The sequence below is a fragment of the Microbacterium halophytorum genome (assembly GCF_002970975.1).
GTDB classification, from domain to species: domain Bacteria; phylum Actinomycetota; class Actinomycetes; order Actinomycetales; family Microbacteriaceae; genus Microbacterium; species Microbacterium halophytorum.
On the sequence record NZ_PNFA01000005.1, the window covers coordinates 1 to 57,671 of the forward strand.

At 70.3% G+C, this 57,671-nt stretch carries 46 protein-coding genes and 1 pseudogene (1 of these 47 running past the window's edge); 24 read left to right on the forward strand and 23 right to left on the reverse strand.

What is annotated here, in order from left to right:
- Positions 1-254 precede the first annotated feature (254 nt).
- Both C0010_RS05605 and C0010_RS05610 read left to right on the forward strand, forming a co-directional pair.
- Entirely contained in the window at positions 255-1,490 is a 1,236-nt protein-coding gene (locus tag C0010_RS05605) for a threonine synthase (RefSeq protein WP_105566094.1), read from the forward strand.
- Between the two features lie 14 nt (positions 1,491-1,504).
- Positions 1,505-2,176 carry a GntR family transcriptional regulator gene (locus C0010_RS05610; protein WP_105566095.1) on the forward strand — a complete coding sequence of 224 codons (672 nt, stop codon included), beginning with the start codon at positions 1,505-1,507 and terminating at the stop codon, positions 2,174-2,176.
- A 26-nt stretch (positions 2,177-2,202) separates the two neighbouring features.
- On the opposite strand, the gene C0010_RS05615 is transcribed toward C0010_RS05610, so the two are convergent.
- From C0010_RS05615 to C0010_RS05655, 9 genes are all read right to left on the reverse strand, one after another.
- On the reverse strand, positions 2,203-2,985 hold the full coding sequence (locus C0010_RS05615; RefSeq protein WP_232531752.1) for a DeoR/GlpR family DNA-binding transcription regulator: 783 nt from the start codon (positions 2,983-2,985) through the stop codon (positions 2,203-2,205).
- A gap of 131 nt (positions 2,986-3,116) precedes the next feature.
- The gene (locus tag C0010_RS05620; RefSeq protein ID WP_232531755.1) at positions 3,117-4,541 is read right to left on the reverse strand and encodes an aldehyde dehydrogenase family protein; all 1,425 of its coding nucleotides are present in this window, start codon (positions 4,539-4,541) and stop codon (positions 3,117-3,119) included.
- Between the two features lie 21 nt (positions 4,542-4,562).
- Positions 4,563-5,378, reverse strand: coding sequence for a carbohydrate ABC transporter permease (locus tag C0010_RS05625; RefSeq protein WP_105566098.1), 816 nt, complete (start codon positions 5,376-5,378; stop codon positions 4,563-4,565).
- Complete coding sequence (locus C0010_RS05630; protein WP_198410843.1) at positions 5,375-6,316, reverse strand: carbohydrate ABC transporter permease; 942 nt, start codon at positions 6,314-6,316, stop codon at positions 5,375-5,377. Before C0010_RS05630 ends, C0010_RS05625 begins: the two co-directional genes overlap by 4 nt.
- Positions 6,317-6,320: 4 nt before the next feature.
- Positions 6,321-7,634, reverse strand: coding sequence for an ABC transporter substrate-binding protein (locus C0010_RS05635; RefSeq protein ID WP_105566099.1), 1,314 nt, complete (start codon positions 7,632-7,634; stop codon positions 6,321-6,323).
- A 38-nt stretch (positions 7,635-7,672) separates the two neighbouring features.
- Positions 7,673-8,557, reverse strand: a complete 885-nt coding sequence (locus C0010_RS05640) for an aldolase (RefSeq protein ID WP_105566100.1) — start codon at positions 8,555-8,557, stop codon at positions 7,673-7,675.
- Positions 8,558-8,578: 21 nt separating this feature from the next.
- Positions 8,579-9,490: a PfkB family carbohydrate kinase gene (locus C0010_RS05645; protein ID WP_105566101.1), complete on the reverse strand. Its 912-nt coding sequence runs from the start codon at positions 9,488-9,490 to the stop codon at positions 8,579-8,581.
- Positions 9,487-10,728 carry an AGE family epimerase/isomerase gene (locus C0010_RS05650; RefSeq protein ID WP_105566102.1) on the reverse strand — a complete coding sequence of 414 codons (1,242 nt, stop codon included), beginning with the start codon at positions 10,726-10,728 and terminating at the stop codon, positions 9,487-9,489. Before C0010_RS05650 ends, C0010_RS05645 begins: the two co-directional genes overlap by 4 nt.
- 31 nt (positions 10,729-10,759) lie before the next feature.
- Complete coding sequence (locus tag C0010_RS05655) at positions 10,760-11,866, reverse strand: Gfo/Idh/MocA family protein (RefSeq protein ID WP_105566103.1); 1,107 nt, start codon at positions 11,864-11,866, stop codon at positions 10,760-10,762.
- A 213-nt stretch (positions 11,867-12,079) separates the two neighbouring features.
- Here C0010_RS05655 and C0010_RS05660 point away from each other — a divergent pair, with 213 nt between their 5' ends.
- The gene (locus C0010_RS05660) at positions 12,080-13,858 is read left to right on the forward strand and encodes an acetyl/propionyl/methylcrotonyl-CoA carboxylase subunit alpha (protein WP_105566104.1); all 1,779 of its coding nucleotides are present in this window, start codon (positions 12,080-12,082) and stop codon (positions 13,856-13,858) included.
- A 94-nt stretch (positions 13,859-13,952) separates the two neighbouring features.
- Here the strand turns inward: C0010_RS05660 and C0010_RS05665 are convergent, their stop codons facing one another.
- From C0010_RS05665 to C0010_RS05675, 3 genes are all read right to left on the reverse strand, one after another.
- Complete coding sequence (locus C0010_RS05665; RefSeq protein WP_105566105.1) at positions 13,953-14,672, reverse strand: potassium channel family protein; 720 nt, start codon at positions 14,670-14,672, stop codon at positions 13,953-13,955.
- Positions 14,673-14,856: 184 nt separating this feature from the next.
- Positions 14,857-18,420 carry a choice-of-anchor I family protein gene (locus C0010_RS05670; RefSeq protein ID WP_105566106.1) on the reverse strand — a complete coding sequence of 1,188 codons (3,564 nt, stop codon included), beginning with the start codon at positions 18,418-18,420 and terminating at the stop codon, positions 14,857-14,859.
- Between the two features lie 101 nt (positions 18,421-18,521).
- Entirely contained in the window at positions 18,522-19,817 is a 1,296-nt protein-coding gene (locus C0010_RS05675) for an alpha/beta fold hydrolase (protein ID WP_105566107.1), read from the reverse strand.
- Between the two features lie 123 nt (positions 19,818-19,940).
- Here C0010_RS05675 and C0010_RS05680 point away from each other — a divergent pair, with 123 nt between their 5' ends.
- The 7 genes from C0010_RS05680 to C0010_RS05710 all read left to right on the forward strand — a co-directional run bounded on the left by C0010_RS05680 (position 19,941) and on the right by C0010_RS05710 (position 27,614).
- Entirely contained in the window at positions 19,941-21,590 is a 1,650-nt protein-coding gene (locus tag C0010_RS05680) for a glycoside hydrolase family 13 protein (RefSeq protein ID WP_105566108.1), read from the forward strand.
- A gap of 4 nt (positions 21,591-21,594) precedes the next feature.
- Positions 21,595-22,677: a LacI family DNA-binding transcriptional regulator gene (locus tag C0010_RS05685; protein ID WP_105566109.1), complete on the forward strand. Its 1,083-nt coding sequence runs from the start codon at positions 21,595-21,597 to the stop codon at positions 22,675-22,677.
- Positions 22,674-23,282 carry a DUF624 domain-containing protein gene (locus C0010_RS05690; protein WP_105566110.1) on the forward strand — a complete coding sequence of 203 codons (609 nt, stop codon included), beginning with the start codon at positions 22,674-22,676 and terminating at the stop codon, positions 23,280-23,282. Before C0010_RS05685 ends, C0010_RS05690 begins: the two co-directional genes overlap by 4 nt.
- A 151-nt stretch (positions 23,283-23,433) precedes the next feature.
- Positions 23,434-24,762, forward strand: coding sequence for an ABC transporter substrate-binding protein (locus C0010_RS05695; protein ID WP_105566111.1), 1,329 nt, complete (start codon positions 23,434-23,436; stop codon positions 24,760-24,762).
- A gap of 83 nt (positions 24,763-24,845) precedes the next feature.
- Positions 24,846-25,688: a carbohydrate ABC transporter permease gene (locus tag C0010_RS05700; RefSeq protein WP_105566112.1), complete on the forward strand. Its 843-nt coding sequence runs from the start codon at positions 24,846-24,848 to the stop codon at positions 25,686-25,688.
- A complete protein-coding gene (locus C0010_RS05705; RefSeq protein WP_105566113.1) occupies positions 25,685-26,521 on the forward strand; it encodes a carbohydrate ABC transporter permease in 837 nt (278 codons plus the stop codon). Before C0010_RS05700 ends, C0010_RS05705 begins: the two co-directional genes overlap by 4 nt.
- A gap of 1 nt (position 26,522) precedes the next feature.
- Positions 26,523-27,614 carry a LacI family DNA-binding transcriptional regulator gene (locus C0010_RS05710; RefSeq protein WP_105566114.1) on the forward strand — a complete coding sequence of 364 codons (1,092 nt, stop codon included), beginning with the start codon at positions 26,523-26,525 and terminating at the stop codon, positions 27,612-27,614.
- Here C0010_RS05710 and C0010_RS05715 read toward each other — a convergent pair.
- Positions 27,611-29,035 (reverse strand): NAD(P)H-quinone dehydrogenase, encoded by a 1,425-nt coding sequence (locus C0010_RS05715; RefSeq protein WP_105566115.1) that lies wholly within the window; start codon positions 29,033-29,035, stop codon positions 27,611-27,613. The two genes, C0010_RS05710 and C0010_RS05715, sit on opposite strands and share 4 nt — an antisense overlap.
- An 85-nt stretch (positions 29,036-29,120) precedes the next feature.
- Here C0010_RS05715 and C0010_RS05720 point away from each other — a divergent pair, with 85 nt between their 5' ends.
- From C0010_RS05720 to C0010_RS05730, 3 genes are all read left to right on the forward strand, one after another.
- Complete coding sequence (locus C0010_RS05720; protein WP_105566116.1) at positions 29,121-29,936, forward strand: purine-nucleoside phosphorylase; 816 nt, start codon at positions 29,121-29,123, stop codon at positions 29,934-29,936.
- Entirely contained in the window at positions 29,936-31,591 is a 1,656-nt protein-coding gene (locus tag C0010_RS05725; protein WP_174150322.1) for a phospho-sugar mutase, read from the forward strand. Before C0010_RS05720 ends, C0010_RS05725 begins: the two co-directional genes overlap by 1 nt.
- Positions 31,592-31,767: 176 nt before the next feature.
- Positions 31,768-34,023 (forward strand): family 43 glycosylhydrolase, encoded by a 2,256-nt coding sequence (locus C0010_RS05730; protein ID WP_158685335.1) that lies wholly within the window; start codon positions 31,768-31,770, stop codon positions 34,021-34,023.
- An 86-nt stretch (positions 34,024-34,109) separates the two neighbouring features.
- Here C0010_RS05730 and C0010_RS05735 read toward each other — a convergent pair whose 3' ends face one another.
- The 5 genes from C0010_RS05735 to C0010_RS05750 all read right to left on the reverse strand — a co-directional run bounded on the left by C0010_RS05735 (position 34,110) and on the right by C0010_RS05750 (position 39,162).
- Positions 34,110-34,517, reverse strand: a complete 408-nt coding sequence (locus tag C0010_RS05735; RefSeq protein WP_158685336.1) for a hypothetical protein — start codon at positions 34,515-34,517, stop codon at positions 34,110-34,112.
- Between the two features lie 121 nt (positions 34,518-34,638).
- Positions 34,639-35,871 carry a hypothetical protein gene (locus C0010_RS05740; RefSeq protein WP_105566119.1) on the reverse strand — a complete coding sequence of 411 codons (1,233 nt, stop codon included), beginning with the start codon at positions 35,869-35,871 and terminating at the stop codon, positions 34,639-34,641.
- Complete coding sequence (locus C0010_RS05745) at positions 35,868-36,578, reverse strand: ABC transporter ATP-binding protein (RefSeq protein WP_158685338.1); 711 nt, start codon at positions 36,576-36,578, stop codon at positions 35,868-35,870. The genes C0010_RS05740 and C0010_RS05745 overlap by 4 nt, the downstream gene beginning before the upstream one ends.
- Positions 36,578-37,054, reverse strand: coding sequence for a hypothetical protein (locus tag C0010_RS14915; RefSeq protein ID WP_158685339.1), 477 nt, complete (start codon positions 37,052-37,054; stop codon positions 36,578-36,580). Before C0010_RS14915 ends, C0010_RS05745 begins: the two co-directional genes overlap by 1 nt.
- A gap of 203 nt (positions 37,055-37,257) precedes the next feature.
- Positions 37,258-39,162 (reverse strand): PTS sugar transporter subunit IIA, encoded by a 1,905-nt coding sequence (locus C0010_RS05750; RefSeq protein WP_105566121.1) that lies wholly within the window; start codon positions 39,160-39,162, stop codon positions 37,258-37,260.
- A 114-nt stretch (positions 39,163-39,276) separates the two neighbouring features.
- Between C0010_RS05750 and C0010_RS15235 the strand changes: the two are divergent.
- The 5 genes and pseudogenes from C0010_RS15235 to C0010_RS05770 form a co-directional block, all read left to right on the forward strand.
- Positions 39,277-39,489 (forward strand): annotated as a pseudogene (locus C0010_RS15235) (PTS sugar transporter subunit IIB); the annotation flags it as partial.
- 114 nt (positions 39,490-39,603) lie between these two features.
- Positions 39,604-39,867 (forward strand): HPr family phosphocarrier protein, encoded by a 264-nt coding sequence (locus C0010_RS15130; protein WP_174150329.1) that lies wholly within the window; start codon positions 39,604-39,606, stop codon positions 39,865-39,867.
- 5 nt (positions 39,868-39,872) lie between these two features.
- The gene (gene ptsP / locus C0010_RS05760) at positions 39,873-41,519 is read left to right on the forward strand and encodes a phosphoenolpyruvate--protein phosphotransferase (protein ID WP_105566123.1); all 1,647 of its coding nucleotides are present in this window, start codon (positions 39,873-39,875) and stop codon (positions 41,517-41,519) included.
- A gap of 32 nt (positions 41,520-41,551) precedes the next feature.
- Positions 41,552-43,558: a PTS mannitol transporter subunit IICBA gene (locus C0010_RS05765; RefSeq protein WP_105566124.1), complete on the forward strand. Its 2,007-nt coding sequence runs from the start codon at positions 41,552-41,554 to the stop codon at positions 43,556-43,558.
- A 5-nt stretch (positions 43,559-43,563) separates the two neighbouring features.
- Positions 43,564-44,706 (forward strand): mannitol-1-phosphate 5-dehydrogenase, encoded by a 1,143-nt coding sequence (locus tag C0010_RS05770; protein ID WP_105566125.1) that lies wholly within the window; start codon positions 43,564-43,566, stop codon positions 44,704-44,706.
- 63 nt (positions 44,707-44,769) lie between these two features.
- On the opposite strand, the gene C0010_RS05775 is transcribed toward C0010_RS05770, so the two are convergent.
- Positions 44,770-45,252 carry a DUF3237 domain-containing protein gene (locus C0010_RS05775; RefSeq protein ID WP_105566126.1) on the reverse strand — a complete coding sequence of 161 codons (483 nt, stop codon included), beginning with the start codon at positions 45,250-45,252 and terminating at the stop codon, positions 44,770-44,772.
- 38 nt (positions 45,253-45,290) lie between these two features.
- Complete coding sequence (locus C0010_RS05780; RefSeq protein ID WP_105566127.1) at positions 45,291-46,181, reverse strand: LysR family transcriptional regulator; 891 nt, start codon at positions 46,179-46,181, stop codon at positions 45,291-45,293.
- 112 nt (positions 46,182-46,293) lie between these two features.
- Between C0010_RS05780 and C0010_RS05785 the strand changes: the two genes are divergently transcribed.
- The 5 genes from C0010_RS05785 (at position 46,294) to C0010_RS05805 (ending at position 51,834) form a co-directional block, all read left to right on the forward strand.
- Positions 46,294-47,334 carry an MBL fold metallo-hydrolase gene (locus C0010_RS05785; RefSeq protein ID WP_105566128.1) on the forward strand — a complete coding sequence of 347 codons (1,041 nt, stop codon included), beginning with the start codon at positions 46,294-46,296 and terminating at the stop codon, positions 47,332-47,334.
- Between the two features lie 36 nt (positions 47,335-47,370).
- The gene (locus C0010_RS05790) at positions 47,371-48,717 is read left to right on the forward strand and encodes an MFS transporter (protein ID WP_232531756.1); all 1,347 of its coding nucleotides are present in this window, start codon (positions 47,371-47,373) and stop codon (positions 48,715-48,717) included.
- Between the two features lie 153 nt (positions 48,718-48,870).
- The gene (locus C0010_RS05795; RefSeq protein WP_232531758.1) at positions 48,871-49,488 is read left to right on the forward strand and encodes a flavin reductase family protein; all 618 of its coding nucleotides are present in this window, start codon (positions 48,871-48,873) and stop codon (positions 49,486-49,488) included.
- A 129-nt stretch (positions 49,489-49,617) separates the two neighbouring features.
- Positions 49,618-51,072: an NAD-dependent succinate-semialdehyde dehydrogenase gene (locus tag C0010_RS05800; protein ID WP_174150324.1), complete on the forward strand. Its 1,455-nt coding sequence runs from the start codon at positions 49,618-49,620 to the stop codon at positions 51,070-51,072.
- A gap of 57 nt (positions 51,073-51,129) precedes the next feature.
- Positions 51,130-51,834, forward strand: coding sequence for an IclR family transcriptional regulator (locus C0010_RS05805; protein WP_105566129.1), 705 nt, complete (start codon positions 51,130-51,132; stop codon positions 51,832-51,834).
- A gap of 127 nt (positions 51,835-51,961) precedes the next feature.
- Here the strand turns inward: C0010_RS05805 and C0010_RS05810 are convergent, their stop codons facing one another.
- Positions 51,962-53,836 (reverse strand): FAD-binding monooxygenase, encoded by a 1,875-nt coding sequence (locus C0010_RS05810; protein WP_105566130.1) that lies wholly within the window; start codon positions 53,834-53,836, stop codon positions 51,962-51,964.
- Between the two features lie 228 nt (positions 53,837-54,064).
- The gene (locus C0010_RS05815; RefSeq protein WP_105566131.1) at positions 54,065-55,036 is read right to left on the reverse strand and encodes a hypothetical protein; all 972 of its coding nucleotides are present in this window, start codon (positions 55,034-55,036) and stop codon (positions 54,065-54,067) included.
- Positions 55,037-55,306: 270 nt separating this feature from the next.
- Here C0010_RS05815 and C0010_RS05820 point away from each other — a divergent pair, with 270 nt between their 5' ends.
- Complete coding sequence (locus C0010_RS05820) at positions 55,307-56,953, forward strand: thiamine pyrophosphate-binding protein (protein WP_105566132.1); 1,647 nt, start codon at positions 55,307-55,309, stop codon at positions 56,951-56,953.
- A 78-nt stretch (positions 56,954-57,031) separates the two neighbouring features.
- Here C0010_RS05820 and C0010_RS05825 read toward each other — a convergent pair whose 3' ends face one another.
- Positions 57,032-57,671 carry the 3' portion of a hypothetical protein gene (locus tag C0010_RS05825; protein ID WP_105566133.1) on the reverse strand. The gene runs 254 nt beyond the window's last position, so only the last 640 of its 894 coding nucleotides appear in the window; its start codon lies beyond the right edge, outside the window — the gene reads right to left on this strand; its stop codon occupies positions 57,032-57,034.

Genomic DNA, 57,671 nt, shown 5'->3' on the forward strand with positions numbered 1-57,671 from the left:
ACCGATGACGACCTCGCCCGAGCACAACACCTGTTGAACACACGCGCTCGGAAGACCCTCGACTACTGGACCCCGAGTGAGAAGCTACGAGAAGCAATAGGCGTTGCACTCGAAACTTGAACCCGCCTGGGATTTCAGGGCGAGATCTGCGACTCGGGCGGGTGCGTTCATCGCTCCACTTCGGGGGCTTGTCACCCCGATGGGGCTCCGGTACTCTCAGATTAGATTTAAAATCTAGTCAAGGGAGACTCAGGATGGCATCGACGCGATTCAGTTACCTCACCGGCCTGCGCAGCAGCACGTCCGGAGACTCGTACGACCCGAGCACCCCGCAGAACCTCTCGGCCGAGGGCACGACGCTGTTCGCGCAGTACGACCTCGACGGGGTGCGGGATGCCGTGACCCCCGACGTCATCGCGCGGCGCGCGCCCGACCTGTGGCGCTATCACGAGCTCCTGCCTGTGCAGGACCCCGACCGCGTCCACGGCTTCGGGGAGGGCATGACCCCGCTGATCGACCTGCCCGCTCTGGGCAAGAAGCTCGGCATCCCCCGCCTGAAGCTCAAGGACGAGTCCCCCCTGCCCACCGGAACGTTCAAGGCGCGCGGCGCCGCCGTCGGCGTGGCGAGGGCCGCCGAGCTCGGCCTGAGGCGGCTCGCCATGCCCACCAACGGCAACGCCGGAGCCGCGTGGGCGACGTACTGCGCCCGCTACGGCATCGAGCTCGCGGCGATCATGCCGGTCGACGCGCCCGCGATCACCCGCTCGGAGGCCCGGTTCGCCGGCGCCGACGTCTCGCTCATCGACGGGCTGATCTCGGATGCGGGCCGCGCCGTCGGCTCGCTCGTCGCCAGGGGCGAGCACTTCGACGTCTCGACGCTGAAGGAGCCGTACCGCGTCGAGGGCAAGAAGACGATGGGGCTCGAGATCGCCGAACAGCTGGGCTGGCGCGTGCCCGACGTGATCCTGTACCCCACCGGCGGCGGTGTCGGCCTGATCGGCATCTGCAAGGCGCTGCGCGAACTGCAGCGGCTGGGCTGGATCCCGTCGGACAAGATGCCGCGCCTCGTGAGCGTGCAGGCCTCCGGATGCGACCCGATCGTGCGCGCGTTCGAGGCGGGCGCTGAGAACGTCGAGCCGCTCGCGGACACGAAGACGCTGGCGTTCGGCGTCAACGTGCCGACGCCCGTCCTGGGCGCACCGAGCGTGCTCGACGCCGTACGGCAGACCGGGGGCACGGCCGTCCGGGTGAGCGACGAGGACGCCGTCGCCTCGCTGCGCACCATCGCCGAGGAGGAAGGGCTCCTCCCGTGCCCCGAGGGCGCGACGACGATCGCTGCCGCTGCCGAGCTGCGCCGCACGGGGTGGATCGCCGAGGACGACGAGGTCGTCCTGCTCAACACCGGTGCCGGCAACAAGTACCCTGATGTCGTCGGTGTCACGCTCCCGCTGCTCGACCGCGAGGGGGCGCCCACCGGCATCCGAATGTGAGAGGCGGAGCGCGGATGGACGACGGCGCCGAGGGCGCTCCGGTGGCGCGCACGAGCCTGACCGACGCCGCATACGCGGCGATCCGCGCGCGCGTGCTCGATCGGCGCATCGCGCCCGGCTCACGCCTCACCGTCCGCCCGCTCAGCGACGAGCTCGGCCTGTCCGCCACCCCGATCAAGGCCGCTCTCGGGATCCTGGCGCGCGAGGGGCTGATCACCTCGGAGCTGCACCGCGGTTTCTTCGTCCCCGTGCTGCACGACCGCGACGTGCGCGAGATCTATCAGCTGCGCGAGGCGCTCGACGCCATGGCCGCCGAGCTCGCGGCCGCGGACGACGCCGCCGACGGGGGGCTGATCAGCCTCTGCGAAGCACAAGCAGGCCACCTGGACCGAGGCGAGATCGACGAGTTCCGCAGGGCCGACGTCGAGTTCCACCGCCGCATCTGGCTCGCGAGCGGCAACTCGCGCATCCTGCGCGCCGGAGAGCCCTTCCTCGACCAGATGCTGCTCAGCAACGCCCTCTCCGTGCGGCAGCCTGGCCGCAGCCGGCAGTCTCTGGCCGAGCACCGCGCCGTCGTCGAGGCGATCGCCGACGGCGACGCCGCCCGCGCCGCCGCCGTCGCGCGCGAGCACATCCGGCACTCCTGCGACGCGTACTTCGCGGCGCTCGCCGACAACAGGGGTTAGCCGGGATGCGCTGCTGACCCCGGCACCTACGGCAGCCGGTCGGCGACGACCACCTCGACGCCCTCCGCGTCGAGCGCGTCCGCGATCGGCCGCGGCGGCGCGGCCTCGGTGACGAGCGTGTCGACCTCGCGGAGCCCCGCCAGTCTGACGAGATCGGTGCGGCCCATCTTGCTCGACGTGGCAACGAGCACGACGTGGTCGGCGGCCGCCATGATCGCTCGCTTGGTCGCCCGCTCGAGGTTCCGCTCGATGTAGAGCCCCTCCTCGTCGATGCCGGCGACGCCGACGAACGCCGTCTCGGCACGGAGCCCCGCGAGGTTGTCGATCGCCATCGAACCGACGAACGCCTGGCTGTCGTGCAGGAGCTGGCCGCCGAGCGAGATCGTCGTCGCGTTCGGCAGCTGCAGCGCGATCTGCATGACGGGCGCCGAGTGCGTGATGAGGGTTCCGGAGAAGCGCGTCCTGAGCGAGCGCGCCACGGCGTACGTCGTGGTTCCCGCATCGATGAACACTCGCTCGTCGACGTCGATCAGGGAGTTGCAGGCCGCGGCGATCGCCTGCTTCGCGTCCGCGTCCTCACCCGCCCTGGCCGCGAAGCCCGCGCCGTGCATCGTGCCGTGCGGAAGCATCAGCCCGCCGTGGACCGAACGGACGGCGCCGAGTGCGGTGAGCCGGCGGGCGTCGCGGCGGATCGTCATGTCCGAGACGTCGTGCTTCGCGGCGAGCTCGGTCGTCGACACGAAGCCCCTCTCCTTGAGGTCCTGCACGATCGCGCGCTGCCGCGCCATCATACCGTCTCCGGCTGCCACCTTCGGCCACCTCTTCCTTCCGGGCGACGAGCGCACCGGTGTCATGCCGCCGCCAGTGTACGACCGGCATACCGCTGATGGGCGGTGGCGCGCGCACCGGGCGCAGCCCCGCGCAGCCCCGCGCAGCCCGCTCATATCCGCCAGGCCATGTACTTCGGCTCCGTGAACTCCTCCAGACCGATCGATTCGCCCTCGCGCCCGAGCCCCGACTGCTTCACTCCGCCCATGGGCGCGAAGGCGACCGAGGGAAGCGGGTCGTTGACGCCGACGATCCCTGCCTCGAGCCGTTCGGCGACGCGCCAGCAGCGCGAGGCGTCGGACGAGAACACGTAGGCGGCCAGGCCCATCTCGGTGCCGTTCGCACGCGAGACGGCCTCGTCCTCCGTCGCGAACGGGAAGACGCCGGCGACGGGCCCGAACACCTCCTCGCGCGCGAGGCGGGCGTCATCCGGGACGTCCGTGAACAGCATCGGCCGCACGAAGAAACCGGAATCGGGCACCACGCGCGGGGTCGTCGCCTCGACGGCTCCGCGCCTGAGGGCGTCCTCGACGATCGAGCCGACGGCGTCGACGCCCTTCCTGTCGATCATCGGCCCGAGGTCGGGGGTCGGCTCGGCCAGGCCGTCGCCGATCGTCATGGCATCGAGCTTCGCCGCGAGCTTCTCGACGAACTCGTCGTGGATGGCCTCGTGCACGATGAAGCGATTGGCGCCGACGCACGACTGCCCCGTGTTGCGGGTCTTCGCGAGCACGGCGGCGTCGACGGCCGCGTCGACGTCGGCATCGTCGAAGACGATGAAGCCTGCGTCGCCGCCGAGCTCGAGCATCGGGCGCACGACGCGCTCCGCGGCCTTCGCCATGATGGCTCGGCCGACCGTCGTCGACCCCGTGAACGTGACGACGCGGACCGCCGGATGCTCGAGCAGGGCATCGGTGATCTCGTGCGAGGGGCCGTGCACGAGCCCCAGCACGCCCGCCGGGACCCCGGCGTCGGTGAACGCCCTGATCATCTCGGTGACGGCCAGCGGCGCGCGCTCGGACACGCGCACGACGACGGGGCATCCGGCGGCGAGCGCGGGCGCGAGCTTGCGCGCCTGGAGCGAGCACGGGAAGTTCCACGACGTCAGGCTCACGACGACGCCGGCCGCGCGGCGCGAACTGAGGTGGCGACGCGCGGCGTCCTCCTGCGCATAGACGCGGCCCTGCGGCCGACGGGCCTCCTCGGCGAACCACCGGATGTACTCGGCCGAGAAGTTGAGCTCCCCCACTGCCTCGGGGAGCCGCTTGCCCGCTTCCGCGGCGAGCAGCGGCGCGATCTCGTCACGCCGCTGCGCGAGCAGGTCCGCTGCCCTCAGCAGGATGTCGGCGCGGGCCCGGCCTGGCAGGCCTGCCCAGGCGTCGAACGCGCCCGCCGCGGCGTCGGCCGCGCGCCGGGCATCGTCCGCCGTCCCCCAGCACACGTCGCCGACGACGGCTCCCGTGCCGGGCGACGTCACGTCGCGCCGGGTTCCGAGCGCCGACCAGACGCCGTCGATCAGGGTGGTCTCGTTCTGCATTTCGATCTGCCTTTCCGTCGTTCAGCCCTTGACGGCGCCGCTCGTCATGCCGGCAACGAAGTATCGCTGCAGGAAGACGTAGGCGATCACGATCGGGATCGACGACAGGACGACTCCCGCGAACAGGAGCGGATAGTTGGTCAGGTACTCCCCTTGGAACCGCAGCAGAGCCAGCGGCAGCGTGGCCTTCTCGTCGGACGAGACGAACAGCAGAGGGTAGAGCAGCTCGTTCCAGTGCATGACGAACAGGAACGTCGCGGTCGCCGCGAGCGACGGCGCCGAGAGCGGCATCGCGATCGACCAGTACGTGCGGATCGGGCCGGAGCCGTCGATCTCCGCCGCCTCGTAGAGGCCGTCCGGCAGGGTCTTCATGAAGCCGCCCAGGATGAACACCGCGACGGGGAGCGTCGCGACGATGTTCACGAGGATCAGGCCGAGCTGCGAGTCGAGCAGGTTCAGGCGCCCCCACAGCACGAACTGCGGGATCATGTTCGCCTGCGTCGGAACGGACATGCCCGCGACGAAGAAGCCGAGCAGCAGCCATCCCCTCCACCCGGGGATGCGGGAGATGCCGTACGCCGCGAGCGACGCGATGAAGAGCGTCAGCGTCACCGAGCAGAGCGTGATCACGGCGCTGTTCCCGAAGGCGGTCGCGAGGTTGCCGCCGGTGAGCACCTCCTGATAGTTCGCGAACTCGGGGGAGGTCGGGATCGAGAACGAGTTCTCGAAGATCTCCTGGGTCGTCTTGAAGCTGCCGGTGAACACGACCAGGAGCGGCACCGCGATGATCACGGCGTAGATCGCGAGGACGACGCCCCGCGAGATGCGGCCCGTCATGATTCCCCCCTCTGGATCAGCCGGAGGAACCGGCGCACGAGGAACGTCATCACGAGGATGAACACGATGAACAGGACGGACTCGGCGGCCGCGTATCCGAACTGCGAGTCGGCGAACGTCGAGTAGATGCGCGTCGACAGGATGTCGAGCGCCCGGCTGGGCGGGTTGCCCGAGATGCTCAGCACCACGTCGAACGCCTTGAACGACTGGATCGTCGTGTACGCGACGACGATCCCCATCGCCGGCGCGATCAGGGGCCACGTGATCGAGGTGAAGCGGCGCCACGCGCCGGCGCCGTCCACCTCGGCCGCCTCGTACAGCTCCGCGGGGATCGCCTGGAGCCCGGCGACGAAGATGACGATCATCATGCCGGCGTGGAACCAGATCTGCGTGACGGCGAGCCAGTAGATGGCGGTCACCGGATCGCCGAGGAACGCCGATTGCATCCCGTCCAGCCCCACGGCGCCCAGGACCGAGTTGATGACCCCGAAGTTCGGGTCGTAGACGAACTTCCAGATGAAGCCGACCGACACCGACGACAGGATCGTCGGGAAGAAGTACAGCGCACGCAGGAACACGTTCGTCTTCGTGTTCTTCACGAGCAGCACCGACATCGTCAGCGCGACGGCCGTCTGGCCGATCACGACGGCCACCATGAACTTCAGGTTGTTCGCGAGGGCGTTCGTGAAGAGCGAGTCCCCCGTGAACGCCCTCGTGAAGTTCTCCATCCCGACGTAGTCGAAGGCGGCGCTGTAGCCGTCCCAGTTCGTGACGGAGTACTGGAACGTCTGCAGCGTCGGCAGGACGAAGAAGATCACGTACAGAGCCAGGGCTGGCACGGGGAACAGGTAGAGCAGGGGCGAGACGCGGCGCCCCGATGTCAGGAAGCGCCTCTTCTTCGCCGCGCCCTGCGTGACGATGAGCCTGGTCGAGGTCACGGCGTCAGCCCTGGGCCGCTACCCGCTCGTCGACGATCTTCTGCGCATCCTCCGCAGCCTGCTCGGGGCTGGTGCCCGTCATCGCCGCCAGGCCCGCGGCCTCGACCGCGTTGCGCATGTCTGTGTCGAGGAACTGGAACCGCGGGGCGAGCATCAGCTCGCGCTCGAGCCACGGCGCGATGCGCTGCAGGTCCTCGTTCTGGTACTCGACGCCGGCGACCGAGGTGTGCTGCGCCGTCGCGTCCCCGTAGAACCCGGCGTTCTCCGGCTGGCTGAGGAACTCGAGCCACGCGAGCGCCGTCGCCTGGTTGTCCCCGGCCGAGTTGAGGCCGAGGATGAACGTCGCGTTGTAGATGCCGACGTAGTCGCCCTCCCCCTCGGCGTTCGTCCGCGCGGGCACGAGGTCGATCGGGAACTCGGCCCCGAGCTCGCGGGCCGCCGCGATGTGGTAGCTGCCGGTCGAGAGGATCGCGGCGTCGCCCGTCACGAACATCTGCTGCGCCGGTTCCACCGCGGTGCCCGCCGCGTTCGGCTGGATGTACGGCGCGAGCTCCTCGTAGTGCCTCAGCACTTCGAGGAACCAGTCGTCCGTGCACTTGTACTCCCCCGACTGCACGCGCGCGAACATGTCGTCGGTCGGCCCGAGGTTCATGACCATCGAGTTCATGAGCTGACCCGCGTTGCCCGCGTCCGCGCCGGGGAACGCGATCGGGGTGATCCCCTTCGCCTTGATCTTCTCGAGCATGTCCATGTAGGCGTCCCAATGGGTCGGCGCCTCGGTCACGCCGATGCTCTCGAGGATGTCCATGTTGGCGATCGGCACGTTGTACACGACCTGGTAGGGGTAGCCGTACTGCGTGCCGTCCCTGCTGCCGTCGGCGATCAGCGCCGCCTGGTACTTCTCCGTGAGCCCCGTGTCGTCGAGCGGAAGGAAGAATCCTGCGGAGACGAACTGCTCGAACTGATCGCCGCGGAACGCCGGCGCGACATCGCCGATGTCGCCGCCGCGCAGGCGCCGGAGCGCCTGCGCCTCGTAGTCGACCGACGTCGAGATGTCCTGCTCGACCGTCACGCCGGGGTTCTCCTCGACGAATTTGGCGATGAGCTCCTCGAAGGCCTCCCTGTCCTCGCCGCGCCAGTGCGCGAACGACAGGTCGCCCCCGATCTCCCCGCTCGTGTCGACGCCTTCGGCGCCGCCCCCGCCGCCCGGTGCGGCACCGGGGCCGGCGCAGGACGCGAGCAGGATTCCGAGCCCCGCGGTCCCCGCGGCGCCCAACAGCTGGCGGCGCGTCGGCTGCCATTTCTCAGATGCAGACATATCCCCACAACTCCGTTGTCATCGGTATCACTCGTCGGTCAGTTCTCGGCGCCGACGGATTCGTCGGCCACCGCCGCGAGCCTCTGCAGGCGCGCGACGGCGTTGGTGCTCAGGTCGGCCGCGACGTCGTCGGCGTCGAGCGATGGCGCCCACACGGCGCGGCCCGCCAGGAACCCGGATGCCCCGGCACCGCACGCGATGCGGACGGCCTCGGGGAAGCGGTCGGGCGCGACGCCCGACGACAGGATGACCCACGGCCCGTCGATCGCCGCCGTGAGCCGCGCGCACTCGACGGCGAGCTCGGCATCGTCGGCCTCGCCGCGCCGCGGCATCTCGGCCTTGTACAGGTCGGCGCCGAGGCCGCCCAGCTCCGCGGCCGCCGCATGCACGCCGGCGTTCCAGTCCCAGTCGCCGCCGCCCAGCGGCGCGCGCGAGACCGGCTCGATGATGCTGGCGAGGCCGGCGTCGCGGCAGATGCCGATGAACTCCTGCGTCATCGCAATGCGCTCATCCGGAGCCTCGTCGGGCCGCCACAGCACGAGCAGCTTCAGCGCGACGGCGCCGCGGCGCTTGAGGTCGACGGCGTCCACGAGGCGGTCGATCGTGACCCGGCCGACGAGCTCGTCGTGGGCCTGTTCGAAGTGGTCGGCGGAACCGATCAGGCCGCACGACGCGTCGACGGCGCCGCGTTCGATCGCGGCGTCGAGGGCGAACTGCCTGTCGATCAGCACGGCGGATGCATGCGGCGTCAGCACCCGCGCGGCCGTCAGCTTGAAGTCGACGAGGTCCTCGTCGGTGACGGGCCCGTCGCTCCGCTCGGCGAGCATGTTGCGCAGGGCTTCGCGCTGGTCGACCGCGAGCATCGCGAACGCCCCGGATGGTCGGCGCAGCGGCGCCAGCACGTCGATAGCGGTGTCGGTCATGTGGTTGTCCCGTCCTCTCGGTCAGCGCGCGAGCGCCGACATCGTCTCTTCGTGGTCGGGGATCCGGCTGCGGCCGTCGATCCCCCTGCATGACAGGGTCCCGACCGCCGTGGCGTATGCGACGGCCCCGGCGAAACCGCCGTCGATCGAACCGTCATCGGCGCGGAGCAGCCCCGCGATCAGGGCGCCGTGGAACACGTCCCCCGCGCCGAGCGTGCTGACGAGCTCGGCCTCCGGCGGCACGGAGCTCGCCCGTTCACCGTCCGCACGCAGCCCCCTCGAGCCGCGCCCGCCGTCCGTGACGACGACCGCTTCCGCCCCATCGTCGATCGCCCTGCGCATGTTCTCGTCGAGGTCCCCCGCGCCGTACCGGCGCTCGAGCGCGTCGCGCGTCGGCGCGTACAGGGCCGTGCCGTCGAGCTCGAGGCCGGGGATCTCATTCCCCGCATCGATCGAGAGCCGGATCCCGCCGGCGACGCGGCCGCGCACATCGCGGACCGCGCGCCAGCCGTGCTGGTCGACGTGCGTCCACTCGGCGCCCGCCATCAGTTCGAGCGCACGCCCGTGGCCGACGAGGTCGAGCGGCGGTCCGACGCGGTTCATGATCGCGCGCGCCCGCTCCTCGCCGCTGATCACGACGATGCTGCGCGACGTCGCGGCGCCCGGCACGACCACGATGCCCGAGACGTCGACGCCCTCGGCCGCGAGGCGGGACACGACCCGCTCGCCCTCCTCGTCGTCTCCCACGGCCGCGACCACGGCGCTGGGAACGCCCAGGCGCACGGCGGCGACGGCCGCGGTGGCGGCGGGCCCTCCCCCGCCGAAGACCATCGCCGATGCGACGACGCGCTCGTCCGCACCCGGATACTTCTCGACGGTCGCGATCGAATCCTCGGTCGCGACGCCGACGAAGACGGCCCTCGGCGCGGTCATCGCGGCACCGAGTCGAGCAGGCCGGCGGCGAGCGCGGGCGCCATCGCAGGGGCGAGCGGCAGCCGCGGCACGAGCAGGCAGTGCATCAGGTGGTAGATGTCTGGCTTGCCGTCCCATACCTCGGTCGACACGACGTTCTCGGGCGAGAGCTCCTGCCACCACGACCCGTTCTCGGTGTCGATCAGGTGGTTCTTCGCGTAGTCCCAGAAGCGCTGGTACCAGTCCTCGTACTGCTGCTCGCCGGTGACGGCGTGCAGCGCGCTCGCCCCGCCCATCGCCTCGACGACGACCCAGCGGATGCGCGCCCGGACGACGGGCTCGCCATCCCAGCCGACGGAGTACACGAAGCCGGGGTTGCCGTCGGGCTCCCACGCATCGCGCACGGCCGCCTGGAAGACGCCGACCGCGTCCTCGCGGAGCCACTCGGGCGCGTCGATGCCGCGGTCGAGCAGCGACTGGCGCAGGGACAGCAGGAGCCTCGCCCACTCCGTCCAGTGCCCCGGAGTGCCGCCGTAGGCGCGGAAGCGGTGCGCGCGGTTGTCGGAGTTGTAGTCGAACAGCGGGTTCAACCGCTCGTCGAAGTGCTCGACGACGCGGTAGTGGTTGTTCCTCGCGACGTCGTGGATCACCTTCTCGCTGATGCTCAGCGCGCGCCTGAGCCACGTGTCGTCGCCCGTGACGTCCGCGACGACGAGGAAGGCCTCGACGGCGTGCATATTGACGTTGCCGCCGCGGTACGCCTCCGTCTCGGTGAACGCCTCGTCCCACGACTCCAGACTGATCTGGTTCTCCTCGTCCCAGAACCGCTGCTCGAACAGGGCGATCGCGTCGTCGAGCAGGTCGCTCGCCCCCGGGCGACCCGCGGCGGTCGCGCTCGCCGCCGCCAGCAGCACGAAGCAGTGCGCGTACCCGGGCTTGGAGCGGTCGACGGGGCCGTCGTCGTCGACCTCCGCGTACCAGCCGCCGTTGACGCGGTCGCGCAGCGGGCCGTTCAGCGACCGGATGCCGTGATCGACGTACGAAGCCGCTCCCGGCCGGCCCAGCAGTGCCGCGAGCGAATAGACGTGCACCATGCGGCTCGTGATCCACAGCTCCGTATTCTTGTCGTCCCTGACGACGCCCGAGTTGCTGAGCCAGCCGAAGCCCGTCGGGACCTTCGCGGCGCGGCCGAACTCGAACGTGCGGTCGGCCTCGGCCTCGAGCCAGCGCGCGTGGGCGGGGGTGTTGAGCCACTTCATCCGGTTCTGCTTCCTTCGTGGTTCCGCGTGGTCAGTTCGTCGCAAAGCGGAGGTCGACGGGCGCATGCTCCGCCGCGGACCGTTCGGCCGCCAGCCCCATGAGCACGGCGCGGAGGCCGTCCTCGAGCGTGACCTCGACGTCGGCCTCGCCGCGCACCACCTGCTGGAACTTCTGGTGCTCGAAGAAGGTCGACCCGTAGTGGCCGCCGGCGGCCTCGAGCTCGGGATCCACGGCGATCTCGTCCGTCGCCGGCCCCTGTGGGTCGCGCGGGCTGAGCGTCACGTACGAGTTCGCGCCGGCGCCGCCCCAGTGGCTGCTCGCCACGGGGACGCCGACCTCGACCTTGGCGACGTCGCCCGTCACCGAGAGGTGCTCCTGGAACTGCGTGCCCTCGGCGAACATGCAGAGGTTGAGCATGGCCCTGGCCCCGCCCGCGAAGTCCACCGTGACGAACGCGTTGTCGAGGATGTCGGGAACGTGTCCGTCGTAGTCCTCGTCGCGGTGATTCACGTCGGCACCCCCGGACGCGTAGATCCGGATGGGCTCGTCGCGCAGGATCAGCCGCATCAGGTCGAAGAAGTGGCAGGCCTTCTCGACGAGCGTGCCGCCGGTGCGCGCCGCGTATCGGTTCCAGTTGCCCACCTTCTGCAGGAACGGGAAGCGGTGCTCCGTGATCGCGAGCATGCGCGGCGTGCCCGTTCTGCCTGCGTGCACGTCGTCGATGAAGCGCTGCATCGGCGGCATGTACCGGTACTCCATGGCGACCCAGATCGGTGCTCCGTAGCCGGCTGCGGCCGCGCGGAGCCCCTCCGCGTCGGCTGCGCTCGTGACGAGCGGCTTCTCGACGAGGATCGGCAGCTCGGCGCCGGTGGCGAAGACGTCCAGCAGGATCCGCGCGTGGGTGTCGTTCGGCGTTGCGACGATCAGCGCGTCGAGGTCTTCGGCGGCGAGCATCTCGCCGTGCGACGCGTATGCGGGGACATCGGCAGCGAGGAAGCGCCCCGCCTCGGCGAGCGACGGCCCGTGCGGGTCGGCGATCGCCGCGATGCGGGCGCCGTCGAGCTTCTCCAGATACCGGATGTGCTCGCGCCCCATCGTGCCCGCCCCGACCAGCCCGTAGCGAAGTTCGCCCGCCATGTCACCGTCCTCATCGACTGTGTGTTGCTTTTCCAACGTCAAGTGTTGGTATTCGAACAGTCACAGCATGGCCCGCTCGCCCCGACGTGTCAAGACCCTCCGCCGCACCTGGTGCACCACCCGCACACGTCGTAGGTTCCCGCAGACGAGTTCGCCGTTTTGTTGTCCGAGTCACTCAAAGGGGCACGCCCGTGCCGAAGTAGGCTGAAACCCATGCTCGATAGCCGCGCCATTCGCAAGGTCCTCATCGCCAACCGCGGCGAGATCGCCGTCCGCATCGTCCGGGCCGCGAGCGACGCCGGTCTCGGGTCGGTCGCCGTGTACGCCGACCAGGACCGCGACGCCCTGCACGTCAAGCTCGCCGATGAGGCGTACGCGCTCGACGGCGAGACCAGCGCCGACACATACCTCCAGATCGACAAGATCCTGTCGATCGCGCGCCGCTCCGGCGCCGACGCCGTGCACCCCGGCTACGGCTTCCTCGCCGAGAACGCCGAGTTCGCGCGCGCCGTCGCGCGCGCGGGCCTGACCTGGATCGGCCCGTCGCCCGAGGCGATCGAGTCGCTCGGCGACAAGGTCACGGCGCGCCGGGTCGCCGAGAAGGTCGGCGCCCCCCTCGCGCCGGGCACACCGGGGCCCGTCGACACGGCGGAGGAGGTCGTGGAGTTCGCCGAGCAGGTCGGCCTGCCGATCGCGATCAAGGCGGCGTACGGCGGCGGCGGGCGCGGCCTCAAGGTCGCCCGCACGATCGATGAGGTGCCCGAGATGTTCGAGTCGGCCACGCGCGAAGCGATCGCCGCCTTCGGCCGCGGCGAGTGCTTCGTCGAGAAGTACCTCGACAAGCCGCGCCACGTCGAGACCCAGTGCCTGGCGGACGCCGCCGGCAACGTCGTCGTCGTCTCCACGCGCGACTGCTCGCTGCAGCGCCGCCACCAGAAGCTCGTCGAGGAGGCCCCCGCGCCGTTCCTCACCCCTGAGCAGAACGAGATCCTCTACAGCGCCTCGAAGGCGATCCTGAAGGAGGTCGGCTACGTCGGCGCCGGCACGTGCGAGTTCCTGATCGGCGCGGACGGCACGATCTCGTTCCTCGAGGTCAACACGCGCCTGCAGGTGGAGCACCCCGTCTCGGAGGAGGTCACGGGCATCGACCTCGTCCGCGAGCAGTTCCGGATCGCGGCGGGCGAGGAGATCGGATACGGCGACCCCGAGCCGCGCGGCCACTCGTTCGAGTTCCGCATCAACGGCGAGGACCCCGGTCGCGGCTTCCTGCCGCAGCCGGGCCCCATCCACGTCTTCAAGACCTTCGGTGGGCCGGGCATCCGGCTCGACTCGGGCGTGACGGCGGGCGACAGCGTGTCCGGCGCGTTCGATTCGATGCTCGCCAAGATCATCGTGACGGGCCGCGACCGCGCCGAGGCCCTCGAGCGCTCGCGTCGCGCCCTCGCCGAGTTCGAGGTCGCTGGTCTGCCCACCGTGCTGCCCTTCCACCGCAAGGTCGTCAGCGACCCCGCGTTCACCGCCGAGAGCGGCGAGTTCGGCGTCTACACGCGCTGGATCGAGACGGAGTTCGTCAACGACATCCCCGCGTGGGACGGCGAGCTGGCCGCGCCGGCCGAAGCCGAGGCGCGTCACACCGTCGTCGTCGAGGTCGCCGGCAAGCGCCTCGAGGTCTCCCTGCCCGACCGGATCACGACGAACAGCAGCCAGGGCGGTCGCCCTGCCGCCGCTCCCCCGTCGCGCCGCTCGCACTCGGGCGGCGCCGTCTCGACCGGCGCTTCCGGCAACGCGCTGAAGTCGCCGATGCAGGCGACCGTCGTGAAGGTCGCCGTCGAGGACGGTCAGGAGGTCGTCAAGGGCGACCTCGTGCTCGTGCTCGAGGCGATGAAGATGGAGCAGCCCATCCACGCGCACAAGGACGGCACCGTCTCGGCGATCGACGCACCCGTCGGCGGCACGATCTCGGCGGGCCACGCGCTGCTCGAGATCGCCTGACCCGTTCATCGCCGCGGCGGCCCCGACCGGTTCCGAGCCGGGCGGGGCCGCTGTGCGTGCGGCCGACGCCGTCCGGCCGCACAGGCCAGCGCGGTCATTCGGCCCCGCGTTCGCGCAGCATCGCTTTCAGCTCCGCGATCTCGACGCGCAGCGCGGCCACCTGGCGCGCGTCATCCGCATCCTCCTCGTCGTCCCGCGCCGAGAGCTTCTCGACGATCCACGACGTGATCGTCGCCGTCGCCGAACCGATCAGCGCGATGCCTCCGATCATCAGGGCGGCGGCGATCAGCCGGCCCGCGGTCGTGATCGGGGTATAGTCGCCGTAGCCGACAGTGGTCAGGGTCACGAGCGTCCACCAGAGCGCCTCGCCGAACGACTCGATCGCCCCGCCGTGCCCCTCCTCCGCATTGAGGATGGCGAGCGCCGCCACGAACATCACGAGCAGCGCCGTGCCGCCCGTGTACAGGGCGACTCGGCCCCGCAGCGCGTTCCCCGCATTGCGCCCGACGATCGCGACCGCGGTGGCGAAGCGCAGGAGCAGGAGCAGCCGCAGCATCGGCAGCACGACGATGACCAGGTCGAGGAGGTGCCCGGCGAACCACCGGCCCCGCGGAGCGGCGACGCTCAACCGAACCGCATAGTCGACGACGAACACGACCCAGGTCGCCCAGATGATCGCGTCGGCGACACCCTGCAGCGGGCTGTCCGGAGGCGTCAGCGTGCCGACGGCGAAAGCCGCCAAGAAGAGGAGCGACGCCGCCATCAGCGGCCATTTCGTGCGGCTGACCCACCGCTCGTACCGGGTTCCGTACATGGCTGACAGAGTATCGAGGGCGCGGCGCCGGAACGACGTGCAGCCGCGCCGGAGCTCGGTTTCACAACCACGCGTCGACACGCTTCGAGTCACGGAGCGGAAGTCCGCGGGGCTCGTCGAGGCCTCGAACGCGCGAACGCGCCCCGCCGTGCGGCGGGACGCGTTCGCGGAACGACGGCCGAGGCTACTCGGCCGCGCTGCGGCGGCGGATCGCGAGGAAGACCCCGCCCGCGCCCAGCATCAGCAAGGCGACGATGCCGACGCCCCACGCGACGTTCGCACCCGTGACGGCGAGCTCGCCGTCGTCCGAGCCGCTGGCGTCCGAGCTGCCGCCGTCGGTTCCGGCGTCGGTTCCGGCGTCGTCCGTACCGGCGTCGTCCGTACCGGAGTCGTCCGTACCGGAGTCGTCCGTACCGGTACCGTCGGTGCCGGGGTCGTCCGTACCGGCGTCATCCGTGCTCGAGTCGTCCGAGCTGGTGTCGTCGTCCGAGCCGTCGACGGGGATCGCCCGGCCGAGCGGTGCGGGGTCGACCACGTCGTGCTCCGCGAAGTAGTCGACCGATGCCGTCAGGTCGACGAGGCCGGAGTCGGCCGTGCCGACGCCCTCGGCGAAGGTGGTGAAGTTGTCGCCGCCCGAAGCGACGAACGAATTCGTCACGACGAGGATCTCGTCCTCCGGCTGCACCTCTTCGCCCTGGTAGGTCATCGAGACGATGCGCTCGCCCTGCTCGGCTTCCTCGACGTACTCGTAGGAGAAGCCCTCCGAGACGCCCAGGTGCAGCTTCGAGCGCTCCGAGCCGTCCGGCTGCCACTGCTCCTCGAGCACGCCCTCGAGCTGCTCGCCCGTCAGCGTCGTGGTCACGAGCGTGTTCGCGAACGGCTGCACGTTCGCGACGTCGCGGTAGGTGACCGTGCCGTCCTCGCCGTAGCGCAGGTCGTCGCGGAGCCCGCCGGGGTTCATGATTCCGATCTGCGCGGGCTCAGCGCCGCCGTACTTCGAGTACTCGCTCGCCGACCACAGGTACATGTCGGCGACCAGGTTGCCCATGCTCGACTCGACGCCGCGGTCGTCGCCCGCCGGCTCGCCGCCGCGCAGGATGTCGGCGCTGATCTTGCCGACCTCGACCGAGCCCTCCTCGTCAGCGACCAGGATCGCCTCGTCGACGATGTCGCGCACGGCCTCGTTCTCGGAGAACTGCGGCTCCTCCTCGACGACGAGCGGCACCGACGTGCCCTCGATCGAGACGAGCTCCTGGGTCTCCGAATCGACCCGGATGTCCAGGGCGCCGAGGGTCGTGCCGTACTGGTGCGACGAGATCACGGGGCGCGGGGCGCCGTCCGGACCCGCGATGTCGCAGTCGTAGAGCTGGTGCGTGTGGCCCGAGACGATCGCGTCGATCTCGGCCGAGGCGCCGCGCACGAGCTCGCCGTAGGAGGTGCCCTCTTCGGCGATCGCGTCGCACTGGTCGCCGCCCGAGCCCGAGTGGGTGAGCAGCACCGTGACGTCGGCGAGGTCGTTCTCCGCGATCTCCTCCGCCACGCGGTTCGCCGCCTCCACCTGGTCGCCGAACTCGATGTCGGCGATGCCGGCCGGGCTGACGAGCGTCGAGGTGTCCTCCGTGACCGTGCCGATGAAGGCGACGTCGACGCCGTCGACGGTGCGGACGGCGTACTCGGCGAGCGCGGGCTCCGTCGTTCCCTTCCGGTACACGTTCGCGCCGAGCGCGAGGTCCTCGCTGCCGAAGCGCGGGATCACCCGGTCGGTGAGGTCGTCGAAGCCTCCGTCGAACTCGTGGTTGCCGACGACGCTGACGTCGAGGCCCGCCTCGACGAGCGCGTCGATCGTGGGGTTGTCCTGCTGGATGAACGACGTGAACGTCGATGCGCCGATGTTGTCGCCCGCCGAGGCGAACAGCGTGTTCGGGTTCTCGGCGCGGTACTGGTCGATCGCGCCGGCGAGCACGGCGGCGCCGGCCTCACCGTTGCGGAGGTTCGGCTCGATCCGGCCGTGGAAGTCGTTGATCGTGAGCACCTGGATGTCGGTCGTCGCCGACTCCTCGGCGGTGGGCGCGACCTCGAACATCGTCGTGGTGCCCGACACCTCGTTGCCGACGGCGATCATCGCCTCGCCGCTGGGCGAGGACTCGGCCGGGATGAACTCGATGCTCTCGGGGCCGAGGTCGCCCGCCTGCGCCAGCACGGCGCTCGGGTCGTCCGCGTCCTCGACCGAGACCGAGAAGTCGCGGTTGTTGACGTAGGTGACGAAGGCCGAAGCGGCCGGGTCGGTCACGTCGTACACGGCGATGCCGCCGACGCGCTCGTTCGCCACGAACGCGTAGGTGCGGCCGTCGACCGTGCCGATCTCGACGGACTCGGGCTCGGGGCCCTTGTCGTCGCTGCGGCCCTCGGCGTTCGACTCCGAGTGGTTCGAGTTGGCGAAACCGGGCGCGGCCTCCGCCGCGATCCGCTCGAGCTCGGCGGCCGAGTCGTAGACGACCTCGCCATCGGTCGTCCAGATCGAGAACGAGCGCGCGCCGAAGGCGGAGAGCTCCTCGTAGCATCCGGCCTCGGCGTCGAAGCCCTCCTCGATCGAGACGTTCAGGCGCCCGAGGTCCTCGTCGCCCAGGTCGTCAGCGAGCGAGCTGGTCTCGCAGACCGGGCCGTACCCCTCCTCTTCGAGGTCCTTCACGCGCACGGACTCGACGTAGTCGCCCCACTCGCGGGCGTCGCCCTCGTTCGCCGTGACGAGGTAGGTCTCACCGCCTGCCTCGTACGCGCTGATCGCGTCGGGCATCGGGATGCCGTACAGCCCGTCGTACGTGCGCTGCTCGAACTCGGGCGTGCCCTCGGGGTCGCGGTCCGACGGATCGAGGGGGATCTGGCCGTGGTCCTTGTTCGGCAGCGCCAGGATGTCGGTGACCTCCGCGCTCGCGATGTCGACGACCGCGATGGAGTTGGCCTCCTGCAGCGTCGCGTACGCGGTGCCGCCGGCCGTGGCGATGTACTCCGGCTCGAGGTTGCGCGAGACGGGCAGGTCGTCGCCGTGCGGCGCGGGGCCGAACACGCGGACGCCCTCGGGCAGCGCGTCGCCCTCGAAGGCGTGGAAGTCGGCGGTGCGCACGTCGGCCTGGGCCGGTGCGGCGATGCCCTCGGGCAGCGCGACGACGCCGATCGAGCCCTCGGGGTCGAGCGAGAAGTCCTCGGCGGGCTCGCCCTCGTTCGCCACGAGCGCGTATGCGCCGTCGGGCGAGATCGTGACCATGTCGGGCAGCGCGCCGACCTCGACGGTGCCGAGCACGGCCGCGTCGGCCGAATCGGCGTTCGCGTCGAAGAAGAGGAGGTGACCGGCGTCGGTCTTCGTCTCCGCCTCGAAGGCGATCACGCCGAGGCCGTCGTCGCGGACCGCAACGGAGTTCGCGACACCGGCGGAGCCGATCCGGAACAGCTCGGTCATGGCGGCGGGGTCCGCGGCATCGAGCACGGCGACGGCGCCGGCCTGCGCGTTGACGACGAACAGGCGGTCGCCGTACGCCTGCACGATCTCGGCGGCGGACTCATCGAACACCCCCGTCTCGAAGCTTCCTACCGGGTTCAGCGAGACCGCGGCGCCGTCGGCGGAGACGCTCAGCGGCTCGGCGACGACCGCGGCGTTCGCGGCGGTCATCGGTACGACCGCGAGCGAGCCGATTGCGGCCGCGGTGGCGAGCGTCGCGATAGCGCGGCGCCGCCGTGGGCGGAGTTCAGGCATGTTCGTCCTTGCGTCGGTGGGCGAGAGGGCCCTCGGGCAGGGCCGATATCTTCCTACCGATCGGCAGTGACGACGAGATGAACGGGAGGTGACGCGCGCCGTCAGCGGCGGGGTCCTCCCTCCTCGACGACGCGGTCGATCAGCCGCCGCACGATCGACGGATCGGCCCGCAGACCGTCGTGCTCGAACTCGTTCGTGATCCACAGCTGCGTGTTCGGAACCGCGTCGCGCGTGGCCTCGGCGAACTCGATCGGAACGAACATGTCGTCGTGGTACATCGCGGCGGCGACCGGAACCTCATTGCGCGCGAGCCGCGCGGAGTCGTAGAGCTCCGGATGATCCTCCCGCTCGTGCAGCGCGTGGGCGGCGTCGCGGAAGGGGCGCAGCGAGGCGATCTCGTCGAACTGCCACGGGAAGAACATCTCCCCCGTGAACGGCATCGGACGCCCGGCCGCGACCTCCTCGGCCGCATCGAAGCCGCCCAGCTCCTCGCGCATCCGGTGCGCCGACCAGCGGGTCGCGCCCATGCCCGACGCGTAGATCTCCTCCTGCAGCACGGCGTAGAGCGCGCCGCCCCTGTACTGGGTGCGCTGGTCGACGCCGTCGAGGAACGCGTCGCTGAGGTGACCGGACGGCGTGAACGCCTCGTCGAGCAGCCAGAGCAGGCGCTCCATCCCCGGTTTCATGCCGAAGTCGATCCCGAGCGTCTGCAGGCGCCGCGCCGTGAGCCTGTCACCGCTCGGCAGCTGGACGTCGTCGTTCTCCACCCGCTCGACGAGCGCCGCGAGCGTGCCCGCGTGCCACGGGTAGCGGCGGTAGAACTCCGCCGATTTCCGCGCGACGCGCGGCAGCGTGTTCCGGTAGATCGCGTCGGCATCCGGCTCGATCGACGTCACGCCTCCCGTCACGTACGCCGCCTCAAGCGCCTCGGGCGCGAACGAGAGGTATGTCAGCGTCAGGAACCCGCCGTAGCTCTGCCCGAGCGTCTGCCAGGGCGCGCCGCCGTAGACCTCGTGCCGGATGAGCTCCGCGTCGGCGACGATCTGCTCCGCGCGGAAGTTCCGGATGTGCTCGGCCTGCGCCTCCGGCGCGAGGCCCGCGAGGGTGCGCGCGTCCACGGGCGTCGATCGACCTGTACCCCGCTGGGCCAGCAGCAGCACCCTGTGCGTCTTGAGCGCCTCGGCGACCCACCCCTCCCCCGGCATCGGCCGCGGGCCCTTGCCGCCGGGCCCGCCCTGCAGGAAGAGCAGCACGGGCGCGTCCTCGCCGCCCGGCGCGCTCAGCTCGCGGGCGAAGACTTCGATCCGCGGGCCTCCCGGCTCGCCGTGGTCGAGGGGGACGGGCAGGGTGATGTCGCGCACGCGCGTTCCACGCAGGGAGAACTCGAAGATCGCCATGCGCCCATCCTGCCGGATGCGTCGGGCGCACCCCTGTCCCGATGAGCCGATTTGCGCACGGACGCGAGCGGTGCGATTCTGGCTTCCGAACAGCTGTAAGCGCTTACATACGATCGGGGTCCCATGACCGTTCCTGCCGAGCACCCGCACGACGAGTGGTGGCGCCGCGCCGTCATCTACCAGGTCTACCCTCGTTCCTTCGCCGATTCGACCGGCGACGGCGTCGGCGACCTGCGCGGCATCCGCGCCAGGCTCCCCCAGCTCGCGGAGCTCGGCATCGACGCCGTCTGGCTCTCCCCGATCTTCCTGTCGCCCCAGAAGGATGCCGGCTACGACGTCGCCGACTACCGCGCGATCGACCCGCTGTTCGGCACGCTCGACGACGCCGACGCGCTCGTCGCGGAAGCGCACAGGCTCGGACTGCGCGTGATCTTCGACCTCGTGCCGAACCACACCTCCGACCAGCACGAGTGGTTCCGCGCGGCGCTCGCGGCCGGCCACGGCAGCCCCGAGCGCGAGCGCTACATCTTCCGCGACGGCCGCGGCGAGCGCGGCGAGCTCCCTCCGAACAATTGGCAGTCCATCTTCGGCGGCGCGGCGTGGAGCGAGGTGCCCGGCGAACCGGGGCGCTGGTACCTGCACCTCTTCGACTCGTCGCAGCCCGACCTGAACTGGCACGACCCCGGTGTGCGCTCCGATTTCCTCGACGTCCTGCGCTTCTGGCTCGACCGGGGCGTCGACGGCTTCCGCGTCGACGTCGCCCACGGCATGATCAAGGCCGACGGCCTGCCCGACTACACCCCGCGCGAGGGCACGGGGTCGATGGGCGGCACCGACGGCACGGGCGAGATCGAGCGCCCGCCGTACTGGGGCCAGGACGGGGTGCACGAGATCTATCGCGAGTGGCGCGCGATGCTCGACGCGGAGTACTCGGGCCGCGTGCTCTGCGGCGAGGCCTGGGTCGAGCCGATCTCGCGCCTGGCCGACTGGGTGCGCCCCGACGAGATGCACCAGACCTTCAACTTCGCCTACCTCGAGACGGCGTGGGACGCGGCCGCCGTGCGCCGCGTGATCGACGAGTCGATCGCCGCATTCTCGGCCGTCGGGGCGCCCAGCACCTGGGTGCTGTCGAACCACGACGTCGTACGCCACGCGACCCGCCTGTCGCTGACGGGCGACAACCCCCAGGGCGACGGCATCGCCCGGTCGACACCGGGGCTCCCGGATGAGGACCAGGGCATCGCACGCGCTCGCGCCGCCACGGCACTGATGCTCGCGCTGCCCGGGTCCGCCTACATCTACCAGGGCGAGGAGCTCGGCCTGCCCGAGGCCCTCGACCTGCCGGACGACTCCCGCGCCGACCCCACCTGGTTCCGCACGAAGGGCGAGAAGTTCGGGCGGGACGGCTGCCGCGTGCCGATCCCGTGGGAGGCCGACGCCCCCTCGTTCGGCTTCGGCCCCACTGACGCGAGCTGGCTGCCCCAGCCGGAGTCGTGGCGGCGCTTCGCCCGCGACGCGCAGGCGGGCGACCCCGCGTCGACGCTCGAGATGTACCGCGCGGCCCTGCGCATTCGTCGCGAGCGGCGGCTGCACGACGGGGACATCGAGTGGATCGACGCCCCCTCCGGCTGCCTCGCGTTCCGCTCGGCGGGGACGACCGTGGTGACGAACTTCGGCGACGCCGCGGTTCCCGTCCCCGCGGGAGACGTGCTGCTGGCGAGCGGAAGCATCGACGGCGGCCTCGCGCCCGACACGACCGTCTGGCTCGGCTGAGGCCATGGGCGCCGCGCCCGGCCCCGTCACGATCGCCGACGTCGCGCGCGAGGCCGGCGTCTCGACGGCGACCGTCTCGCGCGTGCTGAACGGTACGGGGCCGGCCTCGCCCGATCGGCGGGAGCGCGTGCTGGCGGCGACGAAGAGGCTCGGCTACGTGACCTCAGCGTCCGCCGCCAGCCTGGCATCCGGGCGCTCGCGCAACGTGGGCGTCGTCGTCCCCCGCCTCGGCAGCTGGTTCTTCGCGTCGGTCGTCGAGGGCGCCCAGTCGGAGCTGCTGCGTGCCGGCTACGACCTCACGCTGTACAACCTGCGCGACGGCGGCGAGCTGCGCGACCGCGTCTTCGCCGACCTGCTGCGCCGACAGCGGGTCGACGGCGTGATCGCCGTGTCGCTCGAGCTCGGCGGCGACGAGGTGAGCAGCCTGCTCTCGGTGGGCAAGCCCGTCGTCGGCCTCGGCGGCGACATCGCGGGAATCCCGACGTTCGAGCTCGACAACGTCGCCGTCGCTCGCGAAGCGACGGCTCACCTCATCGGGCTCGGCCACCGGCGCATCGCCCACCTCGGCTGCGATCCCGGTTCGCCGACGGCCTTCGGGCAGATCGAGAAGCGCTACGACGGTTACGCCGACGCCATGCGGGCCGCCGAACTGGCCCCGCAGCCGAACGCGTTCAGCGCCGACTTCACGGTCGCGGGCGGCTACGCGGTGGGGCGCCGGATGCTCGAGGACCCTGTCGCACGCCCGACCGCCGTGTTCGCCGCGAGCGACGAGATGGCGATCGGCCTGATGCTCGCCGCGCGCGACCTCGGCGTCGACGTGCCCCGCGAGCTGTCCGTCGTCGGCGTCGACGACCACGAGCTGTCGGCACCCATGGGCCTGACCACCGTGGCGCAGGCGCCCGAGCAGCAGGGTGCCGTCGCCGCAGCGAGGCTGATCGCGGAGCTCGGCGGAGACTCAGCGGCCGCCGCCCCCGATTCGCTGACCCTTCCGCACGCGCTCGTCGTGCGGACCAGTTCCTCGGAACCGTATCCGACAACGGCGCCGGAGAACGCCCACCGCGCCGCGGAAGGAGGTGCCGCCGGATGATCGACAGGCTGTTCTCGATGGCCACCCCGATCTGGCGCGGCGTGAGCGTCGCCGGAGACCTGATCCTGCTCAACCTCTTCCTGATCGCGACGATCGCCCCCGTCGTCACGGCCGGCGCCGGCTTCACGGCGGTCTACGACACCGTGCGCCGGATGCTGGACGGCACCGAGGGCAGGATCGCGCAGACGTTCTGGCGCTCGTTCCGCGCGAACCTCGCGGGGGCCACCGCGATCTGGGCCGTGCTGCTGCCTGCGGGCGCCGCCATCGCGCTCGCGTGGATCTTCCTCGACCCGCCCGAACTCCGCGTCATCGAAGCCCTGATCAGCCTTGTTTACCTGCTCGTCTTCCCCTTCGCGTGGGCGATGCAGGCGCGCTTCGAGAACTCCCCCATGCGAACCCTGCGCAACGCCGTGCTCGTCGCCGTCGGGCGCCTTCCCTTCGCGCTCGGCGCGCTCGCGGCGCACCTCGTCCTCCTCGCGATCGGCGCAGCGACCCTCGCGTGGATGCCGCAGGTCCTCCTGCCGCTCATCCTTCTCGGCTACCCCCTCGCCGCATACGCCTCGACGCCCCTGCTCGAGCGCGCCATCCGGCCCCTGATGCGCTGACCCCGCGACCGGATCCCGGCCGGGGAGCACCGAATTGCGCCGGCGTCGCGCGCGATGTAATGTTTCGGCAGATCACCGGAATCGTTTCCGGTTCTGGTCCGAGTTCCACACGAACGTGGTCACCGATCCAATGAGGGAAAGGCCAACAACGATGAGCAAGCGCACTGCGGCGAAGGTGCTGATTGCGGGAGCGGGCGCTGCGGCGCTGGCCCTCGGCACGGCCGGCTGTTCGGCCGGCGACGAGAACGCCGAGGGGAAGGTGTACTACCTCAACTTCAAGCCGGAGCAGGCCGAGGACTGGCAGGCCCTGGCCGAGACGTACACCGAGGAGACCGGCGTGCAGGTCGACGTCGAGACGGCCGCCTCCGGCACCTACGAGACGACGCTGAAGTCGGAGATGGCCAAGAGCGAGGCGCCCACGCTGTTCCAGGTGAACGGGCCCGTCGGGCTCGCCAGTTGGGCCGACTACGCGGCCGATCTCACCGACAGCGCGATCTACGAGCACCTGAGCAACAAGGATCAGGCCCTGACGGGCGAGGGCGGCGAGGTCCTCGGAGTCCCGTACGTCGTGGAGACCTACGGCATCATCACGAACACGAAGATCGTGAACGACTACATCGCGCTCGGCGACGCCCCCATCGCCTCGGTCGACGAGATCACCGACTTCGCGACGCTGAAGGCCGTCGCCGAAGGCATCCAGGAGCACGCCGACGAGCTCGGCGTCGAGGGCGCGTTCACGTCGGCCGGCTTCGATTCTTCCTCCGACTGGCGCTTCAAGACCCACCTCGCCAACATGCCGCTGTCGTACGAGTTCCTCGACGACGACGTCACCGGCCAGCCCGCCGAGGTCTCCGGCAGCTACCTGTCCGGCTTCCGGGACGTCTTCGACCTGTACATCGAGAACTCGACGACCGAGCCCTCCGCGCTCTCCGGCAAGACGATCGAGGACGCCAACAGCGAGTTCGCGCTCGGCAAGGCCGCGTTCTACCAGAACGGCACGTGGGCCTACGGCGACGTCTCCGGCCAGGAGGTCGCCGACGAGGACATGACGATGCTGCCGATCTACATCGGCGCCGACGGCGAGGAGGACCAGGGTCTCACGACCGGGTCCGAGAACTACTGGGTCGTCAACAACGACGCCTCGGATGCCGACCAGCAGGCCACGCAGGACTTCCTCGAGTGGGTCATCACGTCGGACGAGGGCCGCGACTCCCTCGCGAACACGATGGGCTTCGTGACGCCGTTCGACACCTTCGGCGACTACCTGCCCGAGAACCCCTTCATCCAGGCGGACGCCGCGGGCAACGAGGCGGGCAGGACGCCCGTGCCGTGGAACTTCACCGCGATGCCCTCGGAGGAGTGGAAGAACGGCCTCGGCCAGGCGATGCTCGAGTACGCGCAGGGCACCAGCGACTGGGCGGCCGTCGAGACGGCCTTCGTCGACGGCTGGGCCAGCGAGTACTCGCTCGTCAACGGCTGATCCGGAGCAACCCGCATCGGGTGCGGGCCCCGCTCGGGCCCGCACCCTCCCCGAGCACGCTTTCGGATGAGGAGAGCACACCAATGAAGAGATCCCTCGGCCGCTGGGGCTGGCTGTTCGCCGGCCCGACGCTCGCGGCCTTCCTGATCGGGTTCGTCGTCCCGTTCGTCCTCGGCGTGTACCTGTCGTTCACCGAGTTCCGCACCGTCACGAAGGCGGAGTGGGTCGGGGTCGAGAACTACGCGAAGCTCCTCGGAGACGAGGTGTTCCTGCACTCGCTCTGGTATACGACGGCGTTCGTCATCGTGACCACCGTGCTGGTCAACGTGATCGCGTTCGCGATCGCCTACCTGCTGGTGAAGAGCTTCCGCGGGCGCAACATCTTCCGCTCAGTGTTCTTCATGCCGAACCTCATCGGCGGGATCGTGCTCGGCTACATCTGGCTGCTGCTCCTGAACGGCGTGCTCGCCCACTGGGCGCGGTCGATCACGTACAGCGAGACGTACGGCTTCTGGGGCCTCGTCCTGCTGATGTGCTGGCAGCAGATCGGCTACATGATGGTGATCTACATCGCCGGCATCCAGTCGGTCCCCGGTGAGATGTTCGAGGCGGCGCAGATCGACGGCGCCGGCCGGTGGCGCACGCTCCGCAGCGTCGTGATCCCCCTGGTCACCCCCGCCATCACGGTCTGCACGTTCCTGACGCTGACGAACGGCTTCAAGGTGTTCGACCAGAACCTCGCCCTCACCAACGGCGCCCCCTCTCAGATGTCCGAGATGCTCGCGCTGAACATCTTCAACACCTTCTACGGCCGCACCGGCTTCGAAGGCGTCGGGCAGGCGAAGGCGGTCGTCTTCCTGATCATCCTCGCGGTCGTGGCCCTGCTGCAGAACCGCTACGCCCGTTCGAAGGAGACGGTGGCATGAACGACAAGGTGCGCCGCCCCTGGCTCTGGACGACCGTCTTCGCGGTCATCGCGATCGCATACCTCTACCCCATCGCGCTCGTCGTCATCAACTCCTTCAAGGGCAAGGTGTTCATCGCGGACGACCCGTTCGCGCTGCCCGACGCCGAGACCTTCGTCGGCTGGGAGAACTACGCCCGCGGCGTCGAGCTGACCGACTTCTGGTCGTCGTTCGGCTGGTCCCTCGTCATCACGGTCGGCTCGGCCGCGCTCATCCTGGTCTGCACCTCGATGACGGCGTGGTGGATCGTCCGGATGGACAACCGCTTCGCGCGGACCCTCTACTCGACGTTCCTGTTCAACCTGCTGGTGCCGTTCCAGATGGTGATGTTCACGCTGTCGTGGCTGGCCGACTACCTGCATCTGAACAACCCGTTCGGGCTCTGGATCATCTACCTCGGTTTCGGCGCGGGCCTGGCCGTGTTCGTCTTCACGGGCTTCGTGAAGGGCATCCCGTACGAGATCGAGGAGGCCGCGACGATCGACGGCTGCGGGCCGGTGCGCACCTTCTTCCTCGTCGTCGTGCCGATGATGAAGCCCGCCATCATCACGGTCGGCATCCTGGAGGTGATGTGGCTGTGGAACGACTACCTGCTGCCGTACCTGACGCTCGACCTCAAGGACTACAAGACGATCCCGATCGCCGTGCAGTACCTCAAGGGCGGCTACGGCTCGGTCGACATGGGCGCCATGATGGGTATCCTCGTACTTGCCATGATCCCTGTGATCGTGTTCTACCTGTTCAGTCAGAAGCACATCATCAAGGGCGTCGTCGCCGGCGCCGTGAAGGGCTGAGATGGCCGACCCCACCAGCGGCAGCGCTCCCGCTGAGATGAGCATCCGCGAGCTCGCCCGCATCTGCGGCGTCGCGGTGTCGACCGTGTCGCGCGCCATGAACGACCGCTCCGATGTGAATCCCGCCACGCGGGATCGGATCCGTGCCGAGGCGGCCAAGCACGGCTACGTGCCGAACGCGAGCGCCCGTCGGCTGAAGATCTCGACGACCACATCGATCTCGGTCATCATCCAGGGCGAACTCGGGCAGCTGCTCATCGAGGTGCTCGAGCACCTCGAGCGCCGGTTCGCCGACGCGGGGTACGAGACGACGCTCACCCATATCGCCGACCGCCAGGCCAGCGCCGAGACGGTCCAGCGGATCGTGCGCGCCGGCAAGTTCGGCGGCGTCGTCTTCCTGGGCCGCTACGGCAGCGCCGACCGCGAGGCGTCGGCGCAGCTCAGCCGCCGACTGGCCGAGATCCAGGTGCCGATGGTGTTCTGCACGACGCCCGACTACTCGGGCGCGGACGCTCTGCACTCCTCCGTCTCGGTCGACGACCGCACGGGCGTGTACGAACTCGCGAACCACCTGATCGCGCGGGGGCATCGCCGCATCGCGTTCGTCGGCGCCGGCGACCAGCACGACCGCGAGCACGCGTGGGCGCTGCGACTCGCGGGCTATCGGGCGGCGCTGACCGACGCAGGCATCGACCCCGACCCGCGCCTCGTCCTGCCCTCCCGGGTCCCCGGCCAGCTGTACTCCATGGCCAACGGCCACGCCTCCGTCGCCAACTGGCTCGGCGAGCATCCGGATGACCGCGGTTTCACCGCGCTGATGGCGGTCTCCGATGCGGCGGCGGTCGGCGCCGCCCGTGCCCTGAACGAGGCGGGGGTCCGGGTTCCCGACGAATGTTCGCTCGTCGGGTTCGACGGCCTCGACATCGCGAACTATTACGTGCCGCGCATCACGACTCTGGCGCAGCCGATCGCGGAGATCGCCGAGAGCACGGCCCGTGTGCTCCTCGACACCGTGAAGTCGCCGCGCCGCGCGATCGAACAGGTGTGGATCCGCGGCCGCCTCGCCGAGGGCGAGTCGGTGCGCGAGGTCTAGAACCCGCGCAGATTGATGCCGTGCATCGCGCGGGCCGCGTCGTTGATCGCGCCCGTGAGCGACGGGTAGGCGGTGAAGACGCGTGCGAGCTGGTCGACAGTGAGGCGGCGGTCGACCGCGATCGAGATCGGGTAGATCAGCTCGCTCGCCTTCGGCGCCACGACGACGCCGCCGACGATCGTGCCCGAGCCCTTGCGCGCGTACAGCTTCACGAAGCCGTCGCGCACGCTCATCATCTTGGCGCGGGGGTTCGCCGCGATCGGCAGCTTGTACTCCTCGGCGTCGTCTCCGTCGATCCAGCCGACGGTCGCGATCTCGGGGCTCGTGAAGATGTTCGCCGCGATCTTGTTGTTCGAGAACGGGATGACGGCGTCGCCCATGGCGTGGAACACGGCGGTTCGGCCGAGCATCGACGCGACGGAGGCGAGCGGGATGAGGTTCGTGCAGTCACCGACCGCGTAGACGTTGGGGATCGATGTGCGGCCGACGCGGTTGACGATGATCCGCCCCGTGTCCGCCGTCTGCACGCCGGCGCCCTCGAGCCCGATGTTCTCCGTGTTCGGCGTCGACCCGACCGCAACGAGGCAGTGCGAACCCGTGATCTCGTCACCGTTCGACAGCGTCACGACGACGCCCGATCCGGTATTGACGACCTTCTCGGCGCGCGAGCGCGCGAGCAGCGTCATGCCGCCGCGCGTGAAGACCTTCTCGAGCACGGCGGCCGCGTCCGTGTCCTCGCCCGGCAGCACCTGGTCGCGGCTCGAGACGAGCGTGACCTTCGCGCCGAGGTTCATGTATGCCGAGGCGAACTCGGCGCCCGTGACGCCGGAGCCGACGACGATGATGTGCTCGGGCACCGACTGCAGGTCGTACACCTGCTTCCACGTGAGGATGCGCTCGCCATCGGGCTTCGCGGCCGGCAGCTCGCGCGGCGTCGAGCCCGTCGCGATCACGATGGTGTCGGCCTCGATGCGGTCGAAGTCGGTGCCGTCGGGGCCCGTCGAGACGACGACGGCGCTGTCGCCCTCCATCCGGCCGTGGCCCGAGAGGATCGTGACGCCCGCCTCGATGAGCTGCTGGCGCATGTCCTCCGACTGCTGGCCAGCGAGCGCCAGGATGCGCTTGTTGACGGCGTGCAGGTTGATCGCCGTCTCGGGCTTGAGCGGCTTGCCGCTGCCGTCCTTGGCGAAGAACTGCACGCCCAGCTCGCCCGCGCCATTGATCGCCTGCGCGGCGTCGGCCGTCGCGATGAGGGTCTTGGACGGAACGACGTCGGTGAGCACGGCCGCACCGCCCACGCCGGCGCCCTCGACGAGCGTCACCTCCGCGCCGAGCTGTGCGGCGGAGAGCGCCGCTTCGTAGCCGCCGGGGCCGCCGCCGATGATCGCGAACCGGTGCTTGCGCTCGAAGTCGAAGGTCATGCGTCCATTCTGTCACCCGCGCCGCCGCCGATATCCGGCTCGCGTCCAGCCGCCTGGCCGAGAGCGATCCGTTTAGGGTTATCGCATGACGCATCCGCTCGACACCGGCGATCCCTTCGGCATCGCTCAGGAAGCCGCCTCCGACATCGCCCGCCTCACGGGCGTCGCCTCGCACGACGTCGCCGTCACCCTCGGCAGCGGCTGGGGCAGGTCGGCCGACCTGCTCGGCGAGACCGTCGCGACGGTGCCGGCCACCGAGGTGACGGGCTTCTCGAAGCCGGCGCTCGACGGCCACGTCGGCACCATCCGGAGCATCGTGACGCCCGCCGGGCGCCGCGTTCTCGTCATCGGCGCACGCACGCACTACTACGAGGGCCACGGCGTGCGCCGCGTCGTGCACAGCGTGCGCACGGCCGCCGCCGCCGGCGCGACCACCATGGTCCTCACGAACGGCGCGGGGGGCATCAAGCCGGAATGGTCGCCGGGACAGCCTGTGCTGATCAGCGACCACATCAACCTCACGGGCGACAGCCCGCTCGAGGGCGCGACCTTCATCGACATGACCGATCTGTACTCGGCCCGCCTGCGCGAGCTGGCGCGCACGGTCGACGCGTCGCTCGACGAGGGCGTCTACTGCCAGTTCCGCGGCCCGAACTACGAGACCCCCGCCGAGGTGCAGATGGCGAAGGCGATCGGCGGCCACATCTGCGGCATGTCGACGGCGCTCGAGGCGATCGCGGCTCGCCAGGCTGGCATGGAGGTGCTCGGCTTCTCGCTGATCACGAACCTCGCCGCCGGCATCTCGCCGACCCCGCTCAGCCACGAGGAGGTCATCGAGGCGGGCAGGGCCGCCGAGGGCCGCATCTCGCAGCTGCTCGCCGACGTGATCGGGAAGATCTGATGGCCGACGTGCTCGCCGCGGCGCGGGCGTGGCGCGACCAGGACCCCGACGCCGAGACGCGCGCCGAGCTCGACGGCCTGCTGTCCCGGGCCGGCGAGCCCGACGCCGACGCCGACGCCGAGCTGGCCGCGCGCTTCGCGGGGCGGCTCCAGTTCGGCACCGCCGGCCTCCGCGGCGCGCTCGGCGCGGGGCCGATGCGGATGAACCGCGTGCTCGTCGCGCAGGCCGCGGCGGGGCTGGCCGCCTACCTGCGGGAGCGGGCGGCGGGCGCCCGCCGCCCCGTCGTCGTCGTCGGATACGACGGCCGCAGGAACTCGCGGGTGTTCGCCGCGGATTCCGCCGAGATCTTCGCGGGCGCCGGCCTCGACGCCGTGCTGCTGCCGCGGCTGCTGCCGACGCCCGTGCTGGCGTTCGCCGTGCGGCACCTCGGCGCCGACGCCGGCGTGATGGTCACGGCGAGCCACAACCCGCCGAACGACAACGGCTACAAGGTGTACCTCGGCGGAGACAGCGGGGGCGCGCAGATCGTGCCGCCCGCCGACGCGGGGATCGCCGCGCACATCGCGGCGGCGGCCGAGGGTTCGATCGCCGACCTGCCTCGTTCCGATGCCTACGAGACGGCGGGCGAAGAGGTCGTCGACGCCTACGTCTCCGCGACCGCGGCCGTCGCCGGCGACGCGGTGGCGGGCGCCGCGGGCATGGTCTGGGCGTACACCGCGATGCACGGCGTCGGCTGGGAGACGTTCGCGCGCACGCTCGACGCCGCCGGCATCCCGCGCCCCGTCGTCGCGGCCGCCCAGATCGAGCCGGACGGCGCCTTCCCGACGGTCGCGTTCCCGAACCCCGAGGAACCGGGCGCCATGGATCTCGTCCTGGAAGCCGCGCGCGCCGCCGGCGCGGAGTTCGCCCTCGCGCACGACCCGGACGCCGACCGGCTCGCCGTGGCGATCCCGGATGAAGGCGGCTGGCGCAGGCTGACGGGGAACGAGGTCGGCCTGCTGCTCGGCGCGCGTGCCGCGCGCGCCGCATCCGGAACGCCCGGCGCGACGCTGGCGTGCTCCCTCGTCTCCTCCCCCGGCCTCCGCGTGCTCGCCGAGCGCCACGGCCTCGGCATCTCCGAGACGCTCACGGGTTTCAAATGGATCTCCCGCGCGCCGGGGCTCGTCTACGGCTACGAGGAGGCGCTCGGATACCTCGTCAACCCCGAGACCGTGCGCGACAAGGACGGCGTCTCGGCGGCGATGGCGGTGCTGGCGCTGGCGGCCGAGGCCCGGTCGGAGGGCCGCACGCTCGGCGACCTCGTCACCGACGTCTCCGTCGAGATCGGTCACTTCGCGAGCGGCCAGGTCTCGATCCGGGTCGACGACGTCCGCGTCATCGCCGACGCGATGGCCGCCCTCCGTGCCGAGCCGCCGACCGCGTTCGGCGAGCGCACCGTCGCGACCGTGACGGACCTGCTCGACGCACCCGACGGCGAACCGACCGGCGACATCCTGCGCTTCGACCTCACCGGCGGCGCCCGTGTGATCTTCCGCCCGAGCGGCACGGAGCCGAAGCTGAAGGCCTACCTCGACGTGCCGGGCGAGACGGCCGAGGCCGCCGACGGCGCGTTCCGTGAGCTCGAGGCGGCCGTGCGGGCGGTGCTGCCGGCGTAGTCCGGCCGCGCGCTTGACCGCGTGTCGTCGGACCCCTATTCTCACGTTTACATCGTTGTAGAACCCCCGCTCTCGTCAACGGCGGACTCTGAGCGCAATTTACAACGTTGTAGACGGATGCGGGGCATGAGGCCCCGAACACATCGACACCGACGTCGACCTGGAGGATGACGCACATGACATCTCGACGATTCCGGCATTCACTGCTTGCCGGTCTCTCCGCCGCGGCACTCGGGCTCACGCTCGTCGCCGCCCCGGCCGTTGCCGAGGAGGAGATCACTGCCGAAGCGACCGCGGCACCGCCCGCAGGGCAGCTCCCCCTCACGGGAGACCTCGACGTGCACGACCCGACGATGGCCTACGACGAGGCGGCAGGGCTGTACGTCCTCGCCGACTCGCACAACGAGATCCGGACGGCACCGACGAAGAGCGGCCCGTGGCGCTCGGTCGGCGAGGTGGAGCGCGCGGAGTGGACCCACGACGTGCCGAACTCCACGACGCTGTGGGCGCCGCACCTGCAGAAGATCGGCGACACGTTCTATTACTACTACTCGCAGTCGAGCTTCGGTTCGTCCACGTCGGCCATCGGCGTCAAGACGACGAAGACACCGGCCGACCCGTCGAGCTACGTCGACCTCGGTCGCCCCGTCGTCGCCTCGGGCGCGCTGGCCGAGGGCGAGCAGCCCCTCGAGGTCAACGCGATCGACCCCGCCGTCATCCAGGATGCCGACGGCACCTGGTGGATGACGTGGGGCTCGTTCTGGGAGGGCATCGTCATCCAGCAGCTCGACGACGACCTCACCAGCGTCGTGGGCGAGCCCACGCTCCTGGCCTCGCGCCAGGCCGACGACAACCCCGTCGAGGGCCCCGCGATCTTCGAGCGCGACGGCTACTACTACCTCCTGCTGAGCTGGGGCAAGTGCTGCTCGGCCGAGAACTCGACCTACAAGGTCGCGGTCGGACGCTCCGAGAACATCGCCGGCCCGTACGTCGACCAGGCCGGCGTGCGCCTCGACGAGGGCGGCGGCACCGTCATCCTCGATTCCCGCGAGTCGGCCGAGGGCGTCACCCCCGAGGGGCTCTACCGTGCCCCGGGCGGCGGCGATGTGTTCACGGAAGACGACGTGAACTACTACGTCTACCACGCGTACCGCCCCGAGAACACGCTCGGCATCCGGCCGATGAGCTGGCGCGACGGCTGGCCGTCGTTCCGCGACGGCGACGGGGGCGGGCACGACCTCGCCGACGGCAGCACCGTGCGGCTCGTCAGCGAGGCGAAGGCCGACGCCGTGCCCGAGGTCGATCGCGCCGAGGGGCCGGAGGGCTTCGGCAATGCGGTGAAGCTGAACGGCGGCAGCTCCGTGGGCTACGTCGAGATGCCCGACGGCATCGTCAGCGGCCTCGACGCGGACTTCACCATCTCGACATGGGTGAAGCGGGGAACGGACGCAGGCAACGACTGGGCCCGCATCTTCGATTTCGGCGATGACACGAGCAGCTTCATGTTCCTCACCCCGAACGCGGCCGCCAGCCCCACGGGCCTCCGGATGGACCTGGCCACGAGCGACGGTCGCGGCGCGGTCGTCCCCGGCATCGGCGACGGCGCGAGCCTGTCGACGGAATGGGCGCACGTCGCCGTGACGGCATCCGGCACCACCGCGAATCTGTGGGTCGACGGGACGATCGTCAGCACGAACGACGATTTCACGCTGCGCCCCGCCGACCTCGGCGAGACGGTGAACAACTGGATCGGGCGCTCGCAGTTCAGCGCCGACCCGTGGCTGAACGCGTCGATCGACGACTTCAACATCTTCAGCCGGGCCCTGACCGCGGGCGACATCGCCGCACTCGTGGCCGAGCCGGGCGGCGGAGACAGCGTCGGCGGCGGTGACGTCGCGTGGTATCGCTTCGACGAGACCGGCGGTGAGACGGTCGTCGATTCGTCCGGTTCCGGCAATGATGCGATCGCCGTCGCCCAGATCACCACGGGCGAGGAACTGCAGAACCCCGTGCCGGGCACCCAGTGCCTGACGGCCGCGAAGAAGTCGCTGTCGCAGGCCGCCTGCGACGACGCGAACGCCGGCCAGGAATGGCGCCTCGAGGAGGCAGCGGGCAACACCTACCGCCTGGTCTCCACCGGCAAGAAGGAGCTCTGCGTGACCCTCGCGAACGCCTCGGGCGAGCCGGGAACGCCCGTCAGGCTGGCGAAGTGCAAGGACAAGAGCGCCGCGCTGCAGAACTGGTTCGTCGAGGACACGGGCCACGGCTTCCTGCGGTTCTCGTCGCCGGCGGCGAACCTGGCGCTCGAGATCGAGAACGCCGACGGCGTGATCGGCGATGGCATCGTCGGCGCCACCCGCGCCATCCGTCCGATCGCGAACCTGGACCCGCCGCAGCAGTGGCTGGCCCAGGTCGTCGCACCGGCGGGCTGACGCGATTCCCCTGCTCGACCGGCCGGCCCTACGCCGGCTGGTCGATCAGGGCCGCGAGCTCGTACGGTAGACTCGAGTACCCAGCACTAGCTTTTCATTCTCGGCCCAAAGAATGTGTGGGCAAGGAAAGCCGCGAAGTACATCGACAACGCCGCCGACACAGGCAGAAGTTCGATTGCAGGGGACCCGAACGACAGCAGGCAAATGAAACCGATGAATGCCGCCGCGGCCCAGGCGAAGTCTTGGGTGAAACAGGCCGCCACCATGCCGGCTGCCCCTGCACAAAGTGCCCCAGCGATGATAGCGCTGTTCGACACGTCACTCCACGCAAAACAGAAGGCCGGCACGATAGCCGCAGCATCCAACGACAACGTCACTCCGCCGCGCATCAACCTTAGAAGCGGGTTCCTCGGACGTAACCACTGTGTGTGCTCGCGCAGAGACAACGCTCCAAAACAACCGAAGATAAGCGGATAGAAGTAGGCGACGGACACAGGTGATTCGTGGGACGGGACGGCGACGACAAACGGGACAGCACTAACAATGCTCGTGAGCGCGAATCGCACAGGTAGAACCCAACGCACCCCACGCTCACGAAGGTGAGACCTCAGTGCCTCAGTACGCTGAAGTGGAACTGAGAACATCGCTTCGCACCTCACAGGACTTGAGGCCGTTGAACAACGTGAGCGCCTGCGCGTCAGTGAGGGAGGTCTGCTTTCCAGACGCCGATTGGTCCATCCACTCTTGAAGCAGCGAAGTTGCAGCTAACAGGTGCTCAACACGAGGCGTCGCGTCGGCTTCGTAGAAGTCGTCGCAATCCGCAGGCCTCAGGAGCGCGTATGCAAAGTCTTGCCGCGACACCCCGATCCCGTTGAGCTGCTGAAAGCTCAGCATCAACACGCCCGAGTTCGGGTGGCCACGCTCGTACGTCTCCTCGTACAGCGTCACATCGGACAAGTCCGCTCCCACGCGCGTGAGCACAGTTGACGCAGAGTGAATACCGTTCGCGATGTCCTCAATTCTCGTCGCGTGCGGCTCCGTCAAGCAGACTCTCGGTGCCACGCCAGCACAGGTGAACGCGGGCTCAGCGCTCGGCACGAACGGACTCGGTCGAGAAAACTGGCCGAACGCCGGTCCAGCGACCATAATTAGGATCGCGACGCCGACGACGCTGCTCACGCGGATCGCAAATGACGTCGTGCGCAGCGCTGCTAGCCCCGCGAGCAGGAACGAGCCCGTCACAACCAGCGCCGCGACGCAGGAGACGACGAGACCCGCGACACTGTACGAGAGCCCGACCAGCGAAATCGTGGCGCCGCCGACGTTGATCGGAACGATCGAGTCGGTCACGACGGCGACAAACCAGATTGAGTAACTAACGACTACCGCCAGCACCGCGCCCCAGGTTCGAGGAAACACACCAGCTATGGCGACACCGACCGCCACGGCCATCCCGATCGGCAGGAGTGCATACACGAACGGCTGCCACGCCACGGCACCAGACCCCGAGAAGAGCGCCGTCGCACAGAGCGCAACCCCGATAACCACGTAGTGCGCAAACGCGAAGACAACGGCAATGCGCATCCACACGCGCACGACGAGCCGCCAGATGGCTCGATGAGTTCGCGCACCGAGCAGCGCCAGCACGTCGGGGCGTAGGAAGGAACGTGCCGTGAACGCTGCTGATCCCGCGATCAAAGGCGACGTCACGTATAGCGCGCCGTTCACCCACTCAGCGGTGTATCCGAAAAGACCCAGCCAGCTGACGCGAGTCGTGACCACCAGCGCATCCGCGAGGGCAACCAGCGCAACACCAATCAGGATTTCCCTCGACAGCCAGGCCTTCATTGCGAGCTCTCGGACGTCGACAGGTGCAGAACTGCGTCCGCGAACGTCGCCCGATCGGACACCCGCACCGCCTCGGCCGGCGTCCCGAGAAATCGAACCGAACCACCATTGAGCACGAGCACTCGATCGCACAGCTGCTCAAGATCCTCCGCGATATGACTTGTGATGATCGTCACCGCCGCGATGTCCTGCGTCCGAATGATCTGTCTCATCGTCTCGCGCTGCGCCATGTCGACACCTGTCGTCGGCTCATCGAGGAGCAACACTCGGGGTTGCCCGACCAGCACAGCCGCGAAGCCTGCGCGCTGAGCGACTCCCCCTGACACATGACGAAGCTTGACGTCAGCGAACTCTTCAAGCGCGACCGTGTGGACTGCATCGTTTACGCTCTTCTCACGTGCCGGCACTTTCTTCAACCATGCCGCATAATCGATGAACTGCCGCACACTGAGGTCCTGTGGTAGGACGTAGCGTTGAGGAAGGTAGCCGACAGGCGAGGCTTTGCCTGTGGACCAAGATTCTATTCGTATCGACGAATTGTGCCGCCATGACGCACGTTCGATCGCCCGCAGAAGTGTCGTCTTTCCGGCGCCGTTCGGGCCAGCGATTCCCAGAACTTCATCGCACGCGGCGAACGAAACAGAGTCGAGCAGTGTTTGTGTCCGAGCAGTGACAGAAAGATGCTCGACCGAAACGCGCGTCATCATCAGTACGTGACAGTCAGGAGATGATCTGGCCCGCACCGTCCAGGCACGAGGAACGGCACGTCCGTGCATACCTTCGCAGACACGCGCGCCTTATCCGCCTGCAGATGCAGACGTTTCGCCGCTGTCGTGGTCTTATAGGATCCTGACGACGTCGCCGTGTGCCGTATTTGCCCAGCTGACTCGTATGCATAGCGCTGCTTCTGCGCGGAGTACTCATAGAAATAGAAGTGATCCCACACGTAGATGCCGTGTTTTCCGATGATCCAACGATAGTGCGCACGGTCTTTCACATTGACCGTCGTGGCGTATGCGACTCCGTACCCCTTTCCGAGCTTTGCACCACTGCTTGTCTTGACGTAGCTAGCCTTTGAAGCGCTCGCCCAATACTTCGACGAAGCTTGCGCAGCCGGCGCTGCCAGCAGCAGTGCCGCAATGATGGCAACCGCCCCCAGAGCCAGCTTGACTCGATTTCTCATGCGCTGCTCCTCTGTCAGTGCCCGATATCAGAACTATGGAGACAGGCTCTACCGGTCGCGTCGCGCTCGCAATTCCGAAGTGCCGTGAATATTCAGTCGGCCGGATTGCTCGACCGATGTCTCGCTCACCCGCTCGGAGGGCCCCGGATTGCCACCGCCTCCGATGCGCCTCCGATGCGCCTCCGATGCGCCTCCGGCCGGCCCTACACCGGCTGGTCGATCAGGGCCGCGAGTTCGTCGAGGAACGCGGGCAGGTCCTCGGCCCTCCGCACGACCCGCGCGGAGTTGGCGGGGTCGGCGAACACGTCGACGAACTGCTCGAACACCGTCTGGAACGCCGCGCGGTCGGCCGCGCTGAACGCCGCCATCGCCACGACGTGCACCCGCTCGGTGCCCCACTCGATCGCCTGCTCGTTGACCGCGACCGCGATGGCCGTGCGGCTGGCCGACATCGTCATGGCGTGCGGCACCGCGAGCGACTCCGTGAACGCCGTCGAGCTGCGCCGCTCGCGCTCGATCGTGCTGTCGATGTACGCCTCGTCGATCACGCCCTCGCGCACGAGCGCCGCACCGAGCATCCGGATGACGTCGCCCGGCGCCGACACCGGTGCGTTCCGGATGAACGCCCCCGGCGCGAACCAGCGCCCCATCTCGGCGCGCAGGCCGCTGAGCCGCCGCTGCCGGCGCACGCGCTGGGCCGCCTCCGAGACGCGCGCGATGTCGCGCGAGGTCAGGAACGGCTGGATGCGCACGCGCCGGTCGCCGCCGTCAGGCCCGTCGATCGTCGTGAGCACGAGGTCGGCGTCGAGCGAGGCCCAGTCGGGCTCGTACCCCGTCTCGACGCCCGTGATCACGATCTCGTGGCCGAGCGCGCGTTCGAGGTGCGCGCGCAGCTGCAGGCGCAGGCCTTCGTAGCCGGGGCACACGAGCACGGCGGTGAGGGCGTCGTCGCCCGGCGCCTGGCCCGTCACGCTGCCGATGCGCATCGCGATGTCGGCGATCTCGTCGTCGGGGATCGGCACGCCGAGCTCGTCGGTGAGCTCGCTGGCGATCGACACCGCGATCTCGAACACGAGGGGCGACGAGAGCTTCACCGAGCGCGTCATGGGGTTGCGCGCCCCGACCCGCTCGCGCGAGCGGCGCACGACGTTCTGCACGTGGTGCGCGAAGGAGGCCGCGAACTCCTCGCCGCCGAGGTCGACGCCGTACTCGTCCGCCGCGCGGGCGAGGGCCGCCCTGGCCGCGCCGTCGATCTCGGGGGGCGGGGCGGCTCCCGACTCGCCGCCGTCGACGAGAGCCGAGAGCACGACGCCCGCGAGGTGGCGGCGGTCCGCTCGCGCGAGCGGCGCGCCGAAGTGCTGCTCGGCGAGCACCGTCAGCGCACCGCCGACGATCGCCCGCTCCGGCCGGCCGTCGTCCGCGACATCCGGCAGCGCGTGGCCCCCGCCCGTGCGCGCCACCGCGATCGCGACGCGCAGCACGACCTCCGAGACGGCGAGCTCGTTGACCACGAAGCCGTCGCCCGTGAGCGCGTCGACGAGGTCGCGGCGGAAGCCCGCGGCACCGCCGGCGGGGATGCCCATCGCCTCGGCCGACCTCCCGAGCGCCTCCGCGTCGAACGCCCCTCCGCCGAGCTCGTCCAGCACGAGGCGGGTGAGGAGCCGGCGCTTCGCGCGCTCCGTGCCCTCGAGCGCCAAGAGCCCGTCGTCGCGCGAGAGCCCGAGCTCGGTGCCCGACAGCTCGGCCCGCAGCCGCCGCAGGTCGGCCTCGACCGTCGCCTCGCTGACGTGCAGCTCCGTCGCCGCGTCGAACACGTCGACGCCCTCGCCCCGTTCGACGAGCATCCGGATGAGCCCCCGCACGCGCTCCCTGGGCGTGCTGCGCTCGACGCCTCGCAGACCGTCCCGGGCTCGCGCGGCGCCATCGCCGGCGCGGTAGCCGCTCGGGCCCGACTCGACGGCGCCCGGCGTGCGCGCGTTGATTGAGGTGACGTACGACCGCACGCTGCGAGGCGTGACGCCGATCCTGTCGGCGAGCTCGGCAGAGGTGACCCAGCCGCCCCTGTCCAGCAGGACGCCGAGCACGCGCGCCTGCCGTTGAACCGTCATGGCATCACAGTCAACCATGCACAGCGGGGTTTCCGGTGGGGCGGAAACCCGCCTCCATTGCCACGGGCGCCGGTCGTCACCATGATGGGGAGCACAAGAGAGAGGTTCCGATCGATGAGGATCATCGTGGTGTGCGGCGCGGGCGCTTCCAGCACCTTCGTCGCCGCTCGGCTGCAGGCCGCGGCCGACGCCGCAGGGCTCGACATCGAGGCCACGCCGGCCGCGCTCGCCGACCTGCCGTACTACGCGGGGCTCGCCGACGGCCTGCTGCTGGGCTCGCACCTCGCCGCGAGCGCGCGCATGCTGCCGGAGTTCGACGGCGTCCCCACCGAGGTCCTCCCCCACGACATCGCGACCGACCGCGACGGCAGCCGAGCGCTGTCGTTCGCGAGGCACATGCTCGCCCCGACCGGGGTGGGAACAACAGGAAAGGAAGCCGCCATGGCTACTCGCACCGTCACCATCGCCGCATCGCACGGCCTGCACGCCCGCCCCGCGAAGCTGTTCGCAGAGGCAGCGAAGAACTCAGGGCTGGACGTCACGGTCGCCAAGGGCGACGGCAAGCCCGCCAACGCCGCGAGCATCCTGGGCGTCATCGCCCTCGGCGCGAACCAGGGCGACGAGGTCACGCTGACGGTCGAGGGCGACGGTGCTGAGACCGTTCTCGACCAGCTGGCCGGCATGCTCGAGACCGACGCGGAGTGACCCGGATGGTCGAGATCAGCGGAGTCGGTGTCGGTTCCGGTGTCGCGCACGGGCCCGTCGCGCTCATGGCGGCGCCCCTCGAGGCGCCCGCCGATGCGCCGTCGGAGCGCACGCCCGACGAGGAGAAGGCCGCCGTTTCGGCCGCGGTCTCGGCCGTCGCGGCCGAGCTGAACGCGCGCGGCGAGCGCGCGGGCGGCGCGGCGCAGGACGTGCTCGAGGCGCAGGCCATGATGGCAGAGGACCCGACGCTCGCCGAGGCCGTCGACGCGAAGATCGACGGCGGCTCGACGGGCGAGTACGCCGTGCACACGGCGTTCGCGGAGTTCGCGGCCCAGCTCGTCGAGCTCGGCGGCTACCTCGGCGAGCGGGCCGCCGACCTCGCCGACGTCGCGCAGCGCGTGATCGCGCACCTGCGCGGCGTCGCGGCGCCCGGCGTGCCCGAGCCCGGCCACCCGTTCGTGCTCGTCGCGCGGGACCTGGCCCCCGCCGACACCGCTCTGCTCGATCTCGACCAGGTCCTCGCCGTCGTCACGACCGACGGGGGCCCGACCTCGCACACCGCGATCCTCGCCCGCGAGAAGGGCATCGTCGCCGTCGTCGGCACGGGCGAGCTCGAGCTCGCCGACGGCCAAGAGGTGCTCGTCGACGCGGCGAACGACCTCGTCGTCGCCGGCCCGACCGATGACCAACTCGCGGAGGCGGACAAACGTGCCGCGGCGCGCGCCGCCGCCGCGAACGCGCCGATCACCCCCGGCGCCCTCGCCGACGGCACCCTGGTGCCGCTGCTGGCGAACCTCGGCTCGCCGGACGGTGCGGCCGAGGCCGTCGAGCTGGGCGCGGAGGGCGTGGGCCTGTTCCGCACCGAGTTCCTCTTCCTCTCGGCCGACGAGGCACCGAGCGTCGAGAGCCAGACCGAGAGCTACCGGCAGCTGCTCGAGGCGTTCGCGGGCAAGAAGGTCGTCGTGCGCGCCCTCGACGCCGGCGCCGACAAGCCCCTGTCGTTCCTGACCGACGCCGACGAGGAGAACCCCGCCCTGGGCCGCCGCGGCATCCGGGCCCTGCAGCACCGCGAGAACGTGCTGCGCGATCAGCTCACGGCCCTCGCCGCCGCCGATGCCGCCACCGACGCCGATCTCTGGGTCATGGCGCCGATGGTCGCCACCGTCGACGAGACCGAGTACTTCACGGCGCTCGCCGAAGAGCTCGGGCTGAAGACCGCTGGCGTCATGGTCGAGGTCCCGTCGAGCGCCCTGCTCGCCGACGACATCCTGCGCGTCGCCGACTTCGCCTCGATCGGCACGAACGACCTCGTGCAGTACACGATGGCGGCCGACCGCCTCCTCGGCTCGGTCGCCCACCTGCAGAGCCCGTGGCACCCCGCCGCCCTGCGGCTCATCCGGATGGTCGCCGAGGGCGGCGCGAACAACGATAAGCCCGTCGGCGTCTGCGGCGAGGCCGCGGCCGACCCGCTCCTGGCCGTCGTGCTCGTCGGCCTTGGCGTGAAGACGCTGTCGATGTCGCCCTCGGCCCTCGCCGACGTGCGCGCCGAGCTCAAGCGCTACACGCTCGCCGATGCCGAGCGCATCGCCGCGGCGGCCATCGCCGCCGGCAACGCCGACGGCGCCAAGCGCGCCGCCCGCGCGGCCGCCTGACACCCGTTCTCCTCGAGAAAGCACACTTCGACATGTCTACGACGACATCCGGCACGAAGTCGCCCGGCAAGTTCCGGGTCGGCGTACAGAAGGTCGGTTCCTTCATGTCGGGCATGGTCATGCCCAACATCCCCGCGCTCGTGATGTGGGGGCTGCTCACGGCCCTCTTCATCCCCGACGGCTGGTGGCCGAACGAGCAGCTCGCGACCCTCGTCGACCCGACGATCCACTACCTGCTGCCGATCCTGATCGCCTACACGGGCGGCCACGCGATCTACGACAAGCGGGGCGGCGTCGTCGCCGCGGTCGCCACGATGGGTGCGATCGGCGGCAGCGACCTGCTCATCGCGATCGCCAACGAGTCGGGCGACGGCGGCCTGGGCCAGATCCACATGTTCCTCGGCGCCATGATCATGGGCCCGCTCGCCGCGTGGCTGATGAAGAAGATCGACGGGATCTGGGAGAACAGGATCCGCGCCGGCTTCGAGATGCTCGTCAACATGTTCTCGGCAGGAATCTTCGGCCTGATCGCCGCCGTGTTCGGGTTCTTCGCCCTCGCGCCCGCCGTGAACTGGCTCACGGGCGTGCTGTCGACCGCTGTCGAGTACCTGATCAACCACAGCCTCCTGCCGCTGACGAGCATCCTGATCGAGCCGGCGAAGGTGTTCTTCCTGAACAACGCCATCAACCACGGCGTGCTGACGCCGCTCGGCGTCGGCGAGGCCGAGGTCACGGGCAAGTCGATTCTGTTCCTGCTCGAGGCGAACCCGGGCGTCGGCCTGGGCGTGCTGATGGCGTTCACGTTCTTCGGCGTCGGAGCCGCGCGCGGCTCCGCCCCCGGTGCCGCAATCATCCAGTTCTTCGGCGGCATCCACGAGGTGTACTTCCCCTACGTGCTGATGAAGCCCGCCCTGCTGGTCGCCGTGATCGCCGGCGGCATGTCGGGCGTCGCCGTGAACGCCCTGTTCGACACCGGGCTGCGGGCGCCCGCCGCCCCCGGCTCGATCGTCGCGATCATCTTCCAGGCGCCGGGCAGCGACCTCCTCGGCATCCTGCTCGCCGTTTTCGTCTCGGCCGCCGTCACCTTCGTGATCGCCTCGATCATCCTGCGGGCCGGCCGCAAGCGCGACCTGGCCGGCGACGACCAGTTCTCGGCGGCCGTTCGGCAGACGATGGCGAACAAGGGCAAGGATTCGGCCACGCTGAGCGGACTCATCGCCAGCGAGGCCACCGCCGTGAAGACGATCGAGCGCGTGGTGTTCGCCTGCGACGCCGGCATGGGCTCGTCCGCCATGGGCGCCAGTGTGCTGCGCAAGAAGTTCAAGGACGCCGGCATCACCGATGTCAGCGTGACCAATAGCGCGATCGCGGCGCTCGACACCAGCGCCGACCTCGTCGTGACGCAGGAGCAGCTGACCGATCGCGCGAAGGCGAGCGTGCCCGACGCGCTGCACATCTCGGTCGACGGCTTCATGAACGCGCCGGAGTACGACGAGGTCGTCGACCTCGTCAAGGCCCAGCGTTCGGCCTCCGCCGAGCCCGAGCCCCCCGCGGCTCCGGCCGCGGCGGGCGCCGCCGGCCCCTTCGGCCCCGGCCCCCAGGGCTCGAGCGTGCTGAAGCCCGAGTTCGTGCGGATCCACGCGGGCGGCGCCAGCCGAGACGAGGCGCTCGCCGAGGCGGCGGCGATCCTGCAGGGTGCGGGCGCCGTCACGGGCGACTACCTACAGGCGATGAAGGACCGCGAAGAGGCCGTCTCGACCTTCATGGGCAACGGCCTCGCTATCCCCCACGGTACCGAGGCCGCCAAGGACGCCGTGCTCGGCTCGGCCCTCGCGGTGCTGCGCTACGACGGCGGCGTCGAGTGGGGCGGCGGCGACACCGCGACGTTCGTGATCGGCATCGCAGGCGTCGACGGCGCGCACCTCGAGATCCTCGCGAGCGTCGCGCAGCAGTTCGGCGACGACGAGCAGGTTGCGAAGCTGAACGCCGCGACGACCCCAGAGGAGCTGTACGACATGCTCGCGAGCGAGATCGGCTGAACCGGATGACGAAACAGGCAGTGCACTTCGGTGCGGGGAACATCGGCCGCGGCTTCGTCGGCATGCTGCTCGCCGAGGGCGGCTACGACATCGTGTTCTCGGACGTGGCGGCTCCCCTCGTAGATGCGATCAACGCCGCGGACAGCTACACGGTGCACGAGGTCGGCGACGGCGGCCGGGACGTCACGGTGACGGGCTTCTCGGCGCTCAACAGCCAGAGCGATCCGGATGCCGTGGCCGAGGCGGTCGCATCGGCCGACGTCGTGACGTGCGCCGTCGGGCCGACGGTGCTGAAGTTCATCGCGCCGCACATCCTGGCCGGCATCCGGCAGAGGCCGGCAGTCGCCGCCCCCGTGCAGGTGATGGCCTGCGAGAACGCGATCGGCGCGACCGACGCCCTGCGCGGCCACATCGTCGAGCTGGCTGGCGACGGCTGGGCCGAGATCGCCGACCGCGCCGTGTTCGCGAACACGGCGGTGGACCGCATCGTCCCCGGCCAGCCGGATGGTGCAGGCATCGACGTCACGGTCGAGCCGTTCTTCGAGTGGGCGATCGAGCGGGGCCCGTTCGGCGAGGAACCGCCGAGCATCCCCGGCGCGCACTTCGTCGACGACCTCGCCCCGTACATCGAGCGCAAGCTCTTCACGGTGAACACGGGCCACGCCGCCGCCGCTTATCACGGCGCGGCGGCGGGGATCGAGAAGATCGCCGACGCGCTGGCCGACGACGCGGTCGCGGCGAAGGTGGCCGCCGCGATCGCCGAGACGAACGCCGTGCTCGAGGCGAAGCACGGGTTCGCGCCGGACGACCTCGCCCAGTACCGCGCGACGATCCTCGACCGCTTCCGCAACCCGGCCCTGCCCGACACGGTGCAGCGCGTCGGCCGGCAGCCGCTGCGCAAGCTCTCGCGCCACGAGCGCTTCGTCGGCCCCGCCGCCGAGGCCGCCGAGCGCGGGATCGGCACCGAGGCGCTCGTCGCCGCGATGGGCGCCGCCCTGCGCTTCGACGCCCCCGACGACGATCAGGCCGCCGAGATGAAGGGCCTGCTCGAGACGCTCTCGCCTGAGGAGTTCACGGAGCGCGTCACGGGGCTCGAGCCGGGCCACCCGCTCTTCGCGGCGGTCGCCGCGGAGGTCGCCGCCCGCTGACGCGGAAGGCCGGGTCGGCGCCGCTCGGGCGCCGACCCGGCCTTCTCCGTGCGGCGGTGGGGTCTACGCAACCAAGAAGACGTCGACGACGACCCGGTCGGGGTGGCGCGTGCCCGTTCCGACGAAGATCCGGTCGCCGAGCCATTCCCATCGGCCGCCACCGGTGAGCCGCGGCACGCAGCGGAAGTAGATCCGCTCTGCGGGCACTGCGTCGCCGGCGACGAGCGCCGCGATGTCGATTGCGGATCCGGAGCGGAGCCCCCGGTTCTCGACGGCGATCCGCTCGCCCTGGTCGGTCTCGATCGCGTACTTCGCCTCGAGCACCGTCGTGGTGGCAGATCGCAGCACCTGGAAATCAGCCCCGCCCGGCAGGATCCTTCCGCTCACGCCGGGGCCATCGAACGTGCCGCCTTCGATCGGAATGATCCGCTGTGCGCCGCCGGGGATGTCGCCGAGCTCGACGGGAGAGGCCACGAAGGCCGTCACGGTGCCGAAGTACTCGAGCGGCGGGGCCGCGGGGCGGGTTCGGTCTGCGCCATCGCTCATGGGGCGAGCGTAGTCGTTGCTGCGCCCCCATGCGGCGCTCACACCCCTTTGAGCGCGTCCAGCGCAGCGCGCGCTCGGCGCGACAGCCGGTGCTGGCCGGCCGTCACGCCGACGATGGCGTTGCTCTCCGCAAGACCGTGGATCGGCACGTAGGCCACCTTGCGTCCGTCGAACGTGTCGCCGGTCTGCGGTGGGCTGTTCACGAGCGAGTAGCCGTAGCCGCGCGCGACGAGCGACAGGATCGTCTGCATGTTGCCGCTCGTGAAGCGAACGGTCGGCTCGTGCCCGGTCGTCCTCAACTGCTCCAACAGGCGCTCCCGCGTCGGCGGAATGTTCAGGAAGACAGCGTCCATGCCGATGAAATCCTCGACGCTCACACTCTCCCGCGACGCGAGGACATGGTCTTCCGGCACCACGAGGTGCAGCTGCACGCTCGAGAGCGTCTCCCACCGGAGGCCCGGGTCCGCCTGCTGGCTGTAGAGCAGCGCGAGGTCGAGCCGTCCCGTTCGCACCTCTTCCTGGATCTCGTTGGGCCCGCCTTCAGTGAAGTCGACTCGGACGAGCGGGTGATCCCGAGACATCCGATGCAGGAGTTCGGGGATCAGCCGCGGCGAGAGCGTGAAGCTGCACCCGACGCGCAGGTTCCCCGCCAGTTCGCCGGTGCCCTCCCTGACAGCCTCGATCGCTTCTTCGACGCTGTCGAGGACGCGGCGTGCATGCGCGGCGAACTGCACGCCGTGCAGCGTCGGCACGACCTTGCGGGAACGCGGTCTGATGAGCAGGTCTACGCCGAGATTCGACTCCAGCTGCGCCACGGACATCGACAGAGCCGCCTGTGACACGTGCTCGGCTTCCGCCGCCGCTGTGACGGAGCCGGTGTCGACGACCGCGACGAAGTACTGCAGCTGTCGCAGCGTCACGTCAGGCATAAGTTCCCTTGATGGCTCACTTCATCTGATTTGACTTTTCAGATTACCCGTTCGGGCGCACGCTGAACACAGACGCACCGACGGGGTGGCGACAACGCGCAGGGAGGCTGCCATGACTTCGACGGATCTCGAACCGCGCGTGATCACGCTCGGGACGGCGGGTGGCCCTCGTTGGTGGGGCTCGGGCGAACCGATCACCCGCACCGGCATCGCGACCGCGATCCAAGTCGGCGACGAGTTCTACCTCGTCGACTGCGGCCACGGCGTCGGGCGTCGGATCAACGAGGCGGGGCTGTCTCTGAAGAACCTTCGCGGCGTGTTCATCACGCATCTCCACTCCGACCACACCGTCGATCTCGCGAGTCTTGCGATCTTCGGGCTCTACGAGATGGTCGGTCGCGAAGGCGCCCCCGTGCCGATCATCGGCCCGGGCGATCGCGGCGCGCTCCCCCCGCTGTCGCCCCGCGCCGTCGTCCCGCCTCGGCCGGTCGCGCCGGAGTGCCCGACGCCGGGGACGGCGCGGATGTTCGCGACGCTGATGGCCGCTCACGCGACCGACCTGAACGACCGGGTGCTCGACTCGCTCCGTCCCAGCCCGCTCGACCTCTTCGATGCCCGGGACATCGAGATCCCCGCCGGCATCGCCTACCACCCGAACGACCGCCCGACGCCAGCGATGGAGCCGTTCGAGATCTTCCGCGACGATCTCGTGACCGTCACGGCGACGCTGGTCGAGCATCCACCGATAGCCCCCGCATTCGCGTTCCGGTTCGACACAGCGGCAGGCTCGGTCACCATCTCGGGCGACACAGCGCCGACCCAGAACCTCGTGAGACTCGCGCGCGATACCGACCTGCTTCTGCACGAGGCGATCGACTTCGCCTTCGTCGAGTCGGTCTACGCAGGTCGAGCGGACGAGGGCTCACGCGCGTCGCGCGACCATCACTACAAGTCGCACACCTCGGTGGGCGACGCGGCACGCCTCGCGGCAGAGGCGGGCGCGCGACAGCTCGCGCTCCACCATCTCGTTCCCGGCACGGCGAAGGACGACGTCTGGCGTGCCGCTGCCCGCGATTTCCCCGGCGCGTTCCATGTGCCGGACGACCTCGATGTCCTCCCGGTACGCTCCCCCGTCCCGGTCGACGCGAGCTGAACAGCCCCCGCTCCACACCCGATTCAAGGAGGAATCGTGACACGGAACGACTCGAGCAGGACAACCCCCCTGCGCCCCGACGACAGCACGGCGACGATCGTCGCCGCCACGCTCAACACGGCGGAGATGCGGCGCATCCTCGCGTCGAGCTTCATCGGCACTGCGGTGGAGTACTACGACTTCATCCTGTACTCCGTCGCCGCGGCGGTCGTGTTCAACAACGTGTTCTTCTCCGGTCTGCCCGCCGGCGTCGCGCTGTTCGCCTCGTTCGCGACACTCGCCGTCGGATACGTCATGCGCCCGCTGGGCGGCATCGTGTTCGGGCACTTCGGCGACCGCGTCGGCCGCAAGAAGATGCTGGTTCTGTCGATGATGATGATGGGCATCGCCACCACATTGATCGGCCTTCTCCCCACGACCGCCCAGATCGGCGTCGTCGCACCGATCGTGCTGGTCCTCCTGCGCCTCGTGCAGGGCATCGCAGTCGGCGGCGAATGGGGAGGCGCAGCGCTCATGGCCATGGAGCACGCGCCGCAGCGGAAACGCGGCTTCGCGACGTCGTTCGCGAACGCGGGCGGACCGGCCGGCGCGATCCTGGCCACCGTGGTCGTCTCCGTCGTCTCCAGCGCCACCGGGGAGAACTTCCTCACGTGGGGGTGGCGCATCCCCTTCCTGCTGAGCGCTGTTCTCATCGTCGTCGGCCTCGTGATCCGGTTGCGCGTCAGCGAGTCTCCCCTCTTCCGGCGCCTCGAACAGTCGAGCGCGAAGCGCCGGCTGCCGATCCTCGAAGTGATCACCGATCACCCGCGCGCCGTACTGCTTGCGCTGCTCGCGACCCTGAGCTTCTACTGCTGTCAGGGAATCATCACGGTCTGGGGCGTGTCCGCGGCCGTCGAGGCGGGGGCTGACCGTACGAGCGTGCTCGCGTGGAAGGCCGTCGGTGCGGGCCTGACCCTCGTCATCACGTTCCTGTCGGCGCGGCTCAGCGACAGGATCGGTCGGCGCACCGTGCTCCTCAGCGGCGGAATCCTCGGCGTCGTATTCGCGTTCCCGATGCTGCTCCTGCTGACCAATGGGACGGTGTGGGGTTTCGCGACCGCCGATCTGCTCGGCAACGGCCTCATCCAGGGCCTGCTGTACGGTCCCATCGGTGCCTTCATCGCAGAGCAGTTCCCGACCAAGGTGCGCTACACGGCTGCATCGCTCGCGTACCAGGGCGCGTCCACGCTCGGCGCAGGATTCACACCGATGATCGCAACAGGGCTCGTACTCGTCGCGGGCGGCACGATATGGCTCGTCGGGGGCTTCTGGATCCTCGTCATGCTGATCGGCATGCTCGCCGTCATCGTCACACCGGAGGGTTCGAAGAAGGCCCTGGCCTGACATGACGGGAACGCCCGGGCGGGGGCCGAGTCGGCCCACCCCGGGCGTTCCCGCGCACGACGCATTGTTACGCCGTTCCGCCCGCATTCAGCCGCGCAGTGCCAGCATGGGGAGAACGCACACCGCGCGATCATCCGAGGAGGTATCGACGTCATGAGCCACGCATCCGCCCTGTCCCAGGGGCCGAAGGCACACACCGACACGAACCCGGACGGCCGCGCGATGTCGCCCTCGATGCCCCCGGTGAGCGCCTCGTCGCTCGACGACCTGCACCCGAACGACTTCAAGACGGCGTTCCGGCACCACCCGGGCGGCGTCGCCGTGATCACGGCGACGGGGCCGAACGGCCACGTCGCGCTGACGGCGACCTCGGTCTCGTCGGTGAGCGCCGAGCCGCCGCTCCTCGTCTTCTCGGTGTCGGCCCTGTCGTCCGCGACCCCGACGATCGTCGGGGCCGAGCACGTGGTCGTGCACCTCATCGACACCGACAGCATCGGAATCGCGCGCCTGGCGGCCACGAGCGGCATCGACCGCTTCGCCGACACGAGCCTGTGGCACGAGCTGCCGACGGGCGAGCCCGTCTTCCACGGCACGCGCTGGCTGCGGACCCGGATCGAGAGCCGGGTCGTCGGCGAGACCGCGACGATCATCGTCGCCCGCGCCCTCGAGTCGAACGTCTCGGCGGAGGAGCCGCAGGCGCCCGAGACGGGCCTGGTCTACGTGAACCGCGAATGGCACGGAATCGGCGACCACACGCGTTTCGGGGCCTGACGCTTCCCGCAGCGCCGGATGGATGGACGCCAGTCCATTCATCCGGCACTTGTGTGTGATCTGGGCACATTGCCCGCGGCACCGCGCACCCGTAGCGTGGAGCCGTAGGTCTCACAGAGGAGCAGCACTATGCGCATCGACATCGCCGGCGTCCTGAGCCGCGTTCCCACAGGTCAGTTCATCGGCGGCGAGTTCCGCGAGACGGGCGCGACGATCGACGTGATCGACCCCGCGACGGGCGGGGCCTTCACCTCGGTCTCCGACGGCACCGCCGAACACGCGCGCGCCGCGATGGACGCGGCGTGCGACGCCGCCGACGCCTGGGCCGCGACCGACCCCCGCGAGCGCGCCGATGTGCTGCGCCGCGCCTTCGACCTCATCATCGAGCGGCGCGACGACTTCGCGGCGCTGATGACGCTCGAGATGGGCAAGCCGCTCTCCGAGTCGTACGGCGAGGTCGACTACGGCGCCGAATTCCTGCGCTGGTTCTCGGAGGAGGCCGTGCGCATCGAGGGCCGCTACTCGCAAGCGCCCGCGGGCGGGGGCCGCATCCTGACGATCAAGAAGCCCGTCGGCCCCGTCTTCGCGATCACGCCGTGGAACTTCCCGCTCGCGATGGGCACCCGCAAGATCGGCCCCGCACTGGCCGCCGGATGCACCGTCGTGATCAAGCCCGCCAAGCAGACCCCTCTCACGATGCTGTACCTGATGCAGGCGTTCGTCGATGCCGGGCTCCCCGCCGGGGTCGTGAACTGCATCGTGACGAGCGCGTCGGGGAAGACGAGCGAGGCGATCCTCACCGATCCTCGCCTGCGCAAGCTGACGTTCACCGGTTCGACCGAGGTCGGCCGCACCCTGCTGCACCAGGCGGCCGACCCCGTGCTGCGCACCTCGATGGAGCTCGGCGGCAACGCCCCGTTCCTCGTGCTGGAGGATGCCGACGTCGACGCGGCCGTCGCGGGCGCCATGGTCGCGAAGTACCGCAACAACGGCGAGGCCTGCACGGCCGCGAACCGCTTCTACGTGCATCGCGCCGTCGCCGAGGAGTTCCAGCGCAAGCTGGCGGAGGCGACCGCCGGGCTCGCGGTCGGCCCCGGCGCCGACGAGTCGAGCACGATGGGCCCGCTCGTCGACCAGCCGAGCCTCGACAAGGTCGGCGAGCTCGTCGACGACGCCGTCGACAAGGGCGCGAAGGTGCTCACGGGCGGCTCACGCCCCGACCGCGCCGGCTTCTTCTACACCCCGACCGTGCTGGGCGACGTGCCGCGCGATGCCCGCGTGCTGCGCGAGGAGATCTTCGGCCCCGTCGCACCCGTCGTGGTCGTCGACTCGGACGACGAGGCGATCGACCTCGCGAACAGGAGCGAGTTCGGCCTGATGGGCTACGTGTACTCCCGCGACATCAGCCGCGGCCTGCGCGCCGTCGAGCGCCTCGAGAGCGGCATGATCGGGCTGAACTCCGGCAAGGTGTCGAACCCGGCCGCCCCGTTCGGCGGCGTGAAGCAGTCGGGCCTCGGCCGCGAGGGATCGCACGAGGGGCTCGAGGAGTACCTCGAGGTCACCTACGTCGGCATCACCCTCTGACGCGCACCGGCCCGGGGTCCCACGGGGCCCTGGGCCGTCGTGTGCCATTATCGAACGATGGTGGAGCAAACGGGCGGCGGGTCGCAGACCCTGAGCCGCGGCATCCGGATCCTCGAGATCCTCGCGGCGAGCGACCGTGCCCCGTCGATCGACGAACTCGCCTCCGCGCTCGGCGTGCACCGCTCGGTCGCGTACCGCCTGCTGCGCACCCTCGAACACCACGGGCTCACGGCGCGAGACGGGGCTGGCCGCATCCGGCTCACGGCGGGGCTCGCCTCGCTCGCCTACGGCGCCTCGCGCGACCTGCAGCAGGCCGCATACCCCGAGCTCGTCGCGGCCGCCGACGAGCTCGGCATGACGTGCCTGATCGCCGTGCTGCTCGACGGCGACGAGGCCGTCACCCTGATGAGCGCGTCGCCGCGGGGGCAGGTCGGCGTGAGCTACCGGCCGGGCCACCGCCACCCGATCACCCGAGGCGCCCCTGGGCGCGCGATCCTCGCCGGCCTCCCCCGCGCCTCATGGCCGGCGGGCCTCGACCCCGAGCTGCTGGCCGAGCTCGACCGCAGCGCGGCGCGCGGCTACGCGACCAGCCGCGGCGAGGTCGTCTCGTCGCTGCACTCGGTCGCCGTGCCGCTCGCCCTGCCGGCGCAACCGCCCGCCTCGCTCGCGGCGATCCACATCGACCTGCCCCGCGGCGAGGCCGAGATCGCCGAGGCGCTCCGCGGAGGCGCCGACCGGATCGCGCGGGCATTCGGCGGCTGAGACTGCCCGTCAACCCCGTCACCCACCCGCCCCTGTCATCCGTCGCCGTCGCAAACTCCGCGGCAGAATCGCACCGGATGGCGCGTCATCTGAGACCGCGAGCGTTCCGACGAGCCGCCGCGCGGAGTCAGCCCATCAGGCGGTCGAAGAACCCGGCCAACTCGTCGGTCGCCGTCAGCGGCAGCACCTGCGACACGTAGTGGTCGGGGCGCACCACGACGATCGCGCCCTCGCGCGAGACACCTCGGCCGTCGAAGATGTCCTCGCCCGGCAGCGCCGCGTACGCGCATTCGTAGTCGCGCACCTGGAACGGCCCGTGCCGAGGGAAGAACGCGTCGGGCACATCGGTCATGTCGAACGCCGTGTGCGGCTGCTGGTAGACGACCTTCACGTCGAACCAGGCGTCGATGTCGGCGCCCTCCGGCCGATGCCGCACGAGGGGCGAGGCCGCGTCGCCGACGAGCCACTCCGCGAGGTCCTGCGTCGGCGACGCCGCCCCCGGCGCCGCGCGGTCGGCGAAGACGTAGATGCGCCAGCGGCCGTCGGCCGTGGCATGGTGCCCGAGGTGCACCGGGTTCGTGTCACCCACGCGCGTCACGCGGTGCGACTTGAAGCGCTTGCCGACGGGGAAGCCCGTCGCGAGCTCCTGGTGCTCGGAGCCTCCCGTGACCACCGACGGCCGGTACTGCGTCATGAACCCGGCCGGGAACTCGGCCGTGCGCACGTAGAAGGCCTCCAGCTCATCCGGGTCGTCGAACTCCTCCGGCTTCTTCGCCATCAGGCTCGACCACTCGCGGTCGAACTCGATCAGGTCGACGGCGATCTGCTGCCGCTCCCCCGAGTACGTGTCGAGCAGCTCGTCGCCGGCGCGGCCGTCGAGCACGTGCGCGAGCTTCCACCCCAGATTCCAGCCGTCCTGCATCGACACGTTCATGCCCTGGCCTGCCTTAGCCGAGTGGGTGTGGCACGCGTCGCCCAAGATGAACACGCGCGGGCAGCGACTGCCGACCTCGTCGACGTCGTCGAACTTGTCGGTCACGCGGTGCCCGACCTCGTACACGCTGCGCCACGCGACGTGGCGCACGTCGAGGGTGTACGGCGCGAGGATCTCGTTCGCGCGGGCCTCGACCTGCTCCTGCGTCGTGTTCCGGATGCCGCCGTGGTCGTTCTCGTCGATCTCGCCCAGGTCCACGTACATCCGGAACAGGTGCCCGCCCTCGCGAGGGATGAGCAGGATGGAGCCGCCGTCGTGCGACTGGATCGCGCACTTCGTGCGGATGTCGGGGAAGTCGGTGTCGGCGAGCACGTCCATCACGCCCCAGGCATGGAACGCCTGCGTGCCCGCGAGCTCGCGCCCCATGGAGCGCCGCACCCGGCTGCGCGCGCCGTCGGCGCCGACGAGGTACTTCGTGCGCACGACGCGCTCGGCGCCTTCGTCGGCGCCGGCGCTGCGGCGCAGCGTAACCTCTATCGGGAACTCGCCGCCGATGTTCCGCTGCGACACGAACTCCCACCCGTAGTCGGGCGTCATGCGCGAGGGCGAGTTGCGCATGACGTCGAGGAAGCTGTCGAGCACGCGCGCCTGGTTCACGATCAGGTGGGGGAACTCGCTGATGCCCTGCTCGTCGTCGACGGCGCGGCCGCCCCGGATGATGCGGTGCGGGTCGTCGCGGTCGGGCCGCCAGAACGCCATCTCCGTGATCCAGTACGCCTCCTGCCGGATCTGGTCGGCGAAGCCGAACGCCTGGAACGTCTCGACCGAGCGGGCCTGGATGCCGTCGGCCTGGCCGACCTCGAGTCGACCGGGCCGGATGTCGATGATGCGGGTGCGGATGCCGGGGAACTGCGAGAGCTGCGCGGCCGTGATGACGCCGGCGGGCCCCGTGCCGACGATCAGCACATCCATCTCAACCGGGAGTTCGGCGGGTCGGTCGAGGCCGAAACCCGCGGCCGGCTTCACGCGCGGGTCGCCCGAGACGTAGCCGTGGTGGTGGAACTGCATGCGCAGCGCTCCTCACTTCATCGTGATTCGGATCAGGCTGTGTTCTTTATTCGAACACAACGTTCATCTATAGATCACCCAGATGCTACGACGCCCTAGCGCGAAGCGCAACCACCCTCCCTCCTCCCCCTCCCCGCCCTCTCTCCTCCGCCCCGACAGCGGAGAAAATGCCGCCAACTGCTCTAGAACCCGGCTCGTCAGAGCAGTTGGCGGCATTTTCTGGCCGGGTCAGCGGCGCCAGCCGCGGGTCGAGAGCTGCGATTCGACACGGGTCACCAGCCTTGCCGGCTCGGCGTGGAGCGCGGAGGTGACCTGGACGACGGCCCAACCTGCCGCTCGCAGTCGCTCCACGCGCTCCACGCGCTCCACATCGTGCGCGTACTGGTCGCGGTGATGCTTGCCCTGGTACTCGATCGCGACCTTCCACCTGCGATAGACGAGATCGACGCAGCCCAGGTGGAAGCCGTTGCGGTCGAAGACGTCGACGTTGAGCTCGGGCTCGGGCAGCCCCGCCTCGACGAGGTGGACCCGGCAGGCGGACTCGCGCGGCGACCATGCATCGCACCGGATGAGCTCCAGAGCAGTTCGCAGGCGGGCGGCGCCCCTGCGCTTGCCCGCGCCCAGCGCTGCGCGCAACTGCTCCGGGGTCGTCAGCGGCGGCGTTCCCGCGCTGCGCCGCCCGTAGCCTTCGCGCCAGACGCGGCACAGGAAGTCCCCGAGGGCGACGAGGTCCGGCACGCTCCACGTGCCGAGCATCGCCCATGTCGAGGCGGGAGACGACATCCGGATGCCCCGCCGCGTCACGACCGGCGCGAGGTGCGGGCCCAGCCGCCGACCGCGCACGCCCGCACACCGCGGCAGAGGCGCGTCGCCGTGCACGCCGACGTCGAGGTCGCGCAGCTCCCGCCCGATCGCCACCGGCAGCGGCCCGCCCAGCAGGTGCACGGCGGTCTCGTACGCGAAGAACTCGGTCTCGCGCATGCGCACGGAATACGCCTCCGCGAGCCGGACGGTCTCACCGCGAACCCGGTCGAAGTCGCCCGCGTCGTCTCGCGCCTCCTGCGCGTACGTGCGAACTCCGCGGAACGGCCGCTCGAGGTCGCTCCCCCGCAGCCGCCCGGCCCCGACCCCCATCTCGCGCGCGGCCCCGACGGTGAAGGAGCCCCCGAGCTCGGCGGGCAGCCCGTCGCGTCTCGCCATCTGCTCACCCTGCCACCCGGCTTGATTCCCTGTGGAAGTTGTCCACACCCGACGCCGTCCCCGCGCAAACATGCCGCGAAGTGCTCGAAATGGCGACGGTGAGGAGCAGTTCGCGTCATCTTCTCGCCAGGGGCGGGGTGACGGGGAGCTAGGCTGGCGATGTCCGGGCGTCATCGACGACGTCCGGTGCTCGAAAAAGGGGCACGAAGCGCCGTCGCGCGAGACACATACGGATACTCCACTTCCGTTGCGTCCCCGAAAGGCACCGCTATGCCCACCGTCGCCCAGCACGTCGCCCATGCCCTCGCCCACCACGTCGACCACGTGTTCGGGGTGATGGGCAACGGCAACGCCTACCTGCTCGATGCCCTCCTGACCGAGACCGACGCGACCTATACGGCCGTTCGGCACGAGGCGGGCGCCGTCGTCGCCGCCGACGCGCACTTCCGCGTCTCGCGCCGCATCGCCTGCGCCACCACCACCTACGGCGCCGGCTTCACGAACGCCCTCACGGCGCTCGCGGAGGCGGCCATGGCGCGCGTTCCGCTCGTGCTCGTGGTCGGCGACGAGCCGACATCCGGCGCCCGGCCGTGGGACGTCGACCAGATCGCGCTCGCGAGCGGTGTCGGCGTGCGCACCTATACGGTCGGGCGGCTCGACGCCGTCGCGACGACGACGCTCGCGATCGAGCACGCGCTGGCAAAGCGCCTGCCCGTCGTGCTCGCCCTCCCCTACGACGTGCCGACGCGCGACGCCGGCGAGCTGCCGTCGCCGCTTCCGGATGTCGCGGTGCCGCAGGCGTCGCTCCCGGACGAGGCGACCCGCACGGCGATCGCGCGCGCCGCCGCCGCCCTGCGCGGCGCCGAGCGCCCCGTGCTCATCGGCGGCCGCGGCGCGTGGCTCGCCGATGCGTCCGAGGCGCTCGGAGCGCTCGCGGAGCGCACGGGCGCCGTGACGGCATCGACGACCCTCGGCCGAGGCGTCTTCCCCGACGCCGCCCACGACCTCGGCGTCACGGGCGGCTTCGGCGCACCGGGCGCGATGGAGCTCATCCGGACGGCCGATATCGCGATCGTCGTCGGCGCCTCGCTGAACCAGTTCACGATGCGCTTCGGGGGCCTGTTCGCACCCGAGACCCACGTGGTCCAGGTCGACACGGCGCCGTCGGCGACCCACCCGCGCGTGAACGCATACCTGCGCGGCGACGCCCGCGCCGTGACCGAGCTGCTCGTCGAGGCCCTCGGCGACGCCCACGGCCCCGGATGGCGCGACACGATCGACGCCGCCGAGCTGCGCGCGCAGGTGGTCGGCGCGGAGTTCGCCGACGACGGCCGGCTCGACCCGCGCGCGGCCGCCGCCCGCCTCGGCGAACTGCTGCCGGAGACCCGGGTCGTCGTGAGCGACGGCGGGCACTTCATCGGCTGGGCGAACATGTTCTGGCCCGTCGCCTCGCCCGGCCGCATGGCGATGGTGGGCACGGCCTACCAGTCGATCGGCCTCGGCTTCCCGAGCGTGGCGGGCGCGGCGGCCGCCGACCCCGAGGCGACGATCGTGCTGACGACGGGCGACGGCGGCGGCCTGATGGCTCTCGCCGACCTCGAGACCGCGGTGCGCACGGCGCGCGGCCGCGGAATCTGCGTCGTCTGGAACGACGCGGCCTACGGCGCCGAGGTCAACCTCTACGGCGTCTTCGGCCTCAACCAGGAGCCCATGCGCATCCCGGGCGTCGACTTCGCCGCGCTCGGTGCGGCAGCCGGCGCCGAGGCCGTCACCGTCACGAGCCTCGCCGACCTCGACCGCGTCGCCGAATGGGCCGCGACCCCGGTCGACGAACGCAAGTTCCTGATGCTCGACCTGCGCATCTCGGGAGCCGTGGTCGCGCCGTACCAGGAGGAGATCATCCGGGTGAACTCGTAGGCGCGGAAACATCGCCGATGGCGAGTGCCCCGGCAGTGAGGATCACCCGTCGGGCGATCTGCTCCGAGGCCACCGCTCCTACCGCACCAGCGGACGATACCCCGCCGCCGTCTCGATGAGCAGCTCCACCTCGTCCGGGGACGGCCACGTCTCCAGCTCGTCGGGGTCGTGCCCGGCCTCGTACCATTCCTCCACTTCTTCGGCCGACCAGTCGCCGCCCTCGTCGATGTGCACGCTCTCCAGGCGCCCGTTCGCGACGAAGAGGCGCACGTCGAAGGTGCGGTCGCCGAGCGCGCGGAATCGGCCGATCACGGGGAACGCACCGTTGCCGGGCACCGCCCGCGGGAGGTCCTGGTCGACATCGAACTGCGCGAAAGCGACGTCGAACTCGCCCCCGTCGGAGCTGACCAGGCGGGCACTCAGCAGCTGCTCGCGCAGCTGAGGAGCGCCGTGCTCGTCGGTCGCCGACAGCAGCAGCGACGCCAGGGCGCGGATGCCCTCCGGGACCTCGACGATCGACTCGGCCGGCTCCTCTGAGTCCTCCTCGTCACGGCTCGCACGATCGGCCGCGCGGGCGGCCCACCACGCGGCGAACGACAGAGCGGCCTCGCCCGCCGCCAGCCAGAGGCGGGGGCGCCGGACGCCCGCCCTCACGAGCCCGTCGTTGAGACGCGCGTCGAGCGCCTCGCCGGCTTCGGCCAGCCCGAGTGCCGCCCCG

Excerpts from the sequence above, each read along its gene's own strand:
- C0010_RS05610 (WP_105566095.1), top strand. The coding sequence starts at position 1,505 with ATGGACGACGGCGCCGAGGGCGCTCCGGTGGCGCGCACGAGCCTGACC.
- C0010_RS05605 (WP_105566094.1), top strand. The coding sequence starts at position 255 with ATGGCATCGACGCGATTCAGTTACCTCACCGGCCTGCGCAGCAGCACG.
- C0010_RS05785 (WP_105566128.1), top strand. The coding sequence starts at position 46,294 with ATGACTTCGACGGATCTCGAACCGCGCGTGATCACGCTCGGGACGGCG.
- C0010_RS05705 (WP_105566113.1), top strand. The coding sequence starts at position 25,685 with ATGAACGACAAGGTGCGCCGCCCCTGGCTCTGGACGACCGTCTTCGCG.
- C0010_RS05765 (WP_105566124.1), top strand. The coding sequence starts at position 41,552 with ATGTCTACGACGACATCCGGCACGAAGTCGCCCGGCAAGTTCCGGGTC.
- C0010_RS05810 (WP_105566130.1), bottom strand. The coding sequence starts at position 53,836 with ATGCAGTTCCACCACCACGGCTACGTCTCGGGCGACCCGCGCGTGAAG.
- ptsP (WP_105566123.1), top strand. The coding sequence starts at position 39,873 with ATGGTCGAGATCAGCGGAGTCGGTGTCGGTTCCGGTGTCGCGCACGGG.
- C0010_RS15130 (WP_174150329.1), top strand. The coding sequence starts at position 39,604 with ATGGCTACTCGCACCGTCACCATCGCCGCATCGCACGGCCTGCACGCC.
- C0010_RS05780 (WP_105566127.1), bottom strand. The coding sequence starts at position 46,181 with ATGCCTGACGTGACGCTGCGACAGCTGCAGTACTTCGTCGCGGTCGTC.
- C0010_RS05665 (WP_105566105.1), bottom strand. The coding sequence starts at position 14,672 with ATGTACGGAACCCGGTACGAGCGGTGGGTCAGCCGCACGAAATGGCCG.
- C0010_RS05650 (WP_105566102.1), bottom strand. The coding sequence starts at position 10,728 with ATGAAGTGGCTCAACACCCCCGCCCACGCGCGCTGGCTCGAGGCCGAG.
- C0010_RS05645 (WP_105566101.1), bottom strand. The coding sequence starts at position 9,490 with ATGACCGCGCCGAGGGCCGTCTTCGTCGGCGTCGCGACCGAGGATTCG.
- C0010_RS05695 (WP_105566111.1), top strand. The coding sequence starts at position 23,434 with ATGAGCAAGCGCACTGCGGCGAAGGTGCTGATTGCGGGAGCGGGCGCT.
- C0010_RS05805 (WP_105566129.1), top strand. The coding sequence starts at position 51,130 with ATGGTGGAGCAAACGGGCGGCGGGTCGCAGACCCTGAGCCGCGGCATC.
- C0010_RS05740 (WP_105566119.1), bottom strand. The coding sequence starts at position 35,871 with ATGAAGGCCTGGCTGTCGAGGGAAATCCTGATTGGTGTTGCGCTGGTT.
- C0010_RS05690 (WP_105566110.1), top strand. The coding sequence starts at position 22,674 with ATGATCGACAGGCTGTTCTCGATGGCCACCCCGATCTGGCGCGGCGTG.
- C0010_RS05635 (WP_105566099.1), bottom strand. The coding sequence starts at position 7,634 with ATGTCTGCATCTGAGAAATGGCAGCCGACGCGCCGCCAGCTGTTGGGC.
- C0010_RS05720 (WP_105566116.1), top strand. The coding sequence starts at position 29,121 with ATGACGCATCCGCTCGACACCGGCGATCCCTTCGGCATCGCTCAGGAA.
- C0010_RS05815 (WP_105566131.1), bottom strand. The coding sequence starts at position 55,036 with ATGGCGAGACGCGACGGGCTGCCCGCCGAGCTCGGGGGCTCCTTCACC.
- C0010_RS05675 (WP_105566107.1), bottom strand. The coding sequence starts at position 19,817 with ATGGCGATCTTCGAGTTCTCCCTGCGTGGAACGCGCGTGCGCGACATC.
- C0010_RS05750 (WP_105566121.1), bottom strand. The coding sequence starts at position 39,162 with ATGACGGTTCAACGGCAGGCGCGCGTGCTCGGCGTCCTGCTGGACAGG.
- C0010_RS05820 (WP_105566132.1), top strand. The coding sequence starts at position 55,307 with ATGCCCACCGTCGCCCAGCACGTCGCCCATGCCCTCGCCCACCACGTC.
- C0010_RS05770 (WP_105566125.1), top strand. The coding sequence starts at position 43,564 with ATGACGAAACAGGCAGTGCACTTCGGTGCGGGGAACATCGGCCGCGGC.
- C0010_RS05660 (WP_105566104.1), top strand. The coding sequence starts at position 12,080 with ATGCTCGATAGCCGCGCCATTCGCAAGGTCCTCATCGCCAACCGCGGC.
- C0010_RS05620 (WP_232531755.1), bottom strand. The coding sequence starts at position 4,541 with ATGCAGAACGAGACCACCCTGATCGACGGCGTCTGGTCGGCGCTCGGA.
- C0010_RS05725 (WP_174150322.1), top strand. The coding sequence starts at position 29,936 with ATGGCCGACGTGCTCGCCGCGGCGCGGGCGTGGCGCGACCAGGACCCC.
- C0010_RS14915 (WP_158685339.1), bottom strand. The coding sequence starts at position 37,054 with ATGAGAAATCGAGTCAAGCTGGCTCTGGGGGCGGTTGCCATCATTGCG.
- C0010_RS05730 (WP_158685335.1), top strand. The coding sequence starts at position 31,768 with ATGACATCTCGACGATTCCGGCATTCACTGCTTGCCGGTCTCTCCGCC.
- C0010_RS05715 (WP_105566115.1), bottom strand. The coding sequence starts at position 29,035 with ATGACCTTCGACTTCGAGCGCAAGCACCGGTTCGCGATCATCGGCGGC.
- C0010_RS05775 (WP_105566126.1), bottom strand. The coding sequence starts at position 45,252 with ATGAGCGATGGCGCAGACCGAACCCGCCCCGCGGCCCCGCCGCTCGAG.
- C0010_RS05795 (WP_232531758.1), top strand. The coding sequence starts at position 48,871 with ATGAGCCACGCATCCGCCCTGTCCCAGGGGCCGAAGGCACACACCGAC.
- C0010_RS05640 (WP_105566100.1), bottom strand. The coding sequence starts at position 8,557 with ATGACCGACACCGCTATCGACGTGCTGGCGCCGCTGCGCCGACCATCC.
- C0010_RS05680 (WP_105566108.1), top strand. The coding sequence starts at position 19,941 with ATGACCGTTCCTGCCGAGCACCCGCACGACGAGTGGTGGCGCCGCGCC.
- C0010_RS05745 (WP_158685338.1), bottom strand. The coding sequence starts at position 36,578 with ATGATGACGCGCGTTTCGGTCGAGCATCTTTCTGTCACTGCTCGGACA.
- C0010_RS05700 (WP_105566112.1), top strand. The coding sequence starts at position 24,846 with ATGAAGAGATCCCTCGGCCGCTGGGGCTGGCTGTTCGCCGGCCCGACG.
- C0010_RS05625 (WP_105566098.1), bottom strand. The coding sequence starts at position 5,378 with ATGACGGGCCGCATCTCGCGGGGCGTCGTCCTCGCGATCTACGCCGTG.
- C0010_RS05655 (WP_105566103.1), bottom strand. The coding sequence starts at position 11,866 with ATGGCGGGCGAACTTCGCTACGGGCTGGTCGGGGCGGGCACGATGGGG.
- C0010_RS05685 (WP_105566109.1), top strand. The coding sequence starts at position 21,595 with ATGGGCGCCGCGCCCGGCCCCGTCACGATCGCCGACGTCGCGCGCGAG.
- C0010_RS05800 (WP_174150324.1), top strand. The coding sequence starts at position 49,618 with ATGCGCATCGACATCGCCGGCGTCCTGAGCCGCGTTCCCACAGGTCAG.
- C0010_RS05670 (WP_105566106.1), bottom strand. The coding sequence starts at position 18,420 with ATGCCTGAACTCCGCCCACGGCGGCGCCGCGCTATCGCGACGCTCGCC.
- C0010_RS05710 (WP_105566114.1), top strand. The coding sequence starts at position 26,523 with ATGGCCGACCCCACCAGCGGCAGCGCTCCCGCTGAGATGAGCATCCGC.